This is a genomic window from Spirillospora sp. NPDC049024 (genome assembly GCF_040649235.1).
Classification (GTDB): Bacteria; Actinomycetota; Actinomycetes; order Streptosporangiales; family Streptosporangiaceae; genus Spirillospora.
Window position 1 is genome coordinate 1 of the sequence record NZ_JBEZFD010000026.1, and the last position, 55,922, is coordinate 55,922.

51 protein-coding genes and 1 pseudogene (1 of these 52 running past the window's edge) are annotated in these 55,922 nt (G+C 74.2%); 32 read left to right on the forward strand and 20 right to left on the reverse strand.

Annotation, left to right across the window (positions count from 1 at the left end; all coding sequences use genetic code 11):
• Window positions 1–102 precede the first annotated feature (102 nt).
• Window positions 103–945 (reverse strand): sirohydrochlorin chelatase, encoded by an 843-nt coding sequence (locus AB0C21_RS35730; protein ID WP_149264168.1) that lies wholly within the window; start codon window positions 943–945, stop codon window positions 103–105.
• A 351-nt stretch (window positions 946–1,296) separates the two neighbouring features.
• Between AB0C21_RS35730 and AB0C21_RS35735 the strand changes: the two genes are divergently transcribed.
• The 14 genes from AB0C21_RS35735 (at window position 1,297) to AB0C21_RS35800 (ending at window position 17,024) form a co-directional block, all read left to right on the forward strand.
• Window positions 1,297–3,924: a sensor histidine kinase gene (locus AB0C21_RS35735; RefSeq protein WP_500210323.1), complete on the forward strand. Its 2,628-nt coding sequence runs from the start codon at window positions 1,297–1,299 to the stop codon at window positions 3,922–3,924.
• Window positions 3,921–4,376, forward strand: coding sequence for a roadblock/LC7 domain-containing protein (locus AB0C21_RS35740; protein ID WP_500210325.1), 456 nt, complete (start codon window positions 3,921–3,923; stop codon window positions 4,374–4,376). The genes AB0C21_RS35735 and AB0C21_RS35740 overlap by 4 nt, the downstream gene beginning before the upstream one ends.
• Before the next feature lie 3 nt (window positions 4,377–4,379).
• Window positions 4,380–4,760 (forward strand): DUF742 domain-containing protein, encoded by a 381-nt coding sequence (locus AB0C21_RS35745; RefSeq protein ID WP_500210327.1) that lies wholly within the window; start codon window positions 4,380–4,382, stop codon window positions 4,758–4,760.
• Window positions 4,741–5,391: a GTP-binding protein gene (locus tag AB0C21_RS35750; protein ID WP_500210329.1), complete on the forward strand. Its 651-nt coding sequence runs from the start codon at window positions 4,741–4,743 to the stop codon at window positions 5,389–5,391. The genes AB0C21_RS35745 and AB0C21_RS35750 overlap by 20 nt, the downstream gene beginning before the upstream one ends.
• Before the next feature lie 105 nt (window positions 5,392–5,496).
• The gene (locus tag AB0C21_RS35755) at window positions 5,497–8,133 is read left to right on the forward strand and encodes a sensor histidine kinase (protein ID WP_500210473.1); all 2,637 of its coding nucleotides are present in this window, start codon (window positions 5,497–5,499) and stop codon (window positions 8,131–8,133) included.
• Window positions 8,130–8,576 (forward strand): roadblock/LC7 domain-containing protein, encoded by a 447-nt coding sequence (locus AB0C21_RS35760; RefSeq protein ID WP_200842376.1) that lies wholly within the window; start codon window positions 8,130–8,132, stop codon window positions 8,574–8,576. The genes AB0C21_RS35755 and AB0C21_RS35760 overlap by 4 nt, the downstream gene beginning before the upstream one ends.
• A 1-nt stretch (window position 8,577) precedes the next feature.
• On the forward strand, window positions 8,578–8,970 hold the full coding sequence (locus AB0C21_RS35765) for a DUF742 domain-containing protein (RefSeq protein WP_200842375.1): 393 nt from the start codon (window positions 8,578–8,580) through the stop codon (window positions 8,968–8,970).
• Window positions 8,951–9,559, forward strand: coding sequence for a GTP-binding protein (locus AB0C21_RS35770; RefSeq protein WP_149264163.1), 609 nt, complete (start codon window positions 8,951–8,953; stop codon window positions 9,557–9,559). The genes AB0C21_RS35765 and AB0C21_RS35770 overlap by 20 nt, the downstream gene beginning before the upstream one ends.
• Before the next feature lie 206 nt (window positions 9,560–9,765).
• A complete protein-coding gene (locus tag AB0C21_RS35775) occupies window positions 9,766–10,953 on the forward strand; it encodes an ROK family transcriptional regulator (protein WP_200842374.1) in 1,188 nt (395 codons plus the stop codon).
• Window positions 10,954–10,981: 28 nt separating this feature from the next.
• The gene (locus AB0C21_RS35780) at window positions 10,982–12,505 is read left to right on the forward strand and encodes a sugar ABC transporter ATP-binding protein (protein ID WP_500210331.1); all 1,524 of its coding nucleotides are present in this window, start codon (window positions 10,982–10,984) and stop codon (window positions 12,503–12,505) included.
• Complete coding sequence (locus AB0C21_RS35785; RefSeq protein WP_500210332.1) at window positions 12,502–13,581, forward strand: ABC transporter permease; 1,080 nt, start codon at window positions 12,502–12,504, stop codon at window positions 13,579–13,581. The genes AB0C21_RS35780 and AB0C21_RS35785 overlap by 4 nt, the downstream gene beginning before the upstream one ends.
• 141 nt (window positions 13,582–13,722) lie before the next feature.
• On the forward strand, window positions 13,723–14,787 hold the full coding sequence (locus tag AB0C21_RS35790) for an ABC transporter substrate-binding protein (protein ID WP_500210334.1): 1,065 nt from the start codon (window positions 13,723–13,725) through the stop codon (window positions 14,785–14,787).
• A gap of 93 nt (window positions 14,788–14,880) precedes the next feature.
• Window positions 14,881–16,020: a Gfo/Idh/MocA family protein gene (locus AB0C21_RS35795; RefSeq protein ID WP_500210335.1), complete on the forward strand. Its 1,140-nt coding sequence runs from the start codon at window positions 14,881–14,883 to the stop codon at window positions 16,018–16,020.
• The gene (locus AB0C21_RS35800) at window positions 16,020–17,024 is read left to right on the forward strand and encodes a sugar phosphate isomerase/epimerase family protein (protein ID WP_500210337.1); all 1,005 of its coding nucleotides are present in this window, start codon (window positions 16,020–16,022) and stop codon (window positions 17,022–17,024) included. Before AB0C21_RS35795 ends, AB0C21_RS35800 begins: the two co-directional genes overlap by 1 nt.
• Window positions 17,025–17,078: 54 nt before the next feature.
• On the opposite strand, the gene AB0C21_RS35805 is transcribed toward AB0C21_RS35800, so the two are convergent.
• Window positions 17,079–17,930 (reverse strand): LLM class F420-dependent oxidoreductase, encoded by an 852-nt coding sequence (locus tag AB0C21_RS35805; RefSeq protein WP_500210338.1) that lies wholly within the window; start codon window positions 17,928–17,930, stop codon window positions 17,079–17,081.
• Window positions 17,931–17,995: 65 nt separating this feature from the next.
• Here AB0C21_RS35805 and AB0C21_RS35810 point away from each other — a divergent pair, with 65 nt between their 5' ends.
• On the forward strand, window positions 17,996–18,481 hold the full coding sequence (locus AB0C21_RS35810) for a MarR family winged helix-turn-helix transcriptional regulator (RefSeq protein WP_500210339.1): 486 nt from the start codon (window positions 17,996–17,998) through the stop codon (window positions 18,479–18,481).
• A 21-nt stretch (window positions 18,482–18,502) separates the two neighbouring features.
• On the opposite strand, the gene AB0C21_RS35815 is transcribed toward AB0C21_RS35810, so the two are convergent.
• The 3 genes and pseudogenes from AB0C21_RS35815 to AB0C21_RS35825 all read right to left on the reverse strand — a co-directional run bounded on the left by AB0C21_RS35815 (window position 18,503) and on the right by AB0C21_RS35825 (window position 20,687).
• The gene (locus tag AB0C21_RS35815) at window positions 18,503–19,201 is read right to left on the reverse strand and encodes a cupin domain-containing protein (protein WP_500210341.1); all 699 of its coding nucleotides are present in this window, start codon (window positions 19,199–19,201) and stop codon (window positions 18,503–18,505) included.
• Window positions 19,202–19,210: 9 nt separating this feature from the next.
• Window positions 19,211–19,873 (reverse strand): annotated as a pseudogene (locus tag AB0C21_RS35820) (NADP-dependent oxidoreductase); the annotation flags it as partial.
• A 229-nt stretch (window positions 19,874–20,102) separates the two neighbouring features.
• Window positions 20,103–20,687: a Uma2 family endonuclease gene (locus tag AB0C21_RS35825; RefSeq protein WP_500210343.1), complete on the reverse strand. Its 585-nt coding sequence runs from the start codon at window positions 20,685–20,687 to the stop codon at window positions 20,103–20,105.
• 205 nt (window positions 20,688–20,892) lie between these two features.
• Here AB0C21_RS35825 and AB0C21_RS35830 point away from each other — a divergent pair, with 205 nt between their 5' ends.
• Together AB0C21_RS35830 and AB0C21_RS35835 are read left to right on the forward strand one after the other, a co-directional pair.
• Window positions 20,893–21,456, forward strand: coding sequence for a DUF1707 SHOCT-like domain-containing protein (locus AB0C21_RS35830; protein WP_500210344.1), 564 nt, complete (start codon window positions 20,893–20,895; stop codon window positions 21,454–21,456).
• A 112-nt stretch (window positions 21,457–21,568) separates the two neighbouring features.
• A complete protein-coding gene (locus AB0C21_RS35835; RefSeq protein WP_500210345.1) occupies window positions 21,569–24,163 on the forward strand; it encodes a hypothetical protein in 2,595 nt (864 codons plus the stop codon).
• Window positions 24,164–24,433: 270 nt separating this feature from the next.
• On the opposite strand, the gene AB0C21_RS35840 is transcribed toward AB0C21_RS35835, so the two are convergent.
• From AB0C21_RS35840 to AB0C21_RS35855, 4 genes are all read right to left on the reverse strand, one after another.
• A complete protein-coding gene (locus AB0C21_RS35840) occupies window positions 24,434–24,619 on the reverse strand; it encodes a hypothetical protein (protein WP_149264152.1) in 186 nt (61 codons plus the stop codon).
• 129 nt (window positions 24,620–24,748) lie between these two features.
• Complete coding sequence (locus tag AB0C21_RS35845; RefSeq protein WP_500210346.1) at window positions 24,749–26,605, reverse strand: DUF8508 domain-containing protein; 1,857 nt, start codon at window positions 26,603–26,605, stop codon at window positions 24,749–24,751.
• A 125-nt stretch (window positions 26,606–26,730) separates the two neighbouring features.
• On the reverse strand, window positions 26,731–27,819 hold the full coding sequence (locus AB0C21_RS35850; RefSeq protein WP_500210347.1) for an alcohol dehydrogenase catalytic domain-containing protein: 1,089 nt from the start codon (window positions 27,817–27,819) through the stop codon (window positions 26,731–26,733).
• A gap of 72 nt (window positions 27,820–27,891) precedes the next feature.
• Complete coding sequence (locus AB0C21_RS35855; protein ID WP_364412758.1) at window positions 27,892–28,083, reverse strand: ferredoxin; 192 nt, start codon at window positions 28,081–28,083, stop codon at window positions 27,892–27,894.
• Between the two features lie 238 nt (window positions 28,084–28,321).
• On the opposite strand from AB0C21_RS35855, the gene AB0C21_RS35860 reads away from it, so the two are divergent.
• Entirely contained in the window at window positions 28,322–28,993 is a 672-nt protein-coding gene (locus AB0C21_RS35860; protein WP_500210474.1) for a class I SAM-dependent methyltransferase, read from the forward strand.
• 80 nt (window positions 28,994–29,073) lie between these two features.
• On the opposite strand, the gene AB0C21_RS35865 is transcribed toward AB0C21_RS35860, so the two are convergent.
• From AB0C21_RS35865 to AB0C21_RS35895, 7 genes are all read right to left on the reverse strand, one after another.
• Window positions 29,074–30,189: a prenyltransferase/squalene oxidase repeat-containing protein gene (locus AB0C21_RS35865; RefSeq protein ID WP_500210349.1), complete on the reverse strand. Its 1,116-nt coding sequence runs from the start codon at window positions 30,187–30,189 to the stop codon at window positions 29,074–29,076.
• Entirely contained in the window at window positions 30,179–30,940 is a 762-nt protein-coding gene (locus AB0C21_RS35870) for a class I SAM-dependent methyltransferase (protein WP_200842383.1), read from the reverse strand. The genes AB0C21_RS35865 and AB0C21_RS35870 overlap by 11 nt, the downstream gene beginning before the upstream one ends.
• A gap of 43 nt (window positions 30,941–30,983) precedes the next feature.
• Window positions 30,984–32,267, reverse strand: coding sequence for a glycosyltransferase family 4 protein (locus AB0C21_RS35875; protein ID WP_500210350.1), 1,284 nt, complete (start codon window positions 32,265–32,267; stop codon window positions 30,984–30,986).
• A 28-nt stretch (window positions 32,268–32,295) separates the two neighbouring features.
• Window positions 32,296–33,531 (reverse strand): cytochrome P450, encoded by a 1,236-nt coding sequence (locus AB0C21_RS35880; protein ID WP_500210351.1) that lies wholly within the window; start codon window positions 33,529–33,531, stop codon window positions 32,296–32,298.
• Between the two features lie 36 nt (window positions 33,532–33,567).
• The gene (locus AB0C21_RS35885; protein WP_500210352.1) at window positions 33,568–34,839 is read right to left on the reverse strand and encodes a cytochrome P450; all 1,272 of its coding nucleotides are present in this window, start codon (window positions 34,837–34,839) and stop codon (window positions 33,568–33,570) included.
• A 169-nt stretch (window positions 34,840–35,008) separates the two neighbouring features.
• The gene (locus AB0C21_RS35890; protein ID WP_500210353.1) at window positions 35,009–35,998 is read right to left on the reverse strand and encodes an MBL fold metallo-hydrolase; all 990 of its coding nucleotides are present in this window, start codon (window positions 35,996–35,998) and stop codon (window positions 35,009–35,011) included.
• A gap of 43 nt (window positions 35,999–36,041) precedes the next feature.
• Entirely contained in the window at window positions 36,042–37,202 is a 1,161-nt protein-coding gene (locus AB0C21_RS35895; protein ID WP_500210354.1) for a steroid 3-ketoacyl-CoA thiolase, read from the reverse strand.
• A 256-nt stretch (window positions 37,203–37,458) separates the two neighbouring features.
• On the opposite strand from AB0C21_RS35895, the gene AB0C21_RS35900 reads away from it, so the two are divergent.
• Window positions 37,459–37,863 (forward strand): hypothetical protein, encoded by a 405-nt coding sequence (locus AB0C21_RS35900; RefSeq protein ID WP_149264142.1) that lies wholly within the window; start codon window positions 37,459–37,461, stop codon window positions 37,861–37,863.
• Between the two features lie 35 nt (window positions 37,864–37,898).
• Here AB0C21_RS35900 and AB0C21_RS35905 read toward each other — a convergent pair whose 3' ends face one another.
• A complete protein-coding gene (locus AB0C21_RS35905; RefSeq protein ID WP_500210355.1) occupies window positions 37,899–39,083 on the reverse strand; it encodes a cytochrome P450 in 1,185 nt (394 codons plus the stop codon).
• Between the two features lie 190 nt (window positions 39,084–39,273).
• Here AB0C21_RS35905 and AB0C21_RS35910 point away from each other — a divergent pair, with 190 nt between their 5' ends.
• Genes AB0C21_RS35910 through AB0C21_RS35940 form a run of 7 tightly spaced genes read left to right on the forward strand, consistent with a single transcriptional unit; the run spans window position 39,274 to window position 46,420 of the window.
• Window positions 39,274–40,275: a 3-oxoacyl-ACP synthase III family protein gene (locus AB0C21_RS35910; protein WP_500210356.1), complete on the forward strand. Its 1,002-nt coding sequence runs from the start codon at window positions 39,274–39,276 to the stop codon at window positions 40,273–40,275.
• Between the two features lie 2 nt (window positions 40,276–40,277).
• Window positions 40,278–41,048, forward strand: coding sequence for a glycosyltransferase family 2 protein (locus AB0C21_RS35915; RefSeq protein ID WP_500210358.1), 771 nt, complete (start codon window positions 40,278–40,280; stop codon window positions 41,046–41,048).
• A gap of 16 nt (window positions 41,049–41,064) precedes the next feature.
• On the forward strand, window positions 41,065–42,234 hold the full coding sequence (locus AB0C21_RS35920; protein WP_500210359.1) for a cytochrome P450: 1,170 nt from the start codon (window positions 41,065–41,067) through the stop codon (window positions 42,232–42,234).
• Window positions 42,231–43,760, forward strand: a complete 1,530-nt coding sequence (locus tag AB0C21_RS35925; protein ID WP_500210361.1) for a class I adenylate-forming enzyme family protein — start codon at window positions 42,231–42,233, stop codon at window positions 43,758–43,760. Before AB0C21_RS35920 ends, AB0C21_RS35925 begins: the two co-directional genes overlap by 4 nt.
• Window positions 43,761–43,807: 47 nt before the next feature.
• Window positions 43,808–44,734: an NAD-dependent epimerase/dehydratase family protein gene (locus AB0C21_RS35930; RefSeq protein WP_500210362.1), complete on the forward strand. Its 927-nt coding sequence runs from the start codon at window positions 43,808–43,810 to the stop codon at window positions 44,732–44,734.
• A 49-nt stretch (window positions 44,735–44,783) separates the two neighbouring features.
• Complete coding sequence (locus AB0C21_RS35935; RefSeq protein WP_500210363.1) at window positions 44,784–45,518, forward strand: Clp protease N-terminal domain-containing protein; 735 nt, start codon at window positions 44,784–44,786, stop codon at window positions 45,516–45,518.
• A 38-nt stretch (window positions 45,519–45,556) separates the two neighbouring features.
• Window positions 45,557–46,420: an alpha/beta fold hydrolase gene (locus AB0C21_RS35940; RefSeq protein WP_500210365.1), complete on the forward strand. Its 864-nt coding sequence runs from the start codon at window positions 45,557–45,559 to the stop codon at window positions 46,418–46,420.
• A 25-nt stretch (window positions 46,421–46,445) separates the two neighbouring features.
• On the opposite strand, the gene AB0C21_RS35945 is transcribed toward AB0C21_RS35940, so the two are convergent.
• The 3 genes from AB0C21_RS35945 to AB0C21_RS35955 all read right to left on the reverse strand — a co-directional run bounded on the left by AB0C21_RS35945 (window position 46,446) and on the right by AB0C21_RS35955 (window position 51,574).
• Complete coding sequence (locus tag AB0C21_RS35945) at window positions 46,446–47,966, reverse strand: serine/threonine-protein kinase (protein ID WP_500210366.1); 1,521 nt, start codon at window positions 47,964–47,966, stop codon at window positions 46,446–46,448.
• The gene (locus AB0C21_RS35950) at window positions 47,963–49,954 is read right to left on the reverse strand and encodes a WD40 repeat domain-containing serine/threonine protein kinase (protein WP_500210368.1); all 1,992 of its coding nucleotides are present in this window, start codon (window positions 49,952–49,954) and stop codon (window positions 47,963–47,965) included. Before AB0C21_RS35950 ends, AB0C21_RS35945 begins: the two co-directional genes overlap by 4 nt.
• 165 nt (window positions 49,955–50,119) lie before the next feature.
• A complete protein-coding gene (locus AB0C21_RS35955) occupies window positions 50,120–51,574 on the reverse strand; it encodes a PucR family transcriptional regulator (protein ID WP_500210369.1) in 1,455 nt (484 codons plus the stop codon).
• Window positions 51,575–51,669: 95 nt separating this feature from the next.
• On the opposite strand from AB0C21_RS35955, the gene uraD reads away from it, so the two are divergent.
• The 6 genes in view from uraD to AB0C21_RS35985 are tightly spaced (at most 41 nt apart) and all read left to right on the forward strand, a layout consistent with a single transcriptional unit that may run on beyond the window.
• On the forward strand, window positions 51,670–52,143 hold the full coding sequence (gene uraD, locus AB0C21_RS35960; protein WP_500210370.1) for a 2-oxo-4-hydroxy-4-carboxy-5-ureidoimidazoline decarboxylase: 474 nt from the start codon (window positions 51,670–51,672) through the stop codon (window positions 52,141–52,143).
• The gene (uraH, locus tag AB0C21_RS35965; RefSeq protein ID WP_500210371.1) at window positions 52,140–52,454 is read left to right on the forward strand and encodes a hydroxyisourate hydrolase; all 315 of its coding nucleotides are present in this window, start codon (window positions 52,140–52,142) and stop codon (window positions 52,452–52,454) included. The genes uraD and uraH overlap by 4 nt, the downstream gene beginning before the upstream one ends.
• On the forward strand, window positions 52,454–53,314 hold the full coding sequence (gene pucL, locus AB0C21_RS35970; protein WP_500210372.1) for a factor-independent urate hydroxylase: 861 nt from the start codon (window positions 52,454–52,456) through the stop codon (window positions 53,312–53,314). The genes uraH and pucL overlap by 1 nt, the downstream gene beginning before the upstream one ends.
• 41 nt (window positions 53,315–53,355) lie before the next feature.
• Window positions 53,356–54,234: an FAD binding domain-containing protein gene (locus AB0C21_RS35975; protein WP_500210373.1), complete on the forward strand. Its 879-nt coding sequence runs from the start codon at window positions 53,356–53,358 to the stop codon at window positions 54,232–54,234.
• A complete protein-coding gene (locus AB0C21_RS35980; RefSeq protein ID WP_500210476.1) occupies window positions 54,234–54,719 on the forward strand; it encodes a (2Fe-2S)-binding protein in 486 nt (161 codons plus the stop codon). Before AB0C21_RS35975 ends, AB0C21_RS35980 begins: the two co-directional genes overlap by 1 nt.
• A protein-coding gene (locus AB0C21_RS35985; RefSeq protein ID WP_500210374.1) for an 8-oxoguanine deaminase crosses the window boundary here: on the forward strand, window positions 54,716–55,922 show its 5' portion. 155 nt of this gene lie beyond the right edge of the window; only the first 1,207 of its 1,362 coding nucleotides appear in the window; its start codon is at window positions 54,716–54,718; its stop codon lies off the right edge, out of view. The genes AB0C21_RS35980 and AB0C21_RS35985 overlap by 4 nt, the downstream gene beginning before the upstream one ends.

Consider the following 55,922-nt stretch of genomic DNA (forward strand, 5'->3'; position numbering starts at 1 on the left):
CAACCGGTTTTGTACCCCCGGGTCGCGTTGGGGCGGGGTGCCCTTACCGCCGCCGCCATAAGGGCAACATGCCGCAAGTCGACGCACCCGGCGGGGACGGCGCTAGTCGGCGAGGGCGGTTGAGAGGGCTTCGACGTAGCGGAGTGCGGCCAGGCGGGCCAGGGCCGGGTGCGCGCCGAGGGGCGCGGAGTGGGCGGAGCCCACGGAGGCGGCGGCGGCCGGGACCAGCGCGGCCTCCGGCTCGGGCCCGATCAGGTGCGGGGCGACGGCGATGGACGCGGCGCCGGCCGCGCGCAGCTGCTCGTAGGCGGCCTTCACCGACGCCTCGTCGTTCAGCGAGGCGGTGAAGACGGGGGCCGCGAGCCGGGAGGCGAGGAGCACGCCGGTGACCTCGGCCTGCCGGACGGCGGCCGCGTCGCCCGGGGTGGCGACGATCACACCGGAGGCGGCCGTCACCATCGTCATGAGCCTGATGCGGTCGGCGCGGGCGAGCCCCGCGTCGGCGAGCCGGTCGTGCAGCGCCTCGGCGATGAGCGGGTGCGGGCCGAGCGGCTCGGCGGCGACGGTGCGCACGGGCGCGGCCGCCACGGCGGCGCGCACGGCGGCGTCCAGGGCCGGGTCGGGGCCGGTGGACAGCGGCACGACCACGGCCGCGAGCTCGTCGTCCCGCTGCCGGAGCCCGGCGAGCACGGCGTGCAGGCTCGCCTCGTCGCCCTCCAGGTGCCCGACGTGGGCCGGCTGCCCGGTGTGCTCGATCTCGACGAGCCGGGCGAGCTCGGCGCCGATGTCGGTGCCGGCCCGCCTGGCGGGTCCGGGGACGGCGAGGACGAGCGTGGGGGATCCGGGGGGCAGCAGGAAGGACTCGTCGCCGCGGTGCCGGCCGCCGCGGGGTGTGCGGCGCCGTCGCGACGGCAATGCCTCGGATGCCTGGCTTTCGGGACTCACGGCGGGCATCGTAACGCCCTCCGGCCCGGGAGCCGTCCTCCTGGCCCGGCCGTCGTCGTTGCCTGTAGGAATCGTGGGTCTCCTTCCCGGACCGGCCGCGGTGCGGGCGGTGGATGAAGAAGCAGAGTATGGCGCAATCTTGCGGAGCAACAGGGGGAAATGAAGCAAATTGTCCGGATTTGCCGCTATCCTCTTCCCGCGAGGCTCGCCAAGATCGTCTTGCCTCCGCGCATTGCCGCAGGTAGCACTGAATGGCAGCAAATGCGGCCGAATGCCGTCAAGGGGTTGCGGGGGCGTCGCGGGCGGCCTTTATGATCCAGGGACCCTCCGTGCCGGAACGTTCGAGGTCACATGAAATCCCCCCGTAGGCGGTCGATCCGCTCGAAGGTCACCGCGCTGCTGCTGGTGCCGCTGCTGTCACTCGTCGTGCTCTGGGGATACGCCGCGATCGTCACCGGCCGCGACGCGCTCGCCCAGCGCCGGTACCACACGCTCGACCGCAAGTTCGCGCCGAGCGGCCAGGGCGTCCTGGTCGAGCTGGGCAAGGAGCGACTGGCCTCGGCCGTGTTCCTCAGCACCCCGCGCTCCGCCGCGGGCGCCACCCCCGCCGCCCTGGTGTCGCAGCGCTCGCGCGTCGACGCGGCCGTCGAGCACTTCCGCCGCGAGGCCACCTCCGCCGCCGCGCGCAGCGCCACCAACGCCCAGATGGAGTCCCGCGTCGACGACGTCCTGCGGGCGCTCGGCGGGCTCGGCGGGCTGCGCGCCGCGGTCGACGCCCGGTCCGTCGACCGGTTGGCCGCGGTCAACGGCTACGGCACGATGGTCGACGACATGCACCGGCTCTACGACAGCCTCGTGGTCATCGACGACTCCGGGCTCTACAACTGGACGCTCTCCACCCGGCACGCCGGTCGCGCCATGGAGCTGCTCCAGCGCGAGAACGCGCTGGTCGCGGGCGCCTTCATCACCCGGGGCCGGATGACCGCCGCCGAGCACCGGCTGTTCGTGGAAATGGTCGGCGAGCAGCGCTGGCAATGGACCAAGCAGCGCTCGATGCTCGACCCCGCGGTCTACCGGACCGGCACCGCGCAGGTCTTCGCGTCCCCGCAGTACCAGTCGTTCAAGGCGATGGAGGACCGGATCGCCGACGCCGACCCGCGCAGGCCGCTGCCCGTCCAGGCCGCCGAGTGGCAGCGGACGGCGCAGCCGCTCGTGCTGTCGGTCAACGCGATGGTGCTCGGCAACTCCAAGCGCGCCGGGGAGCACGCCGACGACCTCGGCCGCGAGGCCTACCTCAGGCTCGCCGCCGTCGGCGGCCTCGGCCTGCTGGCGATCCTGCTCTCGGTGCTGCTGTCGCTGCGGTTCGCGCGCGGGTTCGTCCGCGAGCTGGTCGGGCTGCGCGGGTCCGCCGAGGAGCTCGCCGAGCAGCGGCTGCCCGGCATCGTCCGGCGGCTCAGCCGCAACGAGAGCGTCGACGTCGCGGCGGAGGCCCCGCCGCTGAGCGCCGGGCGCACCGCCGAGGTCGCCCGGCTCGCCGAGGCCTTCGCCAAGGTGCAGCGGACCGCCGTCGACGCCGCCGTGGGCCAGGCCGAGCTGCGCGCCGGCGTCAGCCGCATCTTCCTCAACATCGCCCGCCGCAACCAGTCGCTCCTGCACCGCCAGCTGACGCTGCTGGACGGCCTGGAGAGCCGCGCCGAGGCCGACGACCTGGAAGACCTGTTCCGCATCGACCATCTCACCACCCGCATGCGGCGGCACGCCGAGAGCCTCATCATCCTGTCCGGCGCCACGCCGGGGCGCGGGTGGCGGCGGCCGGTGCGCTTCGCCGACGTGCTGCGCGCGGCCGTCTCGGAGATCGAGGACTACACCCGCGCGACCGTGCTGACCGACGCCGAGGACGGCCTGGTCGGCGCGGCCGTCACCGACGTCGTGCACCTGCTGGCCGAGCTGATCGAGAACGCGGCGTCGTTCTCCCCGCCCAGCACCGAGGTGCGGGTCATGGCCGAGCGGGTCGGCACCGGGTTCGCGGTCGAGATCGAGGACCGCGGCCTCGGCGTGAAGCCCGAGCTGCTCGCCGAGGCCAACCGGCGGCTGGCCGAGCCGCCCGAGTACGACCTGGTCGACACCGACCAGCTCGGGCTGTTCGTCGTCGCCCGGCTGGCCGCCCGCCACGACATCTCCGTGACCCTGCAGCGCTCCCCGTACGGCGGCGTCACCGCGATCGCCCTGTTCCCGCACGAGCTGGTGGTGCCGGCCGAGCAGATGGCCGCCGGGATGCTGCCGCCCGGGGAGGAGCCCGACGAGGACGCCGCGGCCGAGACCGCCGGCGGCGGTGCGCAGGGGTGGGCGCCGGCGCTCCTGCCCGCGCCCGTCCCCGACGCGGTCGTGTCGCTGCACGACTCCGCGGCCTCCGGGGAGTTCACCGCGCTCCCCGTGGAGGAGCCGCACCTGCGCCGCCAGCGGAACGCTCCAGGGCAGGCGGAGGGCGCCGGCGGCCCTCTGGAGCCGCCGCCCGCGCTGCCCGAGCTCACCGCGCCCCCCGCACCCGCCGCGCACCCGGCGCCCGCCGCGCCCGCCACGCCGTGGGGCGTCCCGGACCGGCCGGCGCCCGCCGCGCCGCCGCGTCCCGCCCCGAACCCCTGGTCGGACGACGCGGCCCCACCGCCGGACGAGCGGCCCGCCGACCCCGGAGCCCCGGCGTCCGGCGAGGACGCCGCCGACCCCGCGGACGGCGCCGCGGACGAGGCCGCCGAGGACTGGGAGCCCGCGGGCACCTACGCCGGGCTGCCCCGCCGCGTCCGGCAGAAGAACCTGGCCCCGCAACTGCGCAAGAGGCCCCCGTCGCCGCCCGGGGTCGGCGGAGTCACGACCGGGGCCGTCGCACGCTCGCCCGAGGAGGCACGCTCGCTGATGGCATCGATACAGCAGGGATGGCGGCGCGGACGCGCGTCCGACATGGGGGATGAGGGGACCCGATGATGCACAACACCGTGACCGGTGAGCTGAACTGGCTGCTCAACGACTTCGCCCAGCGGGTCACCACAGTGCGGCAGGCGGTGATCCTGTCGCGCGACGGGCTGGCCGTGGCCGCCTCCAACGAGCTCGCCCGGGAGGACGCCGAGCACCTGTCGGCGCTGGCGTCCGGCGTGCAGAGCCTCGCGCGCGGCGCCGGCCGGCACTTCGCGGGCGGCAACGTCCGGCAGACCATCATCGAGATGGACGCGCTGCTGCTGTTCGTGACGGCCGCGGGCGACGGCACCTGCCTCGCGGTGCTGGCCGAGGCGGACGCCGACGCCGGACTCGTCGCCTACGAGATGGCGGTGCTGGTCAAGCGGGTCGGCCAGCACCTGCAGGCGAGCCCGAGGTTCGGGGCGGAGCAGGGCGGCCAGGGCTTCGGAGGCGCCGGGGGGTCCGCGCCGCGGGGCTTCTGACCGATGACCCCGCCGGGAGAGCGCTGGCTGGACCGCGAGGCCGGTCCGCTCGTGCGCCCCTACGCGCTGACCCGCGGACGGACCCGTCCCGAGGGCGCGGGCTTCGCGCTGATCGCGGTGGTCGCGGCCACCGGCGTTCCGCCGGGCGACCGGCTGCGCTACAGCCCCGACCACGCGCGGGTGCTGCGCGGCTGCGCGCGGCCGGTCGCGGTCGTCGACCTCGCGGCCGACCTCGGCCTGCCCCTCGGCGTCGTGCGGGTGCTGCTCGGCGACCTGCGGGACGAGGGCCTGGTCGCGGTGGTCGACGAGGCGCACCCGGCCGAGGGCCGCCGGCCCCCGTCCGGCGTGCTGAGGGAGGTGCTCAATGGACTCCGCGCGCTTTGAGGGCGCGGCCGCCGGGCCGGGCTCCGCGGCCGGGCGGCTCGTCACCACCAAGATCTTGATCGCGGGTGGTTTCGGCGCGGGCAAGACCACCATGGTCGGCTCGGTCAGCGAGATCCGCCCGCTGCACACCGAGGAGCCGCTGACCGACCGCGGCGTCGGGGTGGACGACGTGTCCGGCGTCGCCGCGAAGTCGACCACGACCGTCGCCATGGACTTCGGCCGCATCACCCTGTCGGACCAGCTGCTGCTGTACCTGTTCGGCACGCCCGGCCAGGAGCGGTTCTGGTTCATGTGGGACGAGCTGGCGACCGGCGCCATCGGCGCCGTCGTGCTCGCCGACACGCGCCGGCTGACCGGCTGCTTCCCGGCGATCGACTACTTCGAGCGCCGCGGCCTCCCGTTCGTGGTGGCCGTGAACTGCTTCGACGGCGAGCGCACGCACCGGCCGCGCGACATCGCCATCGCGCTCGACCTGGACCCGGGCGTCCCGGTGGTGCTGTGCGACGCGCGCCGCCGCGAGTCGTCCAAGGAGGTGCTCATCGCGCTGATGGAGCACGTGCTGACCTGGCCCGACGAGGGGGAGGAGGCGCCCGGCGGCCGGAAGGCCGATCATCGAGAACCCGCGACGTAGTAGGCTCCCGCACACCCCCGTACTCCACGCATCGGGAGGTTTCCCCCGCATGTTCCGCCCCCCAATGCCGATCGCGACACACCTGAGCAGGGTCCGCCAGCCGTGATGGGCCCGCGCTTCTCCTCCATCCGGGCGAGGATCAGCCTGCTGGTCCTGGTGCCGCTGCTGGCGCTCGCCTCGCTGTGGGCGTTCCTCACCGGCTTCACCTACGGCGACGCGCACCAGCTGCTGCAGAGCCGCCAGTTCCAGGAGAAGACCGTGCTGCCCACGCAGCGCCTCATCGACGCGCTGCAGAAGGAGCGGCGGCTGTCGATGGCCGAGCTCGGCGGCACCCGGGCCGAGCCCGGCGTGATGCAGACGCAGCGGCAGAGCACCGACGAGGCGGGGGAGGAGGTCCGGGCGGGCGCCCGCGACCAGGGGCTGCGGGGCTCGATCCAGCCCCAGGTCGTCGACCGGCTGGACACGCTCGTGGACCGGATCGGCACGCTGCGCTCCGTCCGCCGCGGCGTGGACCAGCGCGTCGCCGACCGCGCGCAGGTCCTGCGGGAGTACAGCGACATCATCGACGCGGGCTTCGCCATCTACAACGCGACCACGCCCGGCGACGGGTCCATCACCGCGCACGCCCGCACGCTCACCTCGTTCGGCCGCGCCCGCGAGTTCATGTCGCGCGAGGACGCCCTGCTGACCGGCGCCCTGGCGGCCGGGCGCATCACCTCCGCCGAGCGCGGCCAGTTCGCGCAGCTCGTCGGCGCCCAGCGGCTGCTGTACGCCGACAACGCGCCCAACCTGCACCACGACTACGAACACTACGAGCGGCTCGCCGCGTCGGCGCCGTTCGTCCAGCTGCGGACGCTGGAGGACCGGGTCATCCGCGGCGCCGAGCCGCCCCGCGCCGCCGTGCGCAAGACCCGTGAGGCGAGCGCTCGGCCCGCCGCGGGCGCCCGCACCGGGCAGCCCGCCGCCCGCGCCCCGCACACGCCGGTCATCGAGCCCCCCATCTGGCGGTCCCTCGCCGACACCGTCAACGGGCAGCTTTTCCAGCTGGAGAACCGGGTCCTCGACGACGTCACCGCCCACGCGCAGCACATCGCGATCGGCGCCTTCACGCGGCTGGCCCTCGCCGGCGGCGCCGGCCTGCTCGCGATCGTGCTGACCGCGCTGATCGCGATCCGGGTGTCCCGGCGGCTGCTGCAGGAGTGCCGCACGCTCGCCTCCGGCGTCATGGACTTCACGCGCAAGCGGCTGCCGCTGCTGGCCGAGCAGGTCCGCGCCGGCAGCCCCGTCGAACCCGAGCCCGACCCCGAGGTCGACTACCGCATCACCGAGATCCGGCAGATCGCCGAGTCGTTCGACCGCGCCCGCGAGGCCGTGCTCCTCGCCGCCGAGGGCGAGGTCGCGGCCCGGCGCGGCATCAGCGAGGTGTTCGTCAACCTCGCCCGCCGCAACCAGGCGCTGCTGCACCGCCAGCTCAGCCTGCTCGACACCATGGAGCGCCGCACCGAGGACCCGTCGGAGCTGTCGGACCTGTTCCGCCTCGACCACCTCGCGACGCGCATGCGCCGGCACGCCGAGGGCCTGGTCATCCTGGCCGGCAAGACCGCCGGGCGCGGCTGGCGCCGCCCCGTCCCGCTGGTGGACGTGGTGCGCGGCGCCGTCGCCGAGGTCGAGGACTATCCGCGCGTCCGGGTGCAGCCGCTGCCGCGCGTCGCGCTGCTCGGCTCCGCCGTCGCCGACGTCATCCACCTGCTCGCCGAGGTGGTGGAGAACGCCACCACGTTCTCGCCGCCGCAGTCGCCGGTGCGGGTCAGCGGCCACGCGGTCGCCAGCGGGTTCGCGATCGAGGTCGAGGACCGCGGGCTCGGGATGACCGAGGAGGCGCTGCGCAGGGCCAACGAGCGGCTCGCGCACCCGCCCGAGTTCGACCCGTCCGACAGCGCGCAGCTCGGGCTGTTCGTCGTCGCCCGGCTGGCCGAGCGGCACGACATCACCGTCACCCTGCGCCCGTCCCCGTACGGGGGGACGACGGCGATCACGCTGATCCCGAGCTCGCTCATCGTGGAGAGCTCGGAGCCGGAGCCGTCCGCGGTGCGCCGTTCCACCGGGCCGATGCAGGCGCTGCCGAAACCGGCCGCCGCGCTCCCCGCCGCCGCCCGCCCCGCGTCCGAGCCCGGACGCGGCGAGTCCGGCGGGTTCGTCCGGCTGGTCGCCGAGGCCGAGCCCCTTCCGCCCGCGCCGCTCCCGCCCGCGCCGCCCCGTCCCGTCGAAGAGCCCGAGCCCGCGGCCCCTCCGCGAGCCGAGACGCCGCCCGCCGCGGCGCAGGCCGAGGCGCCGCCGGAGCCCGCCCCGCCCCTGCGCGAGGGCGAGCTGCCCAAGCGCAGGCGGCAGACGCACCTGGCGCCCCAGCTCAAGGAGCGGGTGGACGCGCACCTCGCCGCGCAGGGGCAGGCCCCGCCGCCCGCTCCGGAGCCGGCCGCGCCCCCGGCGCCCCCGGACCCGGCGCCGGCCGGGATGCCGCTCGCCGCGCCCGTCCCCATGGACGTCCCCGCGGACGGGACCGGGCGCGACCCGGCCGGGACCGTTCCCACCGGTGAGGAACCGGACGACGGCGCAGCCCGCTCGCCCGAGACGATGCGATCGATGATGTCCGCGATGCAGCGCGGCTGGCAGCGCGGCCGGCAGGACGCGGCCGACGCGGGGGCCGCGGGCGACGAACGTGACCAGGAGGACGACGCCACATGACACAGCCCCAGCACTCCGGCGCGGAGGTCCCGGGCGGAGCCGGAGGTGAGCTCAACTGGCTGCTGGACAGCCTCGTCCAGCGGGTCGCCCCGGTGCAGAACGCGGTGGTGCTGTCCAGCGACGGCCTCCGGATCGCCGCCTCCAGCGGGCTGGCGCGCGAGGAGTCCGACCACCTGGCCGCCGTGGCCGCCAGCTTCCAGAGCCTGGCGCGCGGGGCCGGGGAGTCGTTCGGCGGCGGGCCCGTCCGGCAGACGATCGTGGAGATGGAGTCGTCGTTCCTGTTCGTCACCGCCGCCGGCCGGGGCGCCTGCCTCGCCGTCCTCGCCGACGCCGAGGCCGACCTCGGGATCATCGCCTACGAGATGGCGATGCTGGTCACCCGGGTCGGCCAGCACCTGTCGGCGAACCCGCGGGTCGCCGCGGCCGACTCCGGCGGCGCGTGAGATGGGCGGCACGGCCTGGTACGACGACGCGGCGGGCCCCGTCGTCCGCCCGTACGCGCTGACCCGAGGCCGGACGCACTACGACGGCGTCGAGTTCGACCTGGTCGCACTGATCGTCGCGGCCGACCCGCCGGAGCCCGCGGACGACCACGCACTTCCGGCGGCCCCATGGGCACCGGAGCCGGAACATGACATGATCCTGGAGCTTTGCCGCACCCCGTTGTCGGTCGCCGAGATAGCGTCGGATCTGGAACTTCCCCTCGGGGTCGTCCGTGTCCTGCTCGGCGACCTGCTCGACCACTCGCTGATACAGGTCCGGCGCCCCGCGCCGGTGGCGCAGTTCCCCAGCGAGCGCGTACTCAAGGAAGTGATCGATGGAATCCGTGCGCTCTGACGCGGTCGCCCAGCAGGGCGACTCGGCGCTGACGGTCAAGATCCTCGTGGCCGGCGGCTTCGGCGTCGGCAAGACGACCCTGGTCAGCGCGGTCAGCGAGATCCGCCCGCTGCGGACCGAGGAGGCGCTGACCGAGAAGAGCATCGGGATCGACGACACCACGGCCGTCGCGTCCAAGACCACGACCACCGTGGCGATGGACTTCGGGCGCATCACGCTGCCCAACGGCCTGGTGCTGTTCGTGTTCGGTACCCCCGGCCAGGACCGGTTCTGGTTCATGTGGGACGAACTGGCCAAGGGCGCGCTCGGGGCGGTCGTCCTCGTCGACACCCGCCGCCTCGCCGACTGCTTCGCCTCGGTCGACTACTTCGAACGCCGCGGCGTCCCGTTCATCATCGGGGTCAACCGCTTCGACGGCGCCGGCCAGCACTCGGCCGACCAGGTCCGCGACGCCCTCGACCTGTCCCCGGAGATCCCCGTGATCTCCTGCGACGTCCGCGACCGCGAGGACGCCAAGCGCGTCCTCATCACTCTGGTCGAACACATCATGCGAACCATGAGCAGCGGACGCCAGACGGTGTCCTACTAGCAAGGACGCAGGGCCACGGCCCCGCTCAGTGCGCGCGTGCGCACCGGGCGGGGCCGTTGCCTGTGGGCGGCTTTGTCTTCTGAGTGGGGAAAGTTTGGATGATCTAGCGAAAAGGTCTTCTCAAAGCGGCGAAAGCGGGTTACGGTCTCGGCCATGAGACCGGCGTCACACGGCGCCGGGCCCGTGATTCCCGAGAGGACGGCGTGATGCGCATGTCGGCTCGTCCGCAGAACGTGCATCAGGCACGCCTGCTGCGGCTGCTGCGTGACGAGGGGCCGCGCTCGCGCGCCGAGCTGGGCGACGTGGTCCGGCTCTCGCGGTCGAAGCTCGCCGTCGAGCTGGACCGGCTCGTCGAGCTGGGCCTGGTGGAGGGGGCCGGGCTGGCCGCGTCGCGCGGTGGACGGCGGTCCGGGATCGTCCGGCTGTCGCCGAGCCTGCGGTTCGTCGCCTTCGACATCGGCGCGACCTCGATCGACGTCGCGGTGACCGACGGCGAGCTGGAGGTCCTCGGCCACGTGAGCGAGCGGTGCGACGTCCGGCAGGGCGCGACCGTCGTGCTGGACCGGGCCCTGGACCTGCTCGGCAAGCTGCGCGACGAGGGGCTGATCCCGCAGGTGCACGGGACGGGCATCGGGGTGCCCGGGCCGGTCAGCTTCCGGGACGGCATGCCGGTCGTCCCGCCGATCATGCCGGGCTGGGACCGGTTCCCGGTGCGGGACGCGATCGGCCAGGAGCTCGGCTGCCCGGTGCTCGTCGACAACGACGTGAACCTCATGGCGCTGGGCGAGCTGCACGCCGGGCTCGCCCGGTCGGTGGACGACTTCCTGCTCGTGAAGATCGGCACCGGGATCGGCTGCGGCATCGTGGTCGACGGCGCCATCTACCGCGGCGTGTCCGGCAGCGCGGGCGACATCGGCCACATCCGGGTCGACGACGACGGCCCGATCTGCGCCTGCGGAAACGCCGGGTGCCTGGAGGCGTTCTTCGGCGGCGCGGCGCTCGCGCGGGACGCGGAGGCGGCGGCGCGGTCCGGGCGCTCGCCCGCGCTCGCGGCGCTGCTGGAGGCCCACGGGGCGCTGGCCGCCGAGCACGTCGGCGAGGCGGCCGCCGCCGGCGACCCGGCCGCCGTGCAGATCATCCGGGAGGGCGGCCGGCACGTCGGCCAGGTCCTCGCCGGGCTCGTCAGCTTCTTCAACCCCGGCCTCGTCATCATCGCGGGCGGCGTCGCGGGCCTCGGCCACGCGCTGCTCGCCGAGATCCGCAGCGTCGTGTACCGGCGGTCCGCGCCGCTCGCGACCGGCAACCTGCCGATCGTGCTGTCCGAACTCGCCGGCGCCGCCGGAGTGGTCGGCGGCGCCCGGCTCATCAGCGACCACGTCTTCTCCGCGTCCTGACCCCCTGCCCGGCCCCCGAGGAGGCCCGATGGGCTCGACCAAACCCGAACCGCTGCTGCGGATGCGCGGCATCGTCAAGCAGTTCCCCGGCGTCCGCGCCCTGGACGGCGTCGACCTCGACGTCCGCCCCGGCGAGGTGCACTGCCTGCTCGGCCAGAACGGCGCCGGCAAGTCCACGCTCATCAAGGTGCTCGCCGGCGCGCACCAGCCCGACCGGGGCGAGATCGTGTTCGGCGGGGCGCCGGTGCGGCTCGCCGGGCCCACCGCAGCCATGCGGGCCGGGATCGCCACCATCTACCAGGAGCTGGACCTCGTGGACGGCCTCTCGGTCGCCGAGAACATCTTCCTCGGGCACGAGAGGGCCCGGCTGGGCTTCACGCGCCGGGGCGAGGCCGAGGGGGCGGCGCGGGAGCTGCTCGGCCGGCTCGGGCACGGGGAGATCCCGCCGCGCCGCGAGGTCGGCCGGCTGCCGGCGGCGGGCAAGCAGGTCGTCAGCATGGCCCGCGCCCTGTCGCACGACGCCCGGCTCATCGTGATGGACGAGCCGTCCGCCGCGCTCGCCCACGACGAGGTCGCCAACCTGTTCCGCATCATCCGGGAGCTGACCGCCGCCGGCGTCGCCGTCGTCTACATCTCGCACCGGCTGGAGGAGATCCGCGAGATCGGCGACCGGGTGACCGTGCTCAAGGACGGCCGGTCGGTCGCGGGCGGGCTGCCCGCGCGGACCACCTCCACCGACGAGATCGTGTCGCTGATGACCGGGCGCGACGTGGAGTACGTGTTCCCGGAGCGGCCCGAGGCCGAGGACGGCCGCCCCGAGGTGCTGCGGGTCGAGGGCCTCACGCTCCCCGGGGCGTTCGAGGACGTGTCGCTCACCGTCCGCGCGGGCGAGATCGTCGGGCTGGCCGGGCTCGTCGGGTCCGGGCGCTCGGAGATCCTGGAGACCGTCTACGGGGCCCGGCGCCCCGCGCGGGGACGGGTGCTCGTGGACGGCCGCCCCGTCCGTCCCGGCGACACGGGCGCGGCGGTGCGGCGCGGCATGGGCATGGCGCCCGAGGAGCGCAAGAGCCAGGCGCTGCTGCTGAACGAGACCGTCGCCGCGAACGTCACCGTCGCCTCGCTGCCGCGCTACGCCTCGTTCGGCTGGCTCAGCCGCCGCCGCGAGCTCGCCGACGTGCGGCGCCAGATCGAGGCGCTCGACATCCGGCCGCCCGACCCGCGCCGCCCGGTGGTGACGCTGTCGGGCGGCAACCAGCAGAAGGTCGTGCTGGCCCGCTGGCTGCTCGGCACGACGGGCCTGCGGCTGCTGATTCTCGACGAGCCCACCCGCGGCGTGGACGTCGGCGCCCGCGCCGAGCTGTACGCGGTCATCCGCGAGCTGGCCGGGCGGGGGATCGGGGTGCTGCTGGTGTCCAGCGAGGTGCCCGAGGTGCTCGGGCTCGCCGACCGCGTCCTCGTCGTCCGGGAGGGGCGCGTCGTGCACACCGGCGACGCCCGCGACCTCGACGAGGGCGCCGTGCTCAACATGATCATGGAGGGGAGTGCCCTGTGACGGACACCTTTCACTCCGGAGGGTCGGCCCCCCGGACCGAGAAGGACGCGGGCGGGCACGGCGGGGCGCCCGCCCGGCCGGCCGGCAAGAGCGGGAGCGGCGGGCCGTGGCGGCCGTTGCGCCGGAGCGGCGCCGCGGAGGGCCGCGAGATCCACCACCTCGGGCTCGTCGCCGCGCTGGTGCTGCTGTGCGCGGTCGGCGTGGTGACCAAGCCGGACAACTTCGCGACGTCGGGGAACGCCGTCGGCATCCTCGCGCTCGCCGCCACCATCGGCGTGATCACCGTCGGCCAGACGTTCGTGATCATCGGCGGCGGGATCGACCTGTCCGTCGGGTCGGTGATGGCGCTGGCGTCGGTCTGGGCGACGACGGTGGCGACGCAGTCCTACGGCCCGGCGGTGATGGCGCTGTGCGCGATCCTCGTCGGGACCGGCGCGGGCGTCGCGAGCGGGCTGCTCATCTCCTACGGGCGGCTGGTCCCGTTCATCGCCACCCTCGCGATGCTCGTCGCGGCGCGCGGGCTCGCGCAGCGGATGTCGGACCGCAGGACCCAGCTCGTCCGGCCGGAGAACGACGCGATCGAGGCGCTGTCCACCACCAAGGTGCTCGGGCTGCCGCTCGTCGTGTACATCTTCGCCGCGGTCGCCGCCGCCGGATGGCTGCTGCTCAACCGCACCACGTTCGGCCGCCGGACGTTCGCGGTGGGCGGCAACCCCGAGGCGGCGCGCCTGGCCGGCATCGACGTCCGCCGGCACACCCTGCTGCTGTACGCGCTGTCCGGGTTCTGCTGCGGCATCGCCGCGATCATCATCATGGCGCGGACCACCACCGGCTCCAGCACCCACGGCGACCTCTACGAGCTTGACGCGATCGCCGCCGTCATCATCGGCGGCACGCTGCTCACCGGCGGGCGCGGCACCGTCATCGGGTCGATCCTCGGCGTGCTGGTGTTCACGCTCATCACCAACCTGTTCATCCTGAACGGCCTGGACACCAGCGACCAGCTGATCGCCAAGGGCGCGATCATCGTGATCGCCGTGCTGCTGCAGCGCCGCGGCCTCCGCTCGCCCACCTGACCCGCACGCCCACCGGCCCTTTCGTCCGCGGCCGTCCGGCACCGTCCGGCGGCGACCGACACCCCACCCCCCACGTCCGGCGCCGCGCGTCCCGGGGAACGCGCGGCGCGGGACGACCCATCCCTTGATCAGGAGCACGTCATGCGTGATCAGAGCCCTCGTCCCACCCGCAGAGGCGTCCTGTTCGGCGGCGCCGTCGTCGCGGCGGGCAGCCTCGCCGCGGCCTGCACCAGCAACAGCGAGAAGGACGACCCGAGCCCGGCGGCGCAGGCCGGGTCGCTCGGCGGCGACAACGACAAGCCGGGCAAGCAGGTCACCATCGGGTTCTCCGCGCCCGCCGCGGACCACGGCTGGATCGCGGCGATCGCCAAGAACGCCGAGGGCCAGGCCAAGAAGTACAAGGACGTCACGTTCAAGCCGGTCGAGCCGACCAACGACATCAACCAGCAGATCTCCGCCGTCGAGTCGCTGATCCGGGCGAAGGTCGACGTGCTCGTCATCCTGCCGAACGACGGGGAGCAGCTGAACCAGGTCGCCCGCAAGGCGATGGACGCCGGGATCCCCGTCGTCAACCTCGACCGCGTCTTCCCCGACAAGCTGTCGTACCGGACGTGGGTCGGCGGCGACAACTACGGCATGGGCGTCTCCGCGGGCCACTACATCGGCAAGAAGCTGAAGGACAAGGGCGTCGCCAGCCCCGTCATCCTGGAGATCCAGGGCATCGCGACGCTCCCGCTGACGCAGGACCGCAGCAAGGGCTTCGCGGACGCGCTGAAGTCCTACGGCTTCTCCGTCACCGCCAAGCAGGACGCGAAGTTCACCGTGGAGTCCGGCAACCAGGTCGCGAGCAACCTGCTCCAGGCGCACAAGAAGATCGACGCGCTGTGGAACCACGACGACGACCAGGGCGTCGGCGTGCTCGCCGCGATCAAGCAGTCCGGCCGCAAGGAGTTCTTCATGGTCGGCGGCGCGGGCTCGGCCAACGCGATGCGCGACATCAAGTCGGGCGGCGGCGTGCTGGAGGCGACCGTCACCTACCCGCCGACGATGGCCGCGTCCGCGATCAAGCTCGGCCGGCTCATCGCGCAGGGCAAGGGCATGGCCGACCTGGTCGAGCTCCAGGTGCCCCAGTCGATCACGCTGGCCTCCGAGACGGTCGCCAAGAACAACGTCGACACGTACATGCCGCTCGGCTTCGAGTCCTGAGCGACGGGGGCGCCGGCGCGCCCGCCCGCGGGCGGCGCCGGCCCGGGGGTCCGGGGCCCGCTCCCGGAAGACGACACAGAGAGGTGAGCTGACATGACGACCGTCGGAGTCGGGATGGTCGGGCACGCGTTCATGGGACGCGCCCACTCCCAGGCGTGGCGCAGCGTCGGGCCGTTCTTCGGGCCGCCGCTGACGCCCGTCATGACCGCCCTGGCAGGACGTTCCGCCGAGCGCGCCCGCGCCGCCGCCGACGCCCTCGGCTGGGCGTCGGTGGAGACCGACTGGAAGGAGCTGCTCCGCCGCGACGACGTCCAGCTCGTCGACATCTGCACGCCGGGCGACAGCCACGCCGAGATCGCGGTCGCCGCGCTCGACGCGGGCAAGCACGTGCTGTGCGAGAAGCCGCTCGCGAACTCCGTCGCCGAGGCCGAGGCGATGGCCGCCGCCGCGGAGCGGGCGCGCGGGCGCGGCGTCCGGTCGATGGTCGGGTTCAACTACCGGCGCGTCCCGGCCGTCACCCTCGCCCGCAGGCTCGTGGACGAGGGGCGGATCGGCGCCGTCCGGCACGTCCGGGCCCAGTACCTGCAGGACTGGCTGGCCGACCCGCAGGCCCCGTTCACCTGGCGGATGGACCGCGACCGGGCCGGGACGGGCGCGCTCGGCGACATCGGCGCGCACATCATCGACACCGCGCAGTTCATCACCGGGCAGTCGCTCGTCGGGGTGTCGGCGGTGATGGACACGTTCGTCCCGGAACGCCCGCTGCCGGGCGGCGGCTCGGCGCAGGTCACCGTGGACGACGCGGCGCTTTTCGTCGGCCGCACCGACGGCGGCGCGCTCGCGTCGTTCGAGGCCACCCGGTTCGCCACCGGCCGCAAGAACGCGCTGCGGATCGAGGTCAGCGGCTCCTCGGGAGCCCTGGCGTTCGACCTGGAGTCGCTGAACGAGCTGTGGTTCTACGACCGCGAGGAGGACGGCGCGACCGCCGGGTTCCGGCGGATCGTCGTCACCGAGCCCGTCCACCCGTACGTCGACCGGTGGTGGCCGCCCGGTCACATGCTCGGCTACGAGCACACGTTCACCCATCAGGCCGCCGACCTGCTCACCGCGATCGCGGAGGGCGCCGACCCGCGCCCGTCGTTCGCCGACGGGCTGCAGGTGCAGCGCGTCCTCGCCGCGGTCGCCGCCAGCGCGGCCTCCCGATGCTGGGCCGAAGTCGAAGGGAGCGAATGATGACACGACCGGTCACGCTGTTCACCGGCCAGTGGGCGGACCTGCCGTTCGAGGAGGTCTGCCGGCTGGCGTCCGGCTGGGGCTACGAGGGCCTGGAGATCGCCTGCTGGGGCGACCACTTCGAGGTCGACAAGGCCCTCGCGGACGACGACTACGTCCCGCGCAAGCTGGAGACGCTCGCCAAGCACGACCTCAAGGTGTGGGCGATCTCCAACCACCTCGTCGGGCAGGCCGTCTGCGACATCCCCGACGAGCGGCACAAGGCGATCCTGCCCGAGCGGATCTGGGGCGACGGGGAGGCCGAGGGCGTCCGGCGGCGCGCCGCCGACGAGATCAAGGACACCGCGCGGGCCGCCGCGCGGCTCGGCGTCGACACGGTGATCGGGTTCACCGGCTCCTCGATCTGGCACACGGTCGCGATGTTCCCGCCGACCCCCGAGGCGATGGTCGAGCGCGGCTACGCCGACTTCGCCGACCGCTGGAACCCGATCCTGGACGTGTTCGACGAGGTGGGCGTCCGGTTCGCGCACGAGGTGCACCCGAGCGAGATCGCCTACGACTACTGGACGACCGTCCGGACGCTGGAGGCCATCGGGCACCGCCCCGCGTTCGGGCTGAACTTCGACCCGTCGCACTTCGTGTGGCAGGAGCTCGACCCGGTCGGCTTCCTGTTCGACTTCCGCGACCGGATCTACCACGTCGACTGCAAGGACACGAAGGTCCGCACGGGCGACGGCCGCCGCGGCCGCCTGTCGTCCCACCTGCCGTGGGCGGACCTGCGGCGCGGCTGGGACTTCATCTCCACCGGCCGCGGCGACGTCCCGTGGGAGGACGTCTTCCGCGCCCTCAACGCGATCGGCTACGCCGGGCCGATCTCCGTCGAGTGGGAGGACGCCGGGATGGACCGCCTCCAAGGCGCCCCCGAGGCCCTGGAGTTCGTCCGGGCCCTCAACTCCATGGAGATCCCGACGGCGTCGTTCGACTCGGCGTTCTCCTCCGACTGAGCCCGCGGTGCGCCGTACCGGCGAGGCCACGCGCCGGGACGGCGCACCGCCCTCTCAAGACGCGGGCCGGGCGCCGAGCTTCTGCGGGGCATGGTCGGTGACGAACCGCTCCAGCTCGGACGCCGGGACGCCCATGGGCGGGACGATGATGAGCCGGTCCACCCCCAGCTCGCCGTACTCCCGGACGAACCCGGCGTCCGGCGGACGGGGCGGGCTGATCGAGACGTGCAGGGGATCGCGGCCCGCCTCGTCGGTGAGGGCCCGCAGCCGTCCGATCGTCTCCGCGGCGGCGCGGCGCCCGAGCATCCACCCGTACCAGCCGTCCGCGTGCCGGGCGGCCCGGCGCAGCGCGGCGGGGCTGTGGCCGCCCGCCACGACGGGGATCGGCCGCTGCACGGGACGCGGGTGGGCGTCCACGCCCCCGAAGTCGACATGGCGGCCGTGGAAGGCCGGCTCGTCGTCGTACCAGAGGGAGCGCATCGCCGCGAGGTGCTCGTCGGCGCGGGCGCCGCGCCCTTCGGGGGAGACGCCGACCGCGCGCATCTCCGGCTCCAGGTACCCGGCGGCCATGCCGAAGACGAGCCTGCCCCCGCTGAGCACGTCGAGGCTGGCGAGCTGCTTGGCGAGGACGAGCGGGTTGCGCTGGGGCAGGACGACGACCCCGGTGCCGAGCGCGATCCGCTCGGTGCGTCCGGCGAGGTGGGCGAGAGTGACCAGCGGGTCCAGGAACGGCGCGTCCGGCTCCGCGGGGGACGGATCGACGCGCGGGCGCGGCAGCACGACGTGGTCGCCGGCCCATACCGAGTCGTATCCGAGGTCCTCGGCCAGAGCGGCGATGCGGGCGGCGACCTGCGGCTCCGCGCAGGCGTACATGTTGACGGCGAAGAGCCCGAGAGTGGGTGCCATCCGTAGATAATCGAACTTTTCTACGATCGAGTCAACCGATGATCGAACGGATATACCCTGCTGCCATGGCGGAGGGTTCCATGCGCGACGGGCTGCCGGAGGGGCTCGCGTCCCTGGCCGGCTTCCAGCTGTCCAAGTGCGGCTGGTGGCTGGAGCAGCGGCTGGAGGAGGAACTGGAGCCGCTCGGGATCCGGGTGCGGCACTTCCTGGTGCTGGCGATGCTCAGCACGTCCGAGACGCTGTCGCAGCAGGAGATGGCCGACTGCCTGCTGCTCGACCCCACGCTGATGGTCGGGCTCGTGGACGACCTGGAGGCGCGCGGCCTCTGCGAGCGCACCCGGGACCCGCGCGACCGCCGGCGGTACCGCGTCCGCGCCACCGAGGACGGCCGCGCCCTGCACCGCCGCGCGCGTGCCCTCGCCGACGAGGTGGGCGCGGAGGTCTTCGGCCCGCTGTCGGACGACGAGCTGAGCACCGTGGTCCGGGCGATCGGCCGCGTCATGGAACCCTTCTGGGCCGAGCAAGCGCTACGCCCCCGCCGCAAACGCTGATCCTCCCGGCCAGCGCGGTGGTCAGGGGAGGGTGTGGAAGTCCCGAAAATCGAAGCCGGGGGAGACTATGCAGCTGACCAGGACCTCCTGGTCGCCCGCCGGGCGCGCGGCCTGCCAGACGCCGGGCGGGACGACGGCCTGCGGCACCTGGCCGCCCGCCACGTCCGCGCCGAGGGCGATCGGTTCCGGCGTCTCCTCGGGGCGGTCGCCGTCCCCGCCGAGGAGCAGGGTCAGCGGGCCGCCGCTGTGCCACAGCCACAGCTCGGCGGACCGGACGGTGTGCCAGATCGACTCCTCGCCGGGCGGCAGCAGGAAGTAGATGGCGGTGGCGGAGGCCCGCTCGCCCGGGTAGCCGTCCGGCGTGAACGCCGCGTCCGAGCGCCACGTCTCGCGGTACCAGCCGCCCTCGGGATGCGGCAGCAGGTCGAGCGCCTCGGCGGTGGCCGGGCGGTCCAGGGCGGCGACGTGCCGGCCGGCGGGGTCGCGCCGCAGGTAGCGGACGCGGGACGCGGTCGTGCGGTCGATCACGCCGCGGGCCGGCACCGCGCCGGGCGCGGGGTCCAGCGTGACGGCGACGAGCTGGCCGCCGGTGAACACGTCGTCGGCGACCGCCAGCAGCCCGGGTTCGTCGGTCGGCGCCCAGACGGCCCCCGCCTCTCGCAGGACGAAGCGGGGACCGGGCTGGGCACGCCAGCCATCGAGCGTCGTGAGGAGCAGCACACCCCGAGCCTAGACGGTCAGAACGATCTTGCCGGTGACCCGGCCGGTCTCGCCGCGCTCGTGCGCCTTCGCCGCCTCCTCCAGCGGGAACACCGAATCGATCTCGGCGCGCAGCCTCCCGGCCGCGGCGAGCGCGGCGATCTGCGCCAGCGCGTGGTGGTCGGGCTCCACGAGCAGGGTCTCCGAGCGGACGCCGCTTGTGTCCATGTCGTCGAGATTGCTGAGCACCACCGACACCAGCGTCCCGCCCGGCCGCAGCACCCGCAGCGAGCGCGGCCCGTAGTCGCCGCCGATGGTGTCTAGGACGACGTCCACGTCCTTGACGACGTCCGCGAAGTCGACGCTGCGGTAGTCGACCGGCTCGTCCACGCCGATGCCGCGCAGGAAGGCGTGCTTGCCCTCGCTCGCCGTGCCGATCACGTAGGCGCCGCGCGCCTTGGCGATCTGCACGGCCAGATGCCCGACCCCGCCCGCCGCCGCATGGATCAGCACCCGGTGGCCCTCCCGCACGTCGGCGGTGTCGACCAGCGCCTGCCACGCGGTCAGCGCGGCCAGCGGCAGGGCCCCCGCCTGCACGTGGTCGATGGCGGACGGCTTGGCGACGAACGTCCGGGACGGCGCCGCGACGTACTCGGCATGGGAACCGGCCCCGAACGGGTAGCAGAGCACCCCCGGGGTCCTCGGCGAACGCGGGCCCTTATCGCAGACGCAGCAACCATCGCCGCAACCACGCAGCAACCTCAGGGTTGCGATCGCGTCCGAAGGCAGATTCGAGCGAAGCAAGAATCTGATCGCGCAGTGAGCCGCCAGGCGAGCCGGAGCGATGCCAGCGATCGCCCGCGTTTTTCGACGATGGAGGGCCTTCAAGGCCCGAAGGAGGAGAAAGACGCTATAAACACAGCTAGTCCATTTCGGAGAGGCGCGCCGGATCGAAGGCGATCGGGTAGGGGCGATCCAAGGAGATGGTCTCCCCGGAGCGCGCCTTGCCGGCCAGCTCGTAGCGGCCGTCCCGCAGTTCCAGCAGGGTGACGGCGGGACGCGGCTCCAGGTCGACGAGCCAGTAGTGCGGGATGCCGGTCGCGGCGTACTCGTCCACCTTGCGGACGCGGTCGATCTGCTCGTTGACCGTGCGCGGCGTGATGACCTCGGCGACGAGGAGGAGGTCGGGGCCGTAGTAGGTGCGGGTCCGGCGTTCGAGCGCCGCGCGGGCCACGTCGCGCGCGACGACGAACACGTCCGGCTTGCGGACGCCCGCCGGGGTCGTGACGTCCTGCGGGGCGCCGGCGACGTGCACGTCGGCGTCCGCCTGCCGCGCCGCCTCCTTCAGGACGGTCTTGAGCTGTTCGGCCGCGTGGTCGTGCCAGAGGTCGCCGGGCAGCTCGTTCAGCCAGCCGTCGGCGAGCTCGTACCGGCGGCCCTCCTCGGGCAGCGCGTCGAGGTCGTACAGCGTGTACGGACCGTGCGCGCGGCCGAGCGTCCCGCCCATGGATCGCCCCCCTCGCCTCGATGAACGGGCTGATCCGAATCTACTGGACGGGCGTCCGGAAAGAGGTCAGCCATGATCGCGCGTCGGGATGCGGCCGAATGTCTCGAAAGCCGAGCGGCGGCGAGTTACGATACATCGCGTCTTGACCCTCCACCCGCTGGAGGGCGCAGGCTGCGGAGGCGGAACGCCCCGAAGGAGAGATGCGATGAGCGTCGAGCAAGACCGGGCCGCGCCCGCCGTGCGCGCCTCGGACCGCGACCGCGACGAGATGCTCGTCCGGCTCCACACGGCCTTCGCCGAGGGTCGGCTGAGCGAGTCGGAGCTGGACGAGCGCAGCGACCTGGCCCTCGCCGCCCGCACCCACGACGACCTGAACGCGCTGGCCGCCGACCTGCCGTCCGGGCGGACCACCCGGGAAGAGGCCGGGAACGCGCCCGCGGGCCGGTTCCAGGTCGCCTACAAGGGCTCGGTCACCCGGGCCGGGCGGTGGCGGCTGCCCGAGCGGTTCACCACCGTCGTCTACAAGGGGACGGGCCTGCTGGACCTCCGCGACGCCGACCTGGACGGGGAGGTCACGACCCTGTGGGTGCTCGCCTACAAGTCCACCGTGCAGATCGTGGTGCCGCCGGGCGTCCGCGTGGAGGCCGACGGCCTGGGCGTGTCCGCGGAGGTCCGCGGCGACCCGGGAGCCGGGGCGCCGGTCCTGCGCGTCCGGGGCTATGCCTACAAGGGGGCGATCGAAGCGAAAGATCGGATATCTCGGGCGTGAGGTGATAGAACGCTCCCGCGGCCCCCATCGGCCGCCGTTCACGTGATGTCAGTACAAGGGCACCCGTGGCGCGATTTGATGGTGACTCGACTGGGACCGTGAAGGAGCGCGTGTGGCGGCGAGGACCCCGGAGCAGCACGAGGCCCGGCGGACGGCCGAGGAGGGCCCGGCGGACTCACGCCACGTGCGGCGGCGCCTCACCTTCGGCGTCGCGGGCGACCTCGCCGACATGCCCGCCACGCTGTCGCCCTGGCAGCGCGCCTACGAGGCGTGGCGGGCGGCCGGGCTGGAGTGGGGCCACGGCGCCCCGCCCCGGAGCGCCGAGCAGCGCCCCGCGAGCCGCAACGCCGTCCGCGCCGATCCCGAACGCGCCGGCGCCGCCCCTGCGACGCCTTCGGCGAAGGCGCGCACCCGGTCGAAGCCCGGCGTGGCGGTGGCCGCGAGCGCCCCGCCCGCGCCCCCGGAGCCGAAGGCCACGCAGCCGAACCCCTCGCAGGTCCCCGCGCGGCCGAAGCCCCCGCAGCCGAACGCGGTCCGGCCGCGCCCGGTGAAGCCCGACCCGCACGACGTCCTGGTGGCCGGTCCGCCGCGGCCCCTGCCGCGCCCCGTGATGAGGTCGGGGCCGACGCGGCGGCTGCGCGCGCGTGCGGCGGTCGCGGCCGGGCTCGCCGTGGTCGCCGGCGGCGTCATCTTCGCCGTGTCCCGGGGCGACGACGGGCCGGACGGGACGGGCGTCCCCGCGCCGATCGCGGCGGGCGAGCTGTTCGCCTCCGATCCGGCGGCCACGGGCGACGGCCTCGTCCAGGACCTCACGACCATCGCCTCGGCGGGCGCGACCGTCGTCGCGGCGGGCACCGAGGGCGACGGCGTCCCCGGCCGCGAACAGACCCGCTTCCTCGTCTCCGCCGATGCGGGGCACGCCTGGTCGCTCGCTCGGCTGCGCACCGCGGACGGCTCCGCCGTCCCTCCCGGCGACACCCCGCGCCTCGTCGACGGCGGGGCCGGCCGCTGGGCGGCGCTCGGCCGGACGTCCGCGGGCGGCGTCGTGGCATGGACGAGCGAGGACGCCGCGACCTGGACGCGCCGCCCGCCCGCCGCGGGCTTCACACCGTCCGACCAGGTGAACGATCTTGCGCGCACTGGCCGGGGCTTCCTCGCCGTGGGCGCGTCCGGCGGCCGCGCGGTCGCCTGGAGCTCGGCGGACGGGCGGGCGTGGCAGCGCGCCGACGCCGCGGGGATCACCGCCTTCGACCGCGTGGCGGCGTCCGGCGACGTGGTCGTCGCCCACGGCACGTACGGCAGGAGGGTCACCCAGAAGCGCGGCAAGAGGAAGGTCACGCGGACCGTGCGCGCCGACGGCCTCTGGCGGTCCACCGACGGCGGCCGGACGTGGGCGCTCGCCGCTGTCCCGCAGGCGCAGGGCTCGTACGGACCGACGAAGGGCCTGGCGGTCGGGCCCGGCGGGTTCGCGACCGTCCGCGAGGGCAGGCAGACCACCGGCCGCAAGAAGCACCGCAGGACCAAGCGCTTCGGCGTCCTGTTCACCTCGGCGGACGGCGCCCGGTGGCAGGCCGCGAGCCGGTTCGGCGGCGCGGGCGTCGACCGCTTCGACGGCACCCCCTCGGGCCTCGCCGTCATCGTCGAGGGCGCGAAGGGCGCGCACACCGTCCTGCGCAGCACCGACGGCCGCACCTGGCAGCCGGGCGGCACCGTCCCGGCGCCGGTGCGCGGCAGCGGGCTGACGGTCGCGAACGGGAAGGTCGCCGTCTCCGGGCGGCAGGGCGACGACGGCTACCTGCTCGGCGTGGACCTCCGCACCGTCCCGGGCGCCGTCCACCCGGAGCGCTCGGTCAGGTCGCTCGCCGCGGCGCCCGGCCTCTCCGTCGCGGTGGGCAGTACCAACGGCAACGCGGCGATCTGGACGGCCCCGGACGGCCGCGCGTGGAAGCGCGCCGGGTTCCCGGCCACGGCCGGCGGGCTGTCGGACGCCGTCCACGGCGGGCGCGGCTGGCTGGCGGTCGGCCGCGTGGCGGGCGCGTCCTCCGGCCCTCTCGCGATGACCTCGCAGGACGGGCTCACCTGGCAGAAGCCCGAGTTCCCGGCGGGCCCGCCGCCCGTCGCCGCCGCCGCAGGCCCGTCCGGCTACGTCGCGGTCGGGACCGGCGCGGCCTGGCGCTCGGCCGATCTACGCGCCTGGACCCGCGCGGGCCTGGACGGCGCCGCGTCCGACGTGGCCGCGACGAGCAGGGCCTACGTCGCGGTCGGCGGCCGCGGCAAGGAGCCCGCGGCGTGGACGTCGCCGGACGGCCTCAAGTGGACGGCCGCCAAGCTCCCGCCCGGCCTCACCGCGCCTCTCACCCATGTCGCCGCCAAGGGCGACACCCTGGTCGCGATCGCCGGCGACGCCGCCGCGCTGGTGTCCACCGACGCGGGCGCGACCTGGACGCGGCGCGATCTGGGAGCGGGCCTGGCCGCCACCGCCATCGCGGCGACTCCCGCCGGCTTCGTCGCGGCGGCCTCCGCGAAGGACGACGCGGTGGTCCTGGCGTCCCGCGACGGGACGGGGTGGCGGCGCCTCGCCGTGCCCGGGCTCGCCGGACCCGGCGACCAGCGCCTCACCGCCCTGACCGCCATGGGTTCCATGGTCCTGGCCACCGGAACCGAGACCGACTCCCCGATCCTCTGGCGCGCCCCCGCACCCCGGTGAGCCCGGGGGCGCCCTTCGGGATCCGCGGCCAGGGCCGGGCGACGGTCAGCCGTTGCAGCCGCAGGAGCAGCCCTTCGCGCACGAGCATCCGCTGCCGTGTCCGCAACTACAGTCTTTTTTCGTCATGAGCGGAAAGTAACGTTCGCCGCACTGTGTGGTCTATGACCGGAGCGGCGACGTGCACCTGTCGCGCGGGAGACGGCCCGCTCTTCAGGACACGGGCCGCCCCGCGGCGGGGGTGCGGGGCGGCCCGTGCCCGGTTCCGGGGGGTCAGAACTCGATGTGGAAGTCCACGCCGAGCAGTACGAGGACCCACAGGAAGATCGCCAGCAGCGCGCTGATGATCTTCGCGACCAGGCCCTCGTTGATGTAGCCGCGGTCCCAGGCGATGAACACGCCGATGACCAGGTAGATGAGGCCGAACAGACCGATGTGCGGCCGATATCGGGTCGCCATGGAAGGCGTCTCCTCCCGGTGGGGGGTTGTGCCGATCGGTCGCTGCCCCACCGGCCGGGAAGAAAACCTCGGAGGCGTTCCGGACGTTACCGTTCCGTACTTTTTGGCAGCCCCCAAAATCGGGGAGCGTTATCTTCCGGCCAGTGCGATGCGGACGACCGTGGGGTCGCGGTCGCCGGCGCGGTCGGCGAACTCCGCGTTGCGGTGCACCACGTCGTACTCGTGCCGGCTCCCGCGCAGCGCCCGGCTCAGCAGGATGTGGTCGAGGTCCTCGGCGTTGCCGCCGGTGATCGCCGTGTAGCGGTCGCCCGCGGGCAGTTCGGCGGGCAGGTCGGCGAGCCCCGCGCCCGCGGCGAGGGTGCGGACCGGCGCGGACGTCCCGCGGTCGCCGAGGTCGCCCGCCACGATCACGCTGGCGCGCGCGTCCACCCTCCGGACGGAGTTCACGAAGCCCGCGACCACGCGGGCCTGCGCGTCCCGGCGCCACTGGGTGGGCTGGGCGGGCGGCTGGCGGCGGCCGAACAGCGGCTGGTCGTCGCCGGTGCGGGGGAACCACTGGTTGGCGACGACGATGATGCGGCGGCCCCGCCAGGTCAGCTCCCCGGCGATCGGCTTGCGGGTGCCGGCCCACGCGGCGTCGCCCGGCGCGATCCGCCCGGGGCTCAGCGTGAGCCCGGCCGTGCCGCCGCGCGGGACCGCCCTGACCGGGGTGACGGCCGGGTCGGGCCGCGCGGGCGGGTCGTCCGGGACGGGCTCCGACAGCGACGGCCGGTCGACGAACGCGAGCCCGCGGTCGGTGCGGAACAGGAACCCCACCCGCTCGTTGGCGCCCTTGCGGCCGTCGGCGTTGTCGCGCGGGTCGACCGACCGCCAGTCGTAAGCGGGGCCGCCCGCCGCGCTGATCGCCGTGATCAGCTGCGCGACGCTCTGGTCGTCGGTGACGGTGCCGTCGTCGTCCGCGCCGCTGTTGTCGCCGAGGCCGCTCACCGCGACGAGGTCGGGGGAGCTCAGGCCGTCCACGATGTCGCGCGCCGCGGCGTCGAACCGCGCGGCCGGGGCGTCGGGGCTCAGCCCGTCGAGCCCGACGGTGGCGACCGCGAGCTCGCCGGGGCGCTGCGCCCGGGTCGCCTCGCGGGCGAGCCCGCCCGGGGCGCGCCGCGGCGTCGCGGTGAGGAGCAGCTTGTAGTCGCCGTAGGAGTAGTCGAGGACGCCGCGGTTCGCGCCGGGCAGCCGGTCGCCGACGTCCATGCCGGGCAGCGGGGCGAGCGCGTCGTCGAGGATGACCCGCTCGGGGTTGGCGTCGCCGTCGCGCAGGAGGACGCCGCCGCGGGCCGTCCGCGGCCCGGCGCCCGCGCCGCCCGAGGGCAGCACGGGCAGCTCGCCGTAGCGGGACGGACCGGCCGCGACGGCGTCGCGCAGTTCGATCCGCATGCCTTCGAGGGCCTCGTAGAAGTCGAGGGCGTCGCGGCGCGGGTCGAACGCGCCGCCGCGCTCGACGTCCCCGACTCCGCGCTCGATGACGCCCGGTGCCCTGCGCCCGCCCGGGCCGAGCGGGGTGGCGGGCGGCAGCGGCGTCCCGTGCGCGTCGACCTTGGCGGCGGTCGCGTCGATCTCGGTCCGGGTGAGCCCGCCCGACGAGCCGCCGTCCGGCCGGAACTCGCTGACCCTGCCGTCCACCCGGACCGCGTCGCCGACCGCCGCCTCCGGCCGGGTGCGGGTGAAGACGAAGACGCCCTCGGACGTCGCCGGGCTCCTGTCGGGGCGCGGGTCCTGCATCCAGAAGCCGTTGGTGGTCACCGCCGTCACGACGCCCGGCACCCCGGCGACCGCCGAGCCCTTCAGGGGGGAGAGGTGCGCGGCGCCCTGGATGTCATGGATCCGGACGGCCCGCGGCGCCGCCTGTGCCGCGGCGACCGGGACGAGCGGCCCCAAGAGCCCCATCGCGATCGCCGCCGTGGCCGGGAGCCTCCGCAGACCGTGCACCACCCGCGCTCCAAGCCCGACTCGCAGCCCGACAGAACAGACATGGATGATACGCGTCCGCGAAACATGCGGCGCGCCGTCCCGGGATGGGCGCGGTTTGCGGGACGGCGCGCCGCAGATCGGGGGACTCAGTCGAACAGGACGACCTGGCGGATCACTTCGCCGTTGTTCAGGGCGCGGACGGCGTCGTTGAGGTCCTCGAAGCCGATCCGGCGGCTGATGAGGCCGTCGATGTCGAGCTTCCCGGCGCGCCAGAGGTCGACGAACAGCGGGATGTCGCGCTTGAGGTCGCAGCCGCCGTACAGGGACGCCTTCAGGCTCTTGCCGTCGAACAGCAGCGCAAAGGCGGTCTGGCTCCAGTTGTCGTCGAAGGCGCCCGCGCCCACCACGATGACGTCGCCGCCGCGCCGGGTCGCGTTCCACGCCGTGGTGATCGCCGCCGACTTGCCGACGACCTCGAAGGTGTAGTCGAAGCCGGCGCCGCCGGTGAGCAGCCCCTTGGCCTCCTCCAGGCCGTCCAGCGTCGCCGTGTGGGTCGCGCCGAACTGCTCGGCGATCGAGTGCTTGGCCTCGTTCGGGTCGATCGCGAGGATGGTGGACGCGCCCGCGATCCGCGCGCCCTGGATGACCGAGAGCCCGACACCGCCCGCGCCGACCACCGCGACCTTGGAGCCCGGCGTCACCTTCGCCGTGTTGATCACGGCGCCGACGCCGGTGGGGATGCCGCAGCCGAGCAGGGCCGCGAACTCGAACGGGATGTCCTCCGCGATCTTGATCACGCCGCGGCGGGGCAGCACGATCTCCTCCGCCCAGGTGCCGGCGCCCGCCATGCCGAACGCGGGGCTGCCGTCGCCGAGCTTGAACCCCGGCTCGGAGAACGACCGCGCGAGGTAGGTCATGCACAGGTACGGCTCGCCGCGCAGGCACTCGGCGCACTCCCCGCAGTCGGGGGTCCAGTTGACGACGACGTGGTCGCCGGGCCGGACGCCGGTCACCCGGTCGCCGACCTCCGCCACGACCCCGGCGCCCTCGTGCCCGATGACCGTCGGCAGCGCCGAGGGCAGCACGCCCGTCATGGTGGACAGGTCGGAGTGGCAGACCCCGGTCGCCTTGATCCTGACCTTCACCTGGTCGGGACCCGGATCGATCGTCGAGACGTCGTCGCGCAGGTCGAGTTCCTTGTCGCCGACCGCATGCAGTACCGCGGCGCGTGCCATGGCTGCCTCCACTGTGCCTGAGCTGTTACCGGGGGTCTGGGGTGGGTGAACGGGGGGCGGGCAGCCGTCCGGCTACTCCTCCAGCGTCAGCGCGGCCTTCGGGCACGACCGCACCGCGTGCCGCACGCGGTCCTGCTCCTCGGGCGGGACGTCCGGCCGCAGGATCTGCAGCTCGTCGTCGTCGTTGAGGTCGAACACCTCGGGGGCGAGCCCGACGCACACGGCGTTCGCCTCGCACACCAGCGGGTCGACTCGTACTCTCATCGTCTGCTCCGTTCGAGAGGACACACCCGTCAACCTACCGAATATCGTTCGGAAACGGGTGGTTCACCTCGAAAGTAGAACACGTTCCAGCGCGGTCCGGCAAGACTCGGGGTGAGACTCGGGTCTCATCCCGGCTATGTCGGATATGGTGCCCCGACGGAGGAGATCGATGACCCACACCAAGGCGTCCACCGGACCGGGGACGACCAGCGACGACGCACCGCCGGCGGGAACGCCGATGCCCGCCGAGCTGCTGCGCGCCGCGCGCGGCGCCAAGGGCTTCATGCCGGACGGCGAGGGCCTCGCCCTGTACGAGACGGGCCTGGAGTACGGCGCCCGCCTGGCCGCGACCGGGCCGATGCTGGAGGTCGGCACCTACTGCGGCAAGTCCGCCGTGTACCTGGGGACGGCCGCCAGGCTGGCGGGCACGGTCCTGGTCACCGTCGACCACCACCACGGCTCGGAGGAGAACCAGGCGGGCTGGGAGCACCACGACCCGTCCCTGGTCGACCCGAGCACCGGCCGGATGGACACCCTGCCCAAGTTCCGCAAGACGATCCTCGCGGCCGGGCTGGAGGACGAGGTCGTCGCCATCGTCGGGCAGTCCCGCACCGTCTCGGCGTTCTGGCGGACGCCGCTGGCGCTGCTGTTCATCGATGGCGGCCACGCCGAGGAGCACGCGCGGGGCGACTACGAGGGCTGGGCTCCGCACGTCGCTGTCGGCGGGGCCCTTGTGATCCACGACGTCTTCCCCGACCCGGCGGACGGGGGCCAGGCCCCTTACCGCCTCTACCAGCGGGCGCTGGCGAGCGGCGCGTTCGAGGAGCGCCGTGTGGAGGGCTCGCTGCGCGTCCTGGAACGCGTAAGCGTCGCCGACCCGCTCACCCCCGCCCAGAACGAGCCCGCCTGAGCGAGCACGTCCAGCCCGGACCGCCTGAAGATGCTCGCCTGAGCAGGCCCGCCTGACCCGTGCCCCGTCCGGGGAGCGGGTCAGGCGCGGTTGGCGGCCGCGACGAGCGCGCAGCCGCACGCCAGCGGGTCGGACGCCTCCGACGGCCCGAGCGGCCGTCCCGCGATCTCCTTGAACAGCCGGGCGCCGGGGGAGGCGTCCGCCAGCGCGTCCGCCGCCAGGACCACCGCCGCCGCCGTGTAGGTGGAGCGGTCCCCGGGGAAGTGGCGCTCGTTCTCGAACTGCCAGCCCGTCCAGTACGAGCCGTCCTCGTGCCGGAGGTGCTGGATGGTGGCGAACAGCTCCAGCGCGCGGTCGCGGTCGCCCGCGGCGTCCAGCGCCAGCACCAGCTCGCAGCTCTCCGCCGCGGTCACCCACGGCTGGTCCGACACGCAGCGGCAGCCGAGGCCCGGCACCACGAACGTGTCCCAGCCCTCGTCGAAGCGGCGCGCCGCGTCCGCGCCCCGGACGGGCCCGCCGAGCACCGGGTAGTACCAGTCCATCGACCAGCGGCTCTTGTCGGCGAACGCCTCCGGATGCGCGGCCACCACGTGCCCGAGCTGGTCGGCGGCCAGCTCCCAGTCCGGCTGGTGCTCGCCGAGCCGCTCGGCCAGCGCGACCGCGCAGCGCAGCGACTGGTAGATGGACGAGCAGCCGGTCAGCAGGGCGTGGTCGGACGGCTCGCCGTCCTCGTGCCGGATCCAGATGATCTCGCCGCGCCCGGTCTGCAGCCCGAGCGTGAAGTCGATCGCCCGCCGGACCGCCGGCCACATGTGCCGCGCGAAGTCCTCGTCCCCGGTGGTCAGCAGCTCGTGCCACACGCCCACCGCGACGTAGGCGGCGTGGTTGGACTCGCCGCCCGGCTCGGTGACCTCGCCCAGCACCCACTTCGCGGGCCACGACCCGTCCGGGCGCTGGACGCCGCGCAGCCACTCGTAGGCCCGCCTGGCCTCCGCGCCGAGCCCGGCGACCGACAGCGCCATCGCGGCCTCGACGTGGTTCCAGGCGTCCACGTGCCCGGGGACGCCGTGCGTCGGCGAGAACCACGGGATCGCGCCGGACGGCTCCTGCTGGGCCGCGATGCTCCGCGCGGTGGCGACGACGTCGTCCGCCGTCAGGACTCCGGGGACCGAGGGCGGCGCGGTCTCAGACCGCATCCGCCGTCTCCTTGGCCGGGGCCGCCGGCGCGTCCGGCGCCGCGGGCTTGGCGAAGTAGACGACGACGCTCTTGCCGATCAGCGGGTTCATCACGCGCTCGGCCAGCCGGGTCGCGAGCGGCCGCTTCATGATGTCCCAGACGAGGATCTGGTGGTAGGCCTTGGCGAGCGGGTTGCCGTCGTTGTCCACCCCCACCGCGCACTTGATCCACCAGTACGGGGCGTGCAGCCCGTGCGCGTGGTGGTGGCCGCCGACCCGGAAGCCGACCGACTTCAGCTTGGCCTCCAGCTCGGCGCGGGTGTAGATCCGCACGTGCCCGCCGGGGGCGGTGTGGTAGTCCTCCGAGAGGGCCCAGCAGACGCGCTCGGGCAGCCAGCTCGGCACCGTCACCGCCAGCCTGCCGCCCGGCTTGAGGACGCGCAGCAGCTCCCGCATCGCCCGCATGTCGTCGGGGATGTGCTCCAGCACCTCGGACGCGATGATCGCGTCGAAGTGGTCGTCGGGGAACGGCAGGTCCAGCGCGTCGCCCTGCACGGTCTCGGCGGTCGCGTCCTCGGGCACCTGGCCTTCGAGGCGCATCGCCCCGAACATCTTGTCGACGCCGGACAGCTCCCCGGCGTCCTGGTCGAAGGCCACGACGTGCGCACCCCGCCGGTACAGCTCGAAGGCGTGCCGTCCGGCGCCGCATCCCATGTCGAGGACGCGGTCTCCGGGGGAGATGCGGAACCGCTGGAAATCCACGGTCAGCAGGGTCGTGCTCCTTCCGTACAGGGACGCGTCTGCGGACGCTCCCTCACTTGCCCTTGCGCGCGGCTAGACGCCGGTAGTTCTGCTGGGTGATGGCGGCGCGGTAGTGCTCCACGGTGGCCTGCGCCACGGCGGGCCAGGCGAACCGCTCCTGGACGCGCGCGAGGCCGGCGGCTCCCACCCGCGCACGCTCCTCGGCGGAGTCGTGCAGGCGGTGCAGGGTCGCGGCCAGTTCCTCCACGTCGCCCGGGGCGACCAGGACGCCGGCGTCGCCGACGACCTCGGGCAGCGCGCCGGCGCGGCTCGCCACCAGCGGCGTTCCGGACGCCATGTGCTCCACGGCCGGGAGGGAGAACCCCTCGTAGCGCGAGGGCACGACGGCGATCTCCGCGGACGCCAGCAGCTCGCCCAGCTCGTCGTCGCTGATGCCGCTGACGAACCGGACCCGCTCGCCGAGCGCCAGCTCGCGCACGAGCCGCTCGGTCGGGCCGTCCTTCCGCGGCCGGCTGACCACGATCACGTGGACGTCCCGCTCGGTGGCGACCTTGGCGACCGCGCGCAGCAGCACGTCCACGCCCTTGATCGGCGCGTCGGCGCTGGCCATCGCGACGATCCGGCCGGGGACGCGCTCGCCGCGCGGGTGGAAGATCCGGGTGTCGACGCCGAGCGGCAGGATCTCGATGTCGCGCGGGTCGACCTTGAAGTCCTTGACGATGTCGACCTTGGACGACTCCGACACCGTCAGCACGGGCCCGATCCGCCGCGACACCTGCGACTGCATCCCGACGAACCCGTACCAGCGGCGCTTGCCGAGCTTCTGCTTGAGGCCGCGGGCGGCCTCGATGTCGATCCGCCGGTCGACGCTGATCGGGTGGTGGATGCTCGTCACCAGCGGCAGCCCGAGCCGGGCGATGCCGAGGTTGCCGAGGCCGAGCACCTGGTTGTCGTGCACGACGTCGAAGTCGCGGCGGCGCCCGCGCAGCAGCCGCAGGGCGCGCAGGCTGAACGTCAGCGGCTCGGGGAAGCCGCCCGTCTTCATGTGCGCGAACTCCAGGACGTCCAGCCAGTCGCGGAACTCGCCGAGGGCAGGGGTGCGGAAGGGGTCCTCGTCCCGGTACAGGTCAAGGCTCGGCAGCTTGGTGAGGGTGATCTCCTCGCGGTCGAGCTCCGGATACGGCTGGCCGGAGATGACCTCCACCTCGTGCCCGAGATCGACCAGCTCCCTGCTCAGGTGCCGGAGGTAGACGCCCTGCCCGCCGCAGTGCGGCTTGCTGCGGTACGAGAGCAGGGCCACCCGCAACGGACCGCCCGCCTCGCCTGCCTCACCCACGCCGTCCCCTGCCCACGCACCACTCCCGTCAGTCGAGGGACGCCGGACGCACCCGTACCGGCATCTCCTTTACCCCATTGATGAAACTAGACCTTAGCCTGCGAACGTTACCGCTGAGTTCAATATTGGGCATGGCGTCCAAGAGTGTTTCGAAGAGCACACTCAGCTCAAGCCGGGCGAGATGGGACCCCAGGCAGAAGTGCGGACCCCCGCCGCCGAAGCCGAGGTGCGGGTTCGGGTCCCGTCCCACGTCGAAGCGGTACGGGTCGGCGAACACGGCCTCGTCGCGGTTGGCGGAGGAGTAGAACACCACGACCTTGTCGCCCTCGGCGATCTTCCGGCCGCGGATCTCGGTGTCCCGGACGGCCGTCCGCCGGAACAGGTTGACCGGGGTGACCCAGCGGACGATCTCGTCCACCGCCGTCCGGACCAGGGACGGGTCGGCCTTCAGCCGCTCCCACTCGAGCGGATGCTCCAGCAGCGCGTGCATGCCGCCGGAGGCCGCGTTCCGGGTCGTCTCGTTCCCGGCGACCGACAGCAGCAGCACGAACAGCTCGAACTCGTCCCCGGTCAGCACCTCCCCGCCGGCGTCCGGCTGGAGCAGCCGGGTGACGATGTCCTCGCGCGGGTTCTCCTTCCGGGCCGCCGCCAGCTCGTTGGCGTAGGCGTACAGCTCGGTCGCCGCCTCCTGGCCCTCCTCCGGCGTCCGCTGGAACTCCGGGTCGTCCCCGCCGATCAGCGTGTTCGACCAGTGGAAGATCTTCTCCCGGTCCTCGGGCGGCGCGCCGAGCAGCTCGCAGATCACGTACAGCGGCAGCGGCGCCGCCAGGTCGCGGACGAAGTCGGCCTCCTCCCCGCGCTCGGCGGTCTCGGCCACGAGCAGCCGGCAGATGTCGCGGATGTGCTGCTCCAGCGCGCCGATCGCGCGCGGGGTGAAACCCCGGTTGACGATGCTCCGCTTGCGCGTGTGCTCCGGCGGGTCCTGGTTGAGCATCATCATCCGCTGCAGGACGAGGTGCTCCTCCGGGGGCTCGTCGAACAGCGCGAGCCGCCGCCAGGACGAGAAGAGCTCCGGATGCCGCGACACGTGCACGACGTCCTCGTGCCGGGTGATCGCCCAGAACGGGGGGTAGCCCCGCTCCGGGTCGCCGTGGTGCCGGAACACCGGCTCGTGCTCGCGCAGCCAGGCCAGCTGCCCGTGCGGGACGCCGCTGTGCTCGTACGCGCCGGGGTCGACCAGTTCGATGTCGGGGGTGGTGGTCATCGCCTCGAACCTCCTCGTCCGGAGTGATGGGCGCCGTCAACCTCCCAGGGGGGCCGAGGGCGTGAAACGCACCGGGATCTCCTTGTAGCCGTTGACGAAGTTGGACCGCAAGCGGCGCGGCTTCCCGGCGAGCTCGATGTCGGGCATGCGCTCCAGGATCGTCTCGAAGATGATCCGCAGGTTCATCCGCGCGAGGTGCGTGCCCAGGCAGTAGTGCGGGCCGCCGCCGCCGAAGCCGATGTGCGGGTTCGGGTCGCGCGCCACGTCGAAGGCGAACGGGTTCTCGAACACGCGCTCGTCGCGGTTCGCGGACCCGTAGAACATCACGACCTTGTCCCCGGCCTTGATCTGCTGCCCGCCGATCTCGGTGTCCACCAGGGCCGTCCGGCGGAACTGGTTGATCGGGCTGACCCAGCGGACGATCTCCTCGACCGCCTTCGGCAGCAGGCTGCGGTCCTCCCGCAGCCGGGCCCACTGGTCCGGCCGCTCGAAGAAGGCGATCATGCCGCCCGCGGTGGCGGTCCGGGTGGTCTCGTTCCCGGCGATCGACAGCATGATCACGAACAGCTGGAACTCCTCCAGCGTGATCCTGCCGCCGTCGGCGTCGGGCGTCAGCAGCTTGGTCACGATGTCGTCGCGCGGCGTGGACTCGCGCGCCGCGGCGAGCTGCCCGCCCCACTCGGCGAACTCGGCGGCGCACAGCGTCGACTCCTCGCGGCCCCCGATGAACTCGGGGTCGTTGAACGCGACGAGCTTGTTCGACCAGTGGAAGATCTTCTCGCGGTCCTCCATCGGCGCGCCGAGCAGCTCGCAGATCGTGTACAGCGGCAGCGGCGCCGCGAACCGCTCGACGAAGTCGCACTCGCCCAGCGGGGCGGCCTCGTCGATCAGCTCGTTGCAGATCTTGCGGATGTGGTCCTCCAGCCGCCCGATCATCCGCGGGGTGAAGCCCTTGTTGACCAGGGCGCGCAGCCGGGTGTGGTCCGGCGGGTCCTGGAACAGCATCATCTGCCCGTACATGGCGATGTCGTCGCTGGAGAACTCCTCGAACATCGACGTCCGCTCGTGCGAGGAGTACGGGTCGGCGCGGCGCGACACCGAGACCACGTCCTCGTGCCGCGTGATCGCCCAGAAGCCCGGCACGCCGTCGTTGGGGTCCGGGTGCCAGTGGACGGGGTCGTTGTCGCGCAGCCACTGGAACTGGCGGTGCGGGATCCCGCCGCGCTCGTAGACGCCCGGATCGATGATGTCGATCTCGGGGGCCCGGAAGGCCCGGGCGAGGGAGTCGGGGGACGTCGCGAGTGCCATGGAAGATCCTTCGTGCCGGGGTGGAGACCACACGAGGCGAGCAGGCCGTTTGAGCGCTTGCTTGGTGCAACGCACCTAGAACAGGTTCTAACATGAGACTCCAGTCTCATCAAGGGTCTCGCCCAGGAGAGTGACCCACGACGCACCCGCCCGGACCCGCGGGGGCGGGTCAGCGGAGTCTGTAGCGGAGGGGGTCGTCGGTGCCCTCGCGGCGGGCGACGCCCCGGGTCTCCAGGGTGCGCAGGTGGGCGGCGGCCTCGGCGGCGGCCATCCGGCGGGCCTGCTGGGCCATGTCCGCCCACGGGTGGCGCCAGGTGAGGCCGGCGGTGAGGTCCCAGAGGGTGACGGGGGTCGACGACAGCAGCGCCGCCACCTCCGCGAGGCGCTCCTCGTGGTGGGCGATGATCTCGCGGGCGCGCTCCCCGAGGCCGCGGAAGCGGTACTGGTGGGCGGGCAGGACCTCGTCCACGCCCATGGCGGACACCTTGTCGAGCGAGCCGAGGAAGCCGCTCAGCGGGTCCACGTCCGGGGTGTCGTACGGGTAGAGGCCGATGTGCGGGGTGATGCGCGGCAGGACGTGGTCACCGGTGAAGATGCGGTCGCCGTCCTCCAGGTTCAGGCAGATGTGGCCGGGGGAGTGGCCGGGCGTCCAGACGGCCCGCAGCCGGCGGCCGGGCACGTCCACCAGGTCGCCGTCGGACAGCTCGCGGTCCGGGATCGCGGGCGGCGAGACCCGGGCCGGCTGGGTCGGCCCGGTCAGGTCCGACTCGGCCGCGCCGGCGCGGCGGAGCGCGGTCAGCTCGAACGCGCGCCGCCCGCCGTGCCCGACCTCGTGGAAGAGCCGGACGATCGCGGCGTCGGCGTGGTGCATGGCGATCCAGGCGCCGGACGCCTCCCGGACCCGGCCGGCGAGACCCGAGTGGTCGGGGTGGAAGTGGGTGACGACCACCCCGTGCACGTCGGCGACGTCGATCCCGAACGTGCCGAGCCCGTCGCGCAGGGACGCCCAGGCGTCCTCGTGCTGCCAGCCCGCGTCGATCAGGACGGGCCCCCGGGGGCTCTCCAGCGCGTACACCAGCGTGTACGCGAGGGGGTTGTCCGGGATGGGGACGGGAACGCTCCACAGCCCCCCGCCGAGGTCCTCAGGTTCCGGCTGCACCGAGACCGCCTTTCGCGCCTGTCGTGACTCTGTCGGACGGTGTTCAGACCCTTTCCAGGATCGTGGCGGTGGAGAGGGCGCCGCCCGCGCACATCGTGACGAGGGCCGTGCCCGCGTCGCGGCGCTCCAGCTCGTGCAGCGCGGTGGTGATCAGCCGCGCGCCGGTCGCGCCGACGGGGTGCCCGATGGCGATGGCGCCGCCGTTGACGTTGACCTTGTCCATGTCCGGCTTGTGGACCGCCGCCCAGGACAGCACGATCGACGCGAACGCCTCGTTGATCTCGGTGATGTCGATGTCGCCCATCGTCATGCCGGAGCGCTGGAGGACGCGCTCGGTCGACTGCACCGGGCCGTCCAGGTGGTAGTACGGCTCGCCGCCGACGAGGGCCTGCGCCCGGATGCGGGCGCGCGGCCGCAGCCCGAGGGCCCGCGCCTTCTCCTCCGACATGAGCAGGACGGCGGCGGCGCCGTCGGAGATCTGCGAGGAGGTGCCCGCCGTGTGCAGGCCCTCGGGGCCGAGGACGGGCTTCAGCTTGGCGAGCCCGTCCGCGGTCGTCTCGCGCAGGCCCTGGTCGCGGGTGACCTCGCGGGTCTCGCCGGTGACGTCGCCCTCGGCGTCCAGGACGGGCGCGGCGATGGGGGCGATCTCGCGGTCGAAGCGGCCGTCCGCCCAGGCCTTGGCGGCGAGCTGCTGGGAGCGGGCGCCGAACGCGTCGAGGTCGGCGCGGGTGATGCCGCGGCGGGCGGCGATCCGCTCGGCGGCCTCGAACTGGTTCGGCATGTCGAGCGACCAGTCGTCGGGCCGCGGGTTGGCGGGCAGGACGTTGCTGCCGAGCGGGGCGCGGCTCATCACCTCGACGCCGCAGCCGATCGCGACGTCCACGACGCCGGCCGCGATCTGGGACGCCGCGAGGTGCACACCCTGCTGCGAGGAGCCGCACTGCGCGTCGATCGTGGTCACGCCGGCCTGCCACGGCAGCCCGGCGTACAGCCAGGAGTAGCGGCCGATGTGCGATCCCTGCTCGCCGGCCTGCGTGACGCAGCCCGCGAAGACCTGCTCCACCTCGGCGGCGTCGATGCCGGAGCGTTCGACGACGGCGTTCATGGCGTGCGCGAGGACGGCCATCGGCTTCAGGCCCGCGAGCCAGCCGCCACGCTTGCCGAGCGGCGTGCGCACCGCCTCGACGATCACCGGGGTACCCATGCGGTCTCCTTGTAGAACAGAATTCCTAGAACAGGATTCGCCTTTGACTGTAACGTGTTCTAACTTTCCGGGGGAAGGGCGGTCCCGGTCAGAGGGATCCCGCACCGGACGCCCGGCTCCCCGGGGCCTCCCGGCCAGGGCGGACACGCGGCCGGCGCCTCGGGAAGGCGGCTCGCCGGAACGCGGCGGCCGGGGGAGCGTCGGCCGCGTCCATTAGCCTGGGGCGCACGACGAGCCCCCCGCGCCGGAGAGTCCCATGGCCGCAGATTTCGACGAGCCCGTGTTCGACGAGGACTTCGTCAGGAGCGCCGTCTTCACCGAACCGTCCGCGCGCGAGCGCGCCCGCCCGCCGGGGCGGCGCGAGCGGTGGCGGGCGCGCCGGGCACGGCGGCGCGCCCGAGGCGGCGGTTCCACGCTGCGCCGCCGGGGCCGCGAGCCGAGCCACCGGACGGCGGTGGTCCAGGTCATCGGCGCCGTGCTGGTGCTGTTCGCGGTCTCCTTCGCGCTCTGGTGGTGGAACTCCGCGCCCCGCGACGAGCAGCCGGCGCGGCCGGTGAGCCCGACGATCACGCACTCCCCGGCGCCCGCCCCGACCCCGACGGCCCCGACCCCGACCGCCCCGCAGAAGGACGCCCCGCCCACCGAGATCCCCGAGGTCTAGCAGGGCGGGGCCTCGCGGCCTCGGCGCCGCAGAGGTCAGGCGAGCCGCACGCGCAGTTCGGCGTACGACGGGACGAGGACGCGGCGGGCCGGGCGGCGGGACACCACCCGGTACGGGCGCCCGGACGACAGCAGGGTCTCCAGCATCCGGGCCACCTGCACACGCGCCACGGCGGCGCCGAGGCACAGGTGGCGCCCGCCGCCGAACCACAGCTGGCGCGTCTCGGGCACGTACGCGCGGCGGACGTCGAACGGCCCGGCCGCGCCGGTCGCCCGGTAGGTCAGCAGCAGGACCCGGTCGCCCGCGCGGAGCCGCCGCCCGCCGACCGCCGCGTCCCGGGCGACGTGCCGTCCGATCACCGGCGCCGGGGCGGCGACGCGCAGCCCCTCGCGCACCGCGTTGCCGGTGAGGGACGGGTCGTCCAGCAGCGCCCGCTGCCCTCCGGTGTCGTGCAGCAGCGCGGCGGTGCGGACGGTCCCGGACGCCCCGGTCTCCGTCCCGGCGATCACCAGCAGGGTCGCCAGGCCGCGGGCGAGCGGCAGGCCGAGGTCCAGCTCGCGGCAGCGGCCGAGCAGGGTGTCCGGCCCGGCCGTCCGGTAGGCGTGCGGGACGCCCGCGGTGATCTCGTCCACGATCGCGCGGGCCCGCGCGACGACCGCCGGGTCGAGGTCGGTGGACGCGGTCGTGCCCAGCGCCAGCCGGGCGAGCCGCTCCCCGGCGGCGAAGAGCCCGCGGTAGGCGGCGTCCGCCCGGCCGGCGGGCAGGCCCAGCAGGTCGGCGACCATGCGCCCGGCCAGCACGCGCGCCGCGTCGGCGACGTCCACGCCCGCCCCGGAGGCGAGGCGCGCGGCGAGCGCGGCGTGGGTCCGGCCTTGGGAACGTTCCACCAGGGCCTGCGCTGCGTCCTCGGTGAACAGGTCGCGGGCGCGGGTGCGGATCTCGGTGTGCGCGGCCCCGCCGAAGAACCGCGCCATCTCGTCCCCGAACAGCTGCGTCCAGAGGTGGCCGACGCCGCCCTCGCCGTTCATGCCGAAGCTGACGTGGTCGTTGAGGACCTCCCGCGCGAGGACGGGGTCGGTCACCACCCACCCGAGCCTCGGTACGCGGGTGATGGGTCCGGTGTGGCGCGCCGCCTCCAGGAGGGCGAAGAGGCCGGGGTTCGCGGCCCACAGCAGCCGTGCCTCGTTCCGTGCGGCGCTCGCGGTCTTCGTGCTGGTCACCCGCCGATTCTGGCGGGCGGGGGAGCCGCACGGAAGCGCGAAACCCCTCAAATCGGGCTAAGTGGCAGTACTCACGGCGAACCGGGTACAACGCCCGGTCAGGGATGCGTAGGGTTCCTCTCACCGGGAGCGCCCGCGGTCGGCGAGGCTGGCCGGAGACCGAGCACCAGGAACCGGGGGACCCGAGCCCATGAGAGCCCGCATCACCGCCGTCGCCGCGCACCTGCCGGACCGGACGGTCAGCAGCGCCGAGGTCGAGGCCCGCGTCGCGGCCGAGAGCGCCGGGTACCGTCCGCACCACACGATCGTGGAGCGGATGACCGGCATCCGCGCCCGGCACGTCATGCGCGACGACGAGCAGGCGTCCGACCTCGCCGTCGCCGCGGCCCGCCGCGTGCTCGCCGACCGCGCGGTCGAGCCCGCCGGCGTCGACCTGCTGGTGTTCGGGTCGGCGTCGCAGGACCTCATCGAGCCCGCGACCGCGCACATCGTCGCCGCCAAGCTCGGCGCGACCTGCCCCGTCTTCGACGTCAAGAACGCCTGCAACAGCTTCCTCAACGGGCTCCAGATGGCGGACGCGCTGATCCGCACCGGCCAGCACGAGCGCGTCCTGGTCTGCACGGGCGAGAGCCCGTCCCGCGCGATCCGCTGGAAGGTGCGCGACCGCGCCCAGTTCGTGGACGCCTTCGCCGGCTACACCCTCTCCGACGGCGGCGCCGCGATGCTCGTCGAGGCCGCCCCGGACGGCGGGATCTTCTACCGCGACTTCGCCGCCGTCTCCAGCGCCTGGCGGATCGGGACGCTCCCGGCGGGCGGCTCCATGCACCCGCGCGACCCCGAGTACACCTACTTCAGCGGGGACGGCCGCCGGCTGAAGGACGCCTTTCTCGCGACCGGACCGGAGATCTTCACCACCGCGCTCGCCAAGACCGGGCTGACCTGGGACGACTTCGCGGTCATCGGCGTCCACCAGGTGACGCTGCCGTACCTGGAGACGCTGCGCGCGGTCCTCGGCGTCCCGCCGGACCGGCTCGTCGTCACCCTGCCCGAGCACGGCAACGTCGCGTCCGCGAGCCTGCCGCTGCAGATCGCCACCGCGCTCGCCGAGGGGCGCTGCGGCCCCGGCGACCGGATCGCGCTGATCGGGCTCGCCGGCGGCGTGAGCCTCGGCGTCATGTTCGCGGAGCTGTGATCATGAACCCCCCGAACCCGATGAACCTCTGGATCGTCGTCCCCGCCTTCAACGAGGAGCGCTCGATCGGCGCGACCCTGCGCCGGCTCGCCGAGCAGACCGACACCGGCTTCAGCCTCGTCGTCGTCGACAACGGCAGCACGGACGCCACCGCCACCGTCGTCAAGGAGTTCGCGGCTGACGCCGCGGCGTTCGACGTCCGGATCGTCCACGAGCCGGAGAAGGGGACCGGGGCCGCCGCCGACACCGGCGTCCGGCACGCGATCGGCGCGGGCGCCACGCACGTCGCCCGCACCGACGCCGACTGCCTGCCCCACCCCGGCTGGGTCGCGGCGGTGAAGCGGGCGTTCGCCGAGGGCCTGGAGATGGTGTCCGGGCCGCTGCTGCCGCGCACCGACGAGTTCCGCCTGAAATTCTGGGAGCGCCGCCTGCTGCCCGCCGTCATCGACATCGCCGCCCTCTTCGGGCGCTTCCGCCCCGGCAACCAGGACCCGTTCTACCTCGGCCCGTACGTCATGATGCCGGGCTGCAACGTCGCGATCACGGCCGATCTGTACGAGCGGGCGGGCGGCTTCCCCCGCACCCGCATCGAGGACGTGCACGAGGACCGCGCGCTGGTCAACCGCGTCCGCTACGTGACCGACGCCTACGGGCTGCGGAAGGACGTCGCCGTGTACGGGTCCGTGCGCAGGCTCCGCGCGTTCGGCCTCGTCAGGACCCTCGGCTGGTACGCCGACCACCGCTACCGCCCCGAGGTCGTGGACATCAGATGAGCGGCGGGGACATCCGATGAACTGGGAGGAGCGGCTCTACCTGACCGCGCACCCGGTCGCCTACCCGTTCCTGCGCGGGGTCGCACGGCGCGGCCCGATCGTGCGCGTGCCCGGGATCGGCGTAGTGGTGAACGACGCCGTCCTGGCCCGCGAGGTCCTCATGGACGGCGAGACGTTCCGCAAGGACGGACCGGGTTCGCCCGGCGAGCTGTGGACGCCCGTCCTGGGGCCGTCGGTCCTGCTCAACATGGAGGGCGACGCGCACCGTGCCCTCCGCCGCCGCCTCACCGACCTGTTCGTCCCGTCCTACACCGAGGACCTGTGCGCCCGCGTGCTCGCCGAGCCCCTGGCCGGGCTGGCGGACCGCCTGCGGCGCGGCGCGGCCGTCGACCTGGTGGACGCGGCGCGGGTCATGGCCGGGACCGTGATCGGCGAGGTGATCGGGCTCGAAGGCGGCACCGAGGCCGCCTACCGGGACCTGTTCGAGCAGGGCGAGCGGATCGTCTCGATGGTGTCGCTGCGCACGCGGCGGCTCTCCCCGTCCCAGGTCCGGCGCGCCCGCGCGGTGCTCGACCCGCTCGGCGACATCGCGGCGAAGTCCTACCTGGCGGGGGACGAGTCCACGGTCATGGGGCGGATGCGGGCCCTCGGCCTGTCGGAGGACGAGGCCCGCGGCGCCGCCGGCGCGTTCTTCCTCACCGGCACCGAGACCGTCGCCACGCTGCTGCCGCGCCTGATCGCCCTGCTCGCCGACCACGGGCAGCTCGACCGCGTGGCCCGGGACGGCGCCCTCCTGGACCGGGCCGTCGAGGAGGCGATGCGGGTCACGACGCCGACGCCGGTCATGCTGCGCAGCGTGCACCGCCCTGCCGAGGTCGGCGGGGTCGCCATCCGCCCCGGCGAGCGGGTGCTGATCGCCACCCACAACTGCTGCCGCGCCTACGGCCCGTTCGACCTCGACCGCCCGCACCCGCCCGAGCTGCGCCGCCTGTGGTTCGGGGCCGGGCCGCACTTCTGCATCGGCTACCCGCTGGCCATGGCGCAGATCCGCCTGGTCGCCCGGACGCTGCTGGCCGCCGCGCCGCTCACGGTCACGCGCCGGGCCGCCGCCCGGAACGTCCTGATCCCGACGTACCGCCACCTCGCCGTCCGATCCGGGCGCGGACGTGAAGGAGAGGCGGCATGACGCTCGTCCGGCGGCTCATCGACCAGGCGGCGCGGACGCCCGGCGCCGTCGCCCTGGTCTCCGGGGACGGGGCGGAGCTGACCTACGGCGAGCTGCGGCGGCAGGTGCTCGCCGTCCGGCACGGGCTGCTGTCGGGCGGGCTCGCCGCGGGCGACGGCGTGCTGTTCTCCGTGCGCCCCTCGCCGGAGTCGCTCGTCCTCGCGCTGGGCGTGGTCGCGGCCGGGGGAGTGGTCGTGTTCGCCGACCCGGGGGCCGGGCCCGAGATGTTCACCGCGCGGCTGCGGCTGGCGCGCCCCCGCTGGTCGGCGGCGGAGTCGGTGCTGTACGCGGGCAGCAGGCTCCGGCCCGTCCGAACGTACGCGCGGCGGCGGGGGCTGCTGCTGCCGAACCTCGCGGACCTGCGGATCCCGGGCGAGGGCCCGATGCGGCACATCCGCGTCGGCCGCCGGCTGCCGGGTGTGCCCAGGAACGCGCTGTCCTTCGCGCGCCTGGCCCGCGGCGAGGCTCCCGAGCCCGACCGCGAACCCGATCCGGACGCGCCCGCCGCGGTGATCTTCACCTCGGGGACGACGGCGGACCCGCGCGCGGTCGTCCACACGCAGGCGTCCCTGGCGGCGGCGCTCGACCTGTTCCGCTCCCGGCTCCCGCTCGGGCCGGGGGACGTCGTCCACACCGACCAGCTCATGCTCGGCCTGCCGACGCTGATCGCGGGCGCGCGCTGGTCGATGCCGCCCCTGTTCTGCGCGCCCGCCGACTTCGCGCGGCTGATGCGCGAGCGGCGGGCCACGCACACGTTCTGCGTTCCCGTCCACCTGGCCGAGATCCTGGACGCGTGCCGCGAGCTGCCGCCGTCCGTCCGGTACGTGCTGCTCGGCGCGGCCCCCGCGCCCGCGGCCATCCTCCGGCGGGCGATGGAGGCCGCCCCCTCGGCAGAGGTCCTGTCGGTGTACGCGATGACGGAGATCCTGCCCGTGGCGATCGCGTCCGCGCAGGAGAAGCTCGCCCATGCCGGGCCCGGCGACCTGCTCGGTGCGCCGCTGCCCGGCGTCGGCGCCCGCCTGGCCGACGACGGGGAGCTGCTGCTGTCCGGCCCCAACCTCTGCCGCGGGTACCTCGGCGCGGACCCCGTCTCCGAGCTGCCGACCGGCGACCTCGCGCGGCTGGACGGCGGCCGCCTCGTCCTGACGGGCCGCAAGAAGGACATGCTGATCCGCGGCAAGTTCAACCTCTACCCCGGCCTTTACGAACCCGCGATCGCCGCGCTGCCCGACGTGGCCGAGGCCGCCATCGTGGGCGTGCCGGACCCGCGGACGGGGGACGAGGAGGTCGTCCTCGCGGTGGTCGGCCCCCGCGACCTCCCCGCCCGGCTGCGCCGCGCCCTGCCTGATCGGCTGCGCCGCGCCCTGCCGGACGTCATCGACCACGACGCCCTCCCGGACCGCATCGTCGTCCTGGACGACCTCCCCCGCTCAGGACGCACCCGCAAGCTCGACCGGGACCGGCTCCGGGAACTGGTGGTGCGGTGAGGCTGGTGAAGCGGTGAGGCCGGTGACGCGGTGAGGCTGGTGAAGCGGTGAGGATCGCGGTGACGGGCGCCTCGGGGTTCGTCGGCGGCGCGGTGTGCCGGGCGCTCGCGTCCGAGGGCGCCACCGTGTTCGCGTTCGGTCGCCGCCCGGCGGTGGCCGCCGAGCATGTGGGCGGCGCGGCCTACCGCTCATGGGACCTGACACGAGGCCCAATGCCGGACGCCCCCGCCGTGGACGCCGTCGTCCACTGCGCGGGGAGCGTCACCGACTGGGGACCCGCGGCCTCCCTCTTCGCCGCCAACCTCACCGGCACCCACAACGCATTGGCGAGCTTTCTGGGCACCCGGTTCGTGCACGTCAGCACGGCCAGCGTGTACGACCCGTTCCGTCCGAGCGTCATGGCGCGCGAGGACGAGGCCCCGGTGCGCCGCTACATGAACGCCTACGGCGCCTCGAAGGCCGCCGCCGAACGGCTGGCCATGGAGCGCGGCGCGGTCGTCCTCCGTCCCCACGCGGTCTACGGTCCCGGCGACACGACGCTCCTGCCCCGCGTCCTGTCGGCGGTGCGCGGGCCGCTGCTGCCCGCCGTGGGCACCGGGCGCCAGCGCATCAGCCTGACGTCGATCGGGAACCTGGTCCAGGCCTGCGTCCTGGCCGCGACGGGCCCGGTGGCCCCCGGCGTCTTCAACGTGGCGGACGCGGAGCCGGTCGCGATCGACGACGCGTTCCGCGCGATCCTGCGCGAGCGCGGCGTCCGGGCGCGCCCCGTGTACGTCCCGGCCCGCGCCGCCCGCCCGCTCGCCGCCGCCGCCGAGGGGGTGTTCCTGCTGGCCCGCCGTCCCGAACCGCCGAGGCTCACCCGCTACGCCATCAGCCATCTCGCCCTGGAGCGCACCCTCGACATCACCGCCGCGCGGGAGTCCCTCGGCTACGACCCCGACCCGACGTCCTTCGCCGGAGCAGCCGACTGGTGACCGTCAACCCAAGGTTGACGATCCAGGATCGTCAACCTATGGTTGACGCATGACCGAACCGCAGCGCCCACCCGTCCAGGTCCGCCTCGACGACCTGATCAACGGCATCAAGAAGACCCACACCGACGCCCTCGAACAGCTGACCAGCGCGGTCCTCGCCGCCGAGCACCTCGGCGAGGTCGCCGACCACCTCATCGGCCACTTCGTGGACCAGGCCCGCCGCTCCGGCGCGTCCTGGACGGAGATCGGCAAGAGCATGGGCGTCAGCAAGCAGGCGGCGCAGAAGCGCTTCGTCTCCAAGGGGGAGAACCCGGACCTCGATCCCTCGCAGGGCTTCTCCCGCTACACCGAGCGCGCCCGCAAGGTCGTCGTGGCCTCCATGAGCGAGGCCCGCGCCGCCGGCCACGCCGAGATCACCCCGGCCCACCTCGTCCTCGCCCTGCTCACCGAGCCGGAGGCGCTCGCCGCCAGGGCGATCCTCGCCCAGGACGTCCTGCTGGACACCGTCCGGCAGGCCGCGACCGCTGCGCTGCCCCCGGGCGGCGAGGAGGTCCCCGAGCTCATCCCCTTCGACCAGGACGCCAAGAAGGCCCTCGAACTGACGTTCCGCGAGGCCCTGCGGCTCGGCCACAACTACATCGGCACCGAGCACATCCTCCTCGCCCTGCTGGAATTCGAGAACGGCACGGGGATCCTCTCCGGAGCGGGCGTCGACAAGGCGGCCGCCGAGGCGAACATCACCGCGGCGCTGGAGGCGATCGTCGCCAAGACGGACACGCCGTGAAGCGATGAGTTCCGGCTCCGCGCACGGTCCACCCCGTCATGGAGAAGCTCATCAAGGCCAACGGGGTGGAACTGTGCGCGGAGGCGTTCGGTGACCCGTCCGACCCGCCGATCCTGCTGATCGGCAACACGATGCTCACGTGGCCGGACGACCTGTGCGGGCGCCTCGCCGCGCTGCGCAGGTTCGTCGTCCGCTACGACCTGCGCGACACGGGCCGGTCCGAGTCCGCCGACCCCGGCGCCCCCGGATACACGCTGCGCGACCTCGTCGCCGACGCCGCCGGCGTCCTCGACGCCTTCGGACTGCCGGCCGCGCACGTCGCCGGGTTCGGCACCGGCGGCTGGATCGCCCAGCTCCTCGCCCTCGACCACCCGAAGCGCGTCAGCACCCTCACCCTCGTCGCGACCAGGCCCACCGCCCCCGGACCGGCCGACGCCGACCTGCCCGAGCACGCCCCGGAGCTGATGGCCCGCTTCATGAAGCCGCCGCAGGTCGACTGGACGGACCGGGAGTCGGTGGTCGGCTTCCTGGTCGAGAACGCCCGCCACGTGTCGGGCCCGTCCTTCGACGAGTCCGAGGCCCGCGCGAACATCGAGCGCATCTACGACCGCACGGTGCCGTCCGGAGCCGACCCCGGCGAGGCGCACCGGGCGAACCAGATGGGCACGGTCTTCGCCGCCCTGGACTGCGGCGACCGCTGGCGCGAACGCCTTCCCGAGATCACGGCCCCGACCCTCGTCGTCCACGGAGAGGACGACTCCTTCTTCCCGCTGGGCAACGGCCGGGCGCTGGCCGCCGAGATCCCGTCGGCCGAACTCCTCGTCCTCCCCGGCACGGGCAACGAACTCCCGCGCCGGACCTGGGACACGGTCGTCCCGGCCCTGCTCCGCCACACCGCCTGACGGCGAGAGGTGTCGCGGCGCCGTGTCACGGCACCTTCTCGGCCACCGATTCGGCCAGTTCCGCCGCCATCCAGCACATGCCCGAGGCGTCGCTCGACTGGCCGGTGGCGACCGTGCTCACCTGGGTGGACGATCCATCGTTGTCCCACGTGACCTGGCAGGCGCTCTCGTCGTCGCTGCTGTACGCCCGCATGCCGGGGAGTGCGGTCAGCTTGTCGTGCTCGGCGTCGGTCACGTCGGTCCGGAAGAGGCGCACGGGTTTCGGGGAGTACATCAGGGTCAGCCGGAAGTCCTTGTCGGCCCCGTACTGGGCGGTCTGCCATTCGCAGGTGCGGATGTCCTCCGCGGCGTTCTCGTAGCCGCCCCGCACGCCGGTGGAGATGAGCTGGTTGTCCCGGATGATGCCCTGGTCGATCACATCGCAGGGGTCCTGGGACGCGCTGCCCGGCTTCGGCGTCCCCCCGGCGGCCCGGGCGCCCGGCCCGCTGTCGCCGGTCAGGGCGATCGCCCCCCAGGTGAGGGCGGCGGTGAGCACGACGGTGCCCACGGCGGCGGGAAGGATGACCCGGGGACGCGTCCACGCGGACGTCCGGGGCCCGGCGGGCCGGGTCGCGACACGCGTGTGGCCGGTGACCGGAGGCGGCGGAGCGGGGGTCCACGGCCCGGGCCACTGGTCGCCGGTCGGCGGCACCGCGGCCTTGCGCTCGGTGATCATCGCGCTGACCCGCTCCGGCAGCCAGTGCCCCTCGTCGGCGGACGGCGCGAACCGCGCCAGGACGTCGCCGACCGACGGCCGGGCGTCGGGGTCCTTGGCCAGGCAGGCTTCGACGAACGGCCGGAGCTGGTCGGGCAGCCGGGACAGGTCCGGCTCCTCATGGATGATCCGGTAGACGACGACCGCGGGCCGCCCCCTGCCGTAGGGGGTCTCCCCGGTGGCGGCGTACGCGAGCACGCAGCCGAGCGAGAAGACGTCGGACTCCGGCCCGGCCGCCCGTCCCCGCGCCTGCTCCGGGGACATGAACCCGGGCGTCCCGATGACCGCGGTGGACTTCTGCGCGGCGTCCAGCGCGCGGGCGATGCCGAAGTCGATGACGCGGGGGCCGTCGTCGGCGAGCAGGACGTTGCCGGGTTTGAGGTCGCGGTGCACCAGGCCGGCGCGGTGCACCGCCAGCAGCCCCTCGGCGAGACCGGAGCCGAGGACCTGGACCGCCTGGTACGGCAGCGGCCCGTTCGCGGCCACGGCCTGCTGCAGCGACGGGCCGGGGATGTAGGCGGTGACCAGCCAGGGGCGCTCGGCGTCCGGGTCGGCGTCGACGACCTCCGCGGTGTAGAAGCCGCCGACCTTGCGCGCGGCCTCCACCTCCTCGACGAACCGGCGACGGAAGTCGGTGTCGGACGAGAGTTCGGGCGCCACGACCTTCACCGCGACGAGGCGCCCGCCGGGGGAGCGGCCGAGGAAGACCTCGCCCATGCCGCCGCGGCCGAGCCGGCCGAGCAGCCGGTAGGGGCCGACCTGCGCCGGGTCTCCGGGGCCCAGGGGCTTCACCGCCGGAGCCTCCAGATCTTGATCACGTCCTTCAACCGCGCGTCGTCGGTGGCGGTGGCGAGCGTGCGGCCGTCCCGGGCGAAGGCCACGCCGCCCACGCCGCCGCGGCCTATGTCCACCGACAGGAGGCGCTTCTTGGAGGACATGTCCCACAGCGTGACCCCGCCGCCGCCCTCCCGGGCGCCCCGCCCTGCGGCGAGGGTCGTGCCGTCGGGGCTGAGGGCCATCGACTGGAAGCCGGACTCGGCGTCCGCGAGGGCGGGGCCCGCCTTCTTGGCCGCGACGTCCCAGACGCCGACGCCGCCGAAGGTCCCGGTGAGGGTCCCGCCGTCCGGAGTGAAGCCGAGACCGCCGACCCCGAAGGCGTCGGCCTTGGCGAGCGGCAGGGTGCCGGCCGGGGAACGGGACGCGACATCGAAGAGGGCGACGCCGCCGCCGAGGTCGCCGTCTCCGTACCCGGCAGCGAGAGTCTTCCCGTCCGGGCTGAAGGCGACGCTCTGCACCGCGGCGGTCGTGCCCGCCCGGGGCCCGTCGATGACGAAGGTGTGCAGCAGCTTGCCCGCCTTGACGTCCCACAGGGGCACCTTGCCGAAGCCCTCTCCCCGGCCCGACCCGGAGCCCGCCAGGTAGCGGCCGTCCGGGCTGAACGCCAGGCCGTCCATGACGAACAGGTCGGTGCGGTCGGAGGACTTGAACGTGACGTCGGCGACGATGCGGCCTGAGCGCAGGTCCCATACCTTGGCCCCGCCGTGGCCGCTCTCAAGGCCGTGCGACGTCATCTGCATCGGCACCATGTAGCCCATGGCGACCAGGCCGTTCCCGCTGACGGCGACGCTCTTCGGAAGCACGCCCTCACCGGCGCTCAGGGTGGTCACCTTCGCGTGGGTGTTCGCGTCCCACACCGTCAGGTTCTCCTTCCTGAACACCCCCACGAGATAGGCGCCGTCCGGGCTGTAGACGACGTCCCGGAGGCTCTCCGCCGTGCCCGTCTCGATGCTCGCCACCGGGTCGAGCCGGGCGCCGTTCTTCGTTCCGCCCGCCACGGCCGCGGCCGGGCCGTCGCCCGAGCCGGACGAGAGCACCACCGCGGTCGCCGCCGCGACCGCCACCACGACGGCCGCGCCGACGGCGGCCAGCAGGCCCCGGCGGCGCCAGAGGCGCGTCCCGCCGCCCGCGGCGAGTGGTCGCTCGCGCTGCTCCGCCATGGCGGCGACGGCGGGCGGGAGCCACGGGTCCGGCGCGCCCGGCGGGGGCCCCGTCTGGAGGAGAGCGGCCGGCGCCGGCCGGTCGGCGGGGTTCTTGGCCAGGCATGCCCGGATCGTGCCGGCGAGCGGCTCGAGGACGCCCGCGAGGTCGGGTTCGCCGTGCGCCATCCGGTGGACGACCTCGTCGGGCGTCCCCTCCCCGAACGGGTGGCGGCCGGTGGCCGCGTAGGCGAGGACGCAGCCGAGGGAGAAGACGTCGGCGGCGGGACCGGGCTCCTCGCCGCGGATCTGCTCCGGCGCGGTGAATCCGGGGTCGCCGATCCGCACGGACGCGAGGGTTCCGGCGTCCTCGACCGCCCGGGCGATGCCGAAGTCGACGATGTGCGGACCGCCGGACGCCAGCAGGACGTTGCCCGGCTTGACGTCGCCGTGCACCAGGCCGGCGCGGTGCACGGCCGACAGCCCCTCGGCGAGCCCGGCGCAGAGGGCGGCGACCGTCCCGGCGGGCAGCGGGCCGTGCGCGGACACCGCCTCCTGCAGCGACGGGCCCGGAACGTAGGCGGTGGCCAGCCAGGGCCTGGCGGCGTCGAGGCCGGCGTCCACCACGGGCGCCGTGTGCAGGCCCTGCACGCGGCGGGCGGCGTCCACCTCCGCGCGGAAGCGGCGGCGGAACGTCTCGTCCCCGGCCGGTCCGGGGAGCACGACCTTGACCGCGACCGGCCGGCCGCCGGGGGAGCGGCCCAGGAAGACCTCTCCCACGGTTCCCCGCCCCAGCCGTCCCATGATCCGGAATGGGCCGACCTGCCGAGGGTCGTCCGCGCCCAAGGGCTCCACGCCGTTCCTCGCCTTCTCGCACCGATCGTCACGGAGGAGTCCGCCTCCGTGCACAGCATTACATGAACACGAGTGTTCCGTGGAGAGTCCGGGGCGGAAGCCGTGGGTTTTCGATCACACGAGGAGGGCGAGGAAGAAGTCGACGCGGTCCTCCATCCGGGACAGGTCCCGGCCGGTCAGCTCCTGGATGCGCTGGATGCGGTAGCGGACCGAGTTGACGTGCAGGTGGAGCTCCTCGGCGCAGCGCGTCCACGAACCGGAGTTGCGCAGGAACACCTCCAGCGTGCGGACGAGGCCGGCGCCGTGGGCCCGGTCGTAGGAGTGCAGGGGGTCCAGGAGGCGCACCCGGAACATCTGGCGGACGTCGTCGGGGACGCTCGCGAGCAGCAGCACGTGGGTGGCGAGCTCGTCGTGCCGGACGACGCAGACGGGGGAGGGGCGGGTGGCCGCCAGGCGGCGGGCGTGCCGCGCCTCCTCGATGGCGCCGCGCAGGTCCGGCGGCGCGGCGGTGCCCCCGTCCCCGACGGCGCCGCTCACCCCTACGGCGATGCGGGTGCCCGCCAGCCCGGGGGCGAGGGGGCCGAGCGCGTCCTGGACGGCGGCGGCGACGTCCTGCCCGGCGCACGGCACGAGCGCGACGGCCTCCTCGTCCAGCAACCCGACCACCGGGCGCGGCGCGGGCACGACCTCGGACAGGACGGTGCGAAGCTCGCCCGGCCGCAGCGACCCGTCCGCGGACGCGGCGACGGCCACGACCGGTGAGCCGAACCCTTCCGGCAGAGCGCCCCCCGCGACGGCGGCGGACACGATGTCCTGGGACGAGCGGTCGTCGGCGCGCAGCCGGGCCCGTTCGAGGGCGACGATGGCGGCGAGCTCGCCGGCCAGCGTGTGGCGTTCGGGCGGCCAGTCGGCGAAGTCGCCCTCCAGCGCCACGAACCAGTCCGCGACCCGGGGCGTGTCGGCGGGGGACACGGGGAACAGCGACACGTCCTGGGCGGGGACGTGGTGCGGGAACCGGGGCGCGGTGAGGAAGGCGGCGGCCAGGGCCGCGGGGCCGGCCGGCGCCGGACCCGCGACGACGCGCCCGGTCGGGGCGAGGACGTGGCAGTGGCCGACCAGGTCGAGGACGGCGTCGAGCCCCGTCCCCTCGACCAGGCGGCGGTGCCGGTCGAGCAGCGCGGTGAGGTCGGCGGCGCGGGCGCTCGACAGGTGCCGCACGACCTCCTCGGTCACCGTCGCGAACGCCACGTCCTCCGGGACCTTGAACAGCGGGAGCCGGTGCCGGCGGCACGCCTCCACGAGGTCGTCCGGGATGGCGCCGAGCGCGAGGTCCCATGCGGCCAGCCCGGAGACCCCCGCCCCGGCGAGGGCCGCGACGAACGCCTCGGAGTCGGCCGGCCCCGTCCGCCAGACGAGACCGGTGAGCACGAGCTCGCGCCCGCGCAGGTAGCGGCCCGGATCGAGCAGATCGGTGGTGACGACCCACCGGATCGGCCGGTCCAGCCCGTCCTCCCCGGTAACGACCTCCAACCGCAACCCGGGCATCGCGAGCAGCGAACGCAGCCTCATATGTAGCAAGTTACAAAAGACCGTCCGCGACCGGCGGCTTAGTTCGGAGGTCCTGTCTCTCGACCGGGGTCGTGGGGACCTTGTCTACTGCAAGCGTGGTGGAACCGAGTGCCGAGGAGCTGGCGGCGTGCTGCGCGTCCCGGCGGTGGGTCGCCGCGGTCGCCGGGCGGTCCTATGCCGATCTGGCCGCGCTGCGCGCGGCGTCGCGGCGCGCGCTGGACGAGCTGGACTGGCCGGACGTCGAGGAGGCGCTCGCGGCCCATCCGCGCATCGGGGACCGGGTGGGCGGCGGCTCGCGGGAGGCCCGCTGGTCGAGAGGCGAGCAGGCGGGGGCGGCGGGCGCGGCGGCCGATGTTCAGGACGCCCTCACCGCGGGAAACCGGGCCTACGAGGAGCGCTTCGGCCACGTGTTCCTGATCCGCGCGGCCGGGCGCTCCGCCCTGGAGATGCTCGGCGCGCTGCGGGAGCGGCTCGGCAACGACCCCGAGGCGGAGCGGGACGTCGTCCGCCGCGAGCTGGCGGAGATCGTCGACCTGCGGCTGGCGAGGCTGGTGGAGGAGGACGCGTGAGCCTGTCCACGCACGTACTGGACGCGGCGAAGGGGCTGCCCGCCGCGGGCGTGGCCGTCCGGCTGGACCGGCGCGACGCGGGCGGCGGCTGGACGCCGGTCGCCGAGGCCCGCACCGACGCCGACGGCCGCGTCCGGGAGTGGGGCGCCGAGCCCGGCGCGGGGGTGCACCGGCTGACGTTCGCCACCGAGGGCCTGTCGGATTTTTATCCCGAGGTGACGGTCGCGTTCACGATCGACGACCCGGACCGGCACTACCACGTCCCGCTGCTGATCAGCCCGTTCGCGTACTCGACCTACCGGGGGAGCTAGTGGCGATCGTTCTCGGGCCCAACCGCTACGGCAAGGCGGAGACGCGCGTCGTCCGCGTGACGCGGGACGGCGGCGCCCACCGGATCAAGGACCTGAACGTCAGCGTCGCCCTCTCCGGCGCGATGGACGAGGTGCACCTGACCGGCGACAACGCGGCCGTGCTGCCCACCGACACGCAGAAGAACACCGTGTTCGCGTTCGCCCGCAAGCACGGCATCGGCGCGATCGAGGACTTCGGGCTGCTGCTCGCGCGGCACTTCACCGGCTCCCAGCCGGCGATCACCCATGCCCGGGTGGAGATCCGCGAGTACGGCTGGCGGCGCATCACCGGCGGGCACTCGTTCGTCCGGGACGGCGGCGAGGTGCGCACGGCGCTGGTCCACTGCGGCGACGCGGGCGAGTCGGTCGTCTCCGGCCTCACCGACCTGGTCGTCCTCAACTCCACCGGCAGCGAGTTCCACGGCTTCGCCCGGGACGAGTACACGACGCTCGAACCCACCGACGACCGGATCCTCGCCACGGCGGTGACCGCCCGGTGGCGGCACCGGAGCACGACCGGCGCCTGGGACGAGTCCTACGCCGCCGCCCGCGACGGCCTCCTGCGCGCGTTCGCCGAGACGCACAGCCTGTCGCTCCAGCAGACGCTCTACCAGATGGGGCGCCGCGTCCTGGCCGAGCGCCCGGAGATCTGCGAGGTCAGGCTGGCGCTTCCGAACAAGCACCACTTCCTGGTCGATCTGGAGCCGTTCGGCATGGACAACGACAACGAGGTCTACTTCGCGGCGGACCGCCCGTACGGGCTCATCGAGGGCACGGTGCTCACCGACGACGCGCCGGACGCCCCGGCGGCCTTCGAGTGAGGTCCCGCGAAGGGGTCCCGCCCATGGAGGAATACTGAGATATGGACTTCCTGCGACCGGTGACCTGGGAGGACGCGCTCGCCGCCAAGGCCGCGCGGCCGGGCGCGCTGCCCGTCCAGGGCGGCACCGACGTGATGGTCGAGATCAACTTCGACGCGCGGCGGCCCGAGGCGCTGCTCGACCTGACCCGGATCCGCGACCTCGCCGAATGGGACGAGGCGGACGGCCGGCTCCGCGTCGGCGCCGGCGTCCCCTACGCGCGGCTGATCACCGAGCTGGGCGGGCGGCTGCCCGGCCTCGCCCAGGCGTCCCGGACGGTCGGGTCGCCGCAGATCCGCAACCGCGGCACCGTCGGGGGCAACCTCGGCGCGGCGTCGCCCGCCGGGGACGGCCACCCGCCGCTGCTGGCCGGGGACGCGGTCGTCGAGGCCGAGTCGGCCGAGCGCGGCGTCCGGATGATCCCGGTCGCGGAGTTCTTCACCGGCGTGAAGCGCAACGCGCTCGCGCCGGACGAGCTGATCCGCGCGTTCTGGACGCCGCCCGCGTCCGGCCCGCAGTACTTCTCCAAGATCGGCACCCGGAACGCGATGGTGATCGCGGTCTGCTCGTTCGCGATCGCGCTGCACCCCGCGGAGCGCCGCGCCGGGACGGGCCTCGGCTCGGCCGCCCCCACACCGCGCCGTGCCGCGGAGGCCGAGGCGTTCATCTCCGCCGAACTGGACTGGGACGGGCGGGGCCCGCTGGCCGAGTCGGCCGCGCGGCGGTTCGGCGAGCTGGTGCGGGACGCGGCGTCGCCGATCGACGACGTCCGCGGGACCGGCGACTACCGCAGGCACGCCCTGGCGGTGCTGGCGCGCCGGACGCTCACCTGGGCGTGGGACGACTACCGGACGGGGACCGCGGGAAAGGCGGCATCGTGATGCGCGTGAACCTGACCGTCAACGGCTCGGCCGAGGCCGTGGACGACGTCTGGGAGGGCGAGAGTCTGCTCTACATGCTCCGCGAGCGGATGGGCCTGCCCGGCTCCAAGAACGCCTGCGAGCAGGGCGAATGCGGCTCGTGCACCGTCTACCTGGACGGCGTGCCGGTGTGCGCCTGCCTGGTCGCGGCGGGCCAGGCCGAGGGCCGCGAGGTCGTCACCGTGGAGGGGCTGGCGCAGGGGCCGCCGGGCGAGGAGCGGCTCGACCCCGTCCAGGAGGCGTTCGTCGAGGCGGGCGCCGTCCAGTGCGGGTTCTGCACGCCCGGCCTGATCGTCCAGACGCACGACCTCGTCGAGCGGAACCCGGCGCCGTCGGACGCGGAGATCCGCGAGGCGCTGGCGGGGAACCTGTGCCGCTGCACCGGCTACGAGAAGGTCCTCGACGCGGTGCGCCTCGCGGCCGAGCGCAGGGCGGGTGCCCGATGAGACGCGTCGTCATCGAGAACGCCCACGTCGCCACCGTGTCCGGGGACGAGTACCCGGGCGGCCACATCGTCATCGACGGCGACCGGATCACCGCCGTGGGCCCAGGCCCCGCCCCGGAGACGGGCGCGGGCGAGACCGAGCGGATCGACGGGGCGGGCTGCCTCGCCACCCCCGGCCTGGTCAACTCCCACCACCACCTCTACCAGTGGGCCAGCCAGGGCATGGCCGTCGACGGCACCCTGTTCGAGTGGCTGACGACCCTCTACAAGCCGTGGTCGAAGATGGACGCCGAGGTCGTCGCCGGCGCCGCCACCGCCGGGCTCGCGTGGCTGGCCAAGTCGGGCTGCACGACGTCCACCGACCACCACTACCTGTTCCCCAAGGGGCGCGGTGACCTGTTCGCGGCCGAGATCGAGGCCGCCCGGGAGGTCGGCCTGCGGTTCCACCCGGCCCGGGGGTCGATGGACCGGGGCGAGTCGCAGGGCGGGCTGCCCCCGGACGAGGTCGTCGAGGACCTCGACACGATCCTCGCCGAGACCGAGGCCGCGATCGACCGCTACCACGACCCCTCGCCCGGCTCCATGCTGCGCGTCGCCGTCGCGCCCTGCTCGCCGTTCTCCGTCACGCGGGACCTGCTGGTCGACTCGGCCCGCCTGGCGCGCGACAAGGGCGTGCGGCTGCACACCCACCTCGCCGAGACGCTCGACGAGGAGGAGCACACCCGGGAGCAGTTCGGCATGACGCCGACCGAGTACATGGACTCGATCGGCTGGCTGGGCCCCGACGTGTGGCTCGCCCACTGCGTCCACCTGCACGACACCGACGTCAAGCGGCTCGCCGACACCCGCACCGGCACCGCGCACTGCCCGAGCTCCAACGCCCGCCTCGGCGCCGGGATCGCCCGCGTGTCGCACCTGCTGGAGGCGGGCGCGGCGGTCGGGCTCGGCGTGGACGGGGCGGCGTCGGCGGAGCTCGTCCCGCTGGCCGGGGAGCTCCGGCAGGCGATCTACATGCAGCGCGCCCGGTACGGGCCGACCGCGCTGTCCGCCCGGCAGGCCCTGGAGATCGCGACCCTCGGCGGCGCCCGCTGCCTCGGCCGCGAGGACGAGATCGGCTCCCTCGCGCCGGGCATGCTCGCCGACGTCGCGCTGTGGCGGGTCGACGGCTTCCAGGCGGCGGTCGACGACCCCGTCGTCGCGCTGG

Bases quoted from the DNA above. Each gene is read 5' to 3' on its own strand.
- AB0C21_RS35735 (WP_500210323.1), top strand. From the start codon at position 1,297: ATGAAATCCCCCCGTAGGCGGTCGATCCGCTCGAAGGTCACCGCGCTG.
- AB0C21_RS35740 (WP_500210325.1), top strand. From the start codon at position 3,921: ATGATGCACAACACCGTGACCGGTGAGCTGAACTGGCTGCTCAACGAC.
- AB0C21_RS35745 (WP_500210327.1), top strand. From the start codon at position 4,380: ATGACCCCGCCGGGAGAGCGCTGGCTGGACCGCGAGGCCGGTCCGCTC.
- AB0C21_RS35750 (WP_500210329.1), top strand. From the start codon at position 4,741: ATGGACTCCGCGCGCTTTGAGGGCGCGGCCGCCGGGCCGGGCTCCGCG.
- AB0C21_RS35755 (WP_500210473.1), top strand. From the start codon at position 5,497: ATGGGCCCGCGCTTCTCCTCCATCCGGGCGAGGATCAGCCTGCTGGTC.
- AB0C21_RS35760 (WP_200842376.1), top strand. From the start codon at position 8,130: ATGACACAGCCCCAGCACTCCGGCGCGGAGGTCCCGGGCGGAGCCGGA.
- AB0C21_RS35765 (WP_200842375.1), top strand. From the start codon at position 8,578: ATGGGCGGCACGGCCTGGTACGACGACGCGGCGGGCCCCGTCGTCCGC.
- AB0C21_RS35770 (WP_149264163.1), top strand. From the start codon at position 8,951: ATGGAATCCGTGCGCTCTGACGCGGTCGCCCAGCAGGGCGACTCGGCG.
- AB0C21_RS35775 (WP_200842374.1), top strand. From the start codon at position 9,766: ATGCGCATGTCGGCTCGTCCGCAGAACGTGCATCAGGCACGCCTGCTG.
- AB0C21_RS35780 (WP_500210331.1), top strand. From the start codon at position 10,982: ATGGGCTCGACCAAACCCGAACCGCTGCTGCGGATGCGCGGCATCGTC.
- AB0C21_RS35790 (WP_500210334.1), top strand. From the start codon at position 13,723: ATGCGTGATCAGAGCCCTCGTCCCACCCGCAGAGGCGTCCTGTTCGGC.
- AB0C21_RS35795 (WP_500210335.1), top strand. From the start codon at position 14,881: ATGACGACCGTCGGAGTCGGGATGGTCGGGCACGCGTTCATGGGACGC.
- AB0C21_RS35800 (WP_500210337.1), top strand. From the start codon at position 16,020: ATGACACGACCGGTCACGCTGTTCACCGGCCAGTGGGCGGACCTGCCG.
- AB0C21_RS35805 (WP_500210338.1), bottom strand. From the start codon at position 17,930: ATGGCACCCACTCTCGGGCTCTTCGCCGTCAACATGTACGCCTGCGCG.
- AB0C21_RS35810 (WP_500210339.1), top strand. From the start codon at position 17,996: ATGGCGGAGGGTTCCATGCGCGACGGGCTGCCGGAGGGGCTCGCGTCC.
- AB0C21_RS35825 (WP_500210343.1), bottom strand. From the start codon at position 20,687: ATGGGCGGGACGCTCGGCCGCGCGCACGGTCCGTACACGCTGTACGAC.
- AB0C21_RS35830 (WP_500210344.1), top strand. From the start codon at position 20,893: ATGAGCGTCGAGCAAGACCGGGCCGCGCCCGCCGTGCGCGCCTCGGAC.
- AB0C21_RS35840 (WP_149264152.1), bottom strand. From the start codon at position 24,619: ATGGCGACCCGATATCGGCCGCACATCGGTCTGTTCGGCCTCATCTAC.
- AB0C21_RS35850 (WP_500210347.1), bottom strand. From the start codon at position 27,819: ATGGCACGCGCCGCGGTACTGCATGCGGTCGGCGACAAGGAACTCGAC.
- AB0C21_RS35855 (WP_364412758.1), bottom strand. From the start codon at position 28,083: ATGAGAGTACGAGTCGACCCGCTGGTGTGCGAGGCGAACGCCGTGTGC.
- AB0C21_RS35860 (WP_500210474.1), top strand. From the start codon at position 28,322: ATGCCCGCCGAGCTGCTGCGCGCCGCGCGCGGCGCCAAGGGCTTCATG.
- AB0C21_RS35865 (WP_500210349.1), bottom strand. From the start codon at position 30,189: ATGCGGTCTGAGACCGCGCCGCCCTCGGTCCCCGGAGTCCTGACGGCG.
- AB0C21_RS35880 (WP_500210351.1), bottom strand. From the start codon at position 33,531: ATGACCACCACCCCCGACATCGAACTGGTCGACCCCGGCGCGTACGAG.
- AB0C21_RS35885 (WP_500210352.1), bottom strand. From the start codon at position 34,839: ATGGCACTCGCGACGTCCCCCGACTCCCTCGCCCGGGCCTTCCGGGCC.
- AB0C21_RS35895 (WP_500210354.1), bottom strand. From the start codon at position 37,202: ATGGGTACCCCGGTGATCGTCGAGGCGGTGCGCACGCCGCTCGGCAAG.
- AB0C21_RS35900 (WP_149264142.1), top strand. From the start codon at position 37,459: ATGGCCGCAGATTTCGACGAGCCCGTGTTCGACGAGGACTTCGTCAGG.
- AB0C21_RS35910 (WP_500210356.1), top strand. From the start codon at position 39,274: ATGAGAGCCCGCATCACCGCCGTCGCCGCGCACCTGCCGGACCGGACG.
- AB0C21_RS35915 (WP_500210358.1), top strand. From the start codon at position 40,278: ATGAACCCCCCGAACCCGATGAACCTCTGGATCGTCGTCCCCGCCTTC.
- AB0C21_RS35920 (WP_500210359.1), top strand. From the start codon at position 41,065: ATGAACTGGGAGGAGCGGCTCTACCTGACCGCGCACCCGGTCGCCTAC.
- AB0C21_RS35925 (WP_500210361.1), top strand. From the start codon at position 42,231: ATGACGCTCGTCCGGCGGCTCATCGACCAGGCGGCGCGGACGCCCGGC.
- AB0C21_RS35935 (WP_500210363.1), top strand. From the start codon at position 44,784: ATGACCGAACCGCAGCGCCCACCCGTCCAGGTCCGCCTCGACGACCTG.
- AB0C21_RS35940 (WP_500210365.1), top strand. From the start codon at position 45,557: ATGGAGAAGCTCATCAAGGCCAACGGGGTGGAACTGTGCGCGGAGGCG.
- AB0C21_RS35950 (WP_500210368.1), bottom strand. From the start codon at position 49,954: ATGGGACGGCTGGGGCGGGGAACCGTGGGAGAGGTCTTCCTGGGCCGC.
- AB0C21_RS35955 (WP_500210369.1), bottom strand. From the start codon at position 51,574: ATGAGGCTGCGTTCGCTGCTCGCGATGCCCGGGTTGCGGTTGGAGGTC.
- AB0C21_RS35975 (WP_500210373.1), top strand. From the start codon at position 53,356: ATGGACTTCCTGCGACCGGTGACCTGGGAGGACGCGCTCGCCGCCAAG.
- AB0C21_RS35980 (WP_500210476.1), top strand. From the start codon at position 54,234: ATGCGCGTGAACCTGACCGTCAACGGCTCGGCCGAGGCCGTGGACGAC.